42 protein-coding genes and 1 pseudogene (1 of these 43 only partly in view) are annotated in these 47,095 nt (G+C 63.0%); 18 read left to right on the top strand and 25 right to left on the bottom strand.

Annotated elements, in window-relative coordinates; all coding sequences use genetic code 11:
• Positions 1 to 65: 65 nt before the first annotated feature.
• The 7 genes from KJQ96_RS28975 to KJQ96_RS42155 all read right to left on the bottom strand — a co-directional run bounded on the left by KJQ96_RS28975 (position 66) and on the right by KJQ96_RS42155 (position 6,182).
• A complete protein-coding gene (locus KJQ96_RS28975) occupies positions 66 to 794 on the bottom strand; it encodes an ABC transporter ATP-binding protein (RefSeq protein ID WP_213289781.1) in 729 nt (242 codons plus the stop codon).
• A complete protein-coding gene (locus KJQ96_RS28970; RefSeq protein ID WP_213289780.1) occupies positions 787 to 1,554 on the bottom strand; it encodes an ABC transporter ATP-binding protein in 768 nt (255 codons plus the stop codon). The genes KJQ96_RS28975 and KJQ96_RS28970 overlap by 8 nt, the downstream gene beginning before the upstream one ends.
• Positions 1,547 to 2,494 carry a branched-chain amino acid ABC transporter permease gene (locus KJQ96_RS28965; protein WP_213289779.1) on the bottom strand — a complete coding sequence of 316 codons (948 nt, stop codon included), beginning with the start codon at positions 2,492 to 2,494 and terminating at the stop codon, positions 1,547 to 1,549. Before KJQ96_RS28965 ends, KJQ96_RS28970 begins: the two co-directional genes overlap by 8 nt.
• The gene (locus KJQ96_RS28960; protein ID WP_213289778.1) at positions 2,491 to 3,408 is read right to left on the bottom strand and encodes a branched-chain amino acid ABC transporter permease; all 918 of its coding nucleotides are present in this window, start codon (positions 3,406 to 3,408) and stop codon (positions 2,491 to 2,493) included. The genes KJQ96_RS28965 and KJQ96_RS28960 overlap by 4 nt, the downstream gene beginning before the upstream one ends.
• A gap of 239 nt (positions 3,409 to 3,647) precedes the next feature.
• A complete protein-coding gene (locus tag KJQ96_RS28955; RefSeq protein WP_213289777.1) occupies positions 3,648 to 4,823 on the bottom strand; it encodes an ABC transporter substrate-binding protein in 1,176 nt (391 codons plus the stop codon).
• A 330-nt stretch (positions 4,824 to 5,153) separates the two neighbouring features.
• Complete coding sequence (locus KJQ96_RS28950; protein ID WP_213289776.1) at positions 5,154 to 6,041, bottom strand: sigma-70 family RNA polymerase sigma factor; 888 nt, start codon at positions 6,039 to 6,041, stop codon at positions 5,154 to 5,156.
• On the bottom strand, positions 6,042 to 6,182 hold the full coding sequence (locus KJQ96_RS42155; protein ID WP_375293213.1) for a hypothetical protein: 141 nt from the start codon (positions 6,180 to 6,182) through the stop codon (positions 6,042 to 6,044).
• A 527-nt stretch (positions 6,183 to 6,709) separates the two neighbouring features.
• Here KJQ96_RS42155 and KJQ96_RS28940 point away from each other — a divergent pair.
• Both KJQ96_RS28940 and KJQ96_RS28935 read left to right on the top strand, forming a co-directional pair.
• On the top strand, positions 6,710 to 7,984 hold the full coding sequence (locus KJQ96_RS28940; RefSeq protein WP_213289775.1) for an NAD(P)/FAD-dependent oxidoreductase: 1,275 nt from the start codon (positions 6,710 to 6,712) through the stop codon (positions 7,982 to 7,984).
• A gap of 203 nt (positions 7,985 to 8,187) precedes the next feature.
• A pseudogene (locus tag KJQ96_RS28935) lies at positions 8,188 to 9,767 on the top strand (tannase/feruloyl esterase family alpha/beta hydrolase).
• A gap of 18 nt (positions 9,768 to 9,785) precedes the next feature.
• On the opposite strand, the gene KJQ96_RS28930 reads toward KJQ96_RS28935, so the two are convergent.
• From KJQ96_RS28930 to KJQ96_RS28910, 5 genes are all read right to left on the bottom strand, one after another.
• Positions 9,786 to 10,952 carry a cytochrome P450 gene (locus KJQ96_RS28930; protein ID WP_213289774.1) on the bottom strand — a complete coding sequence of 389 codons (1,167 nt, stop codon included), beginning with the start codon at positions 10,950 to 10,952 and terminating at the stop codon, positions 9,786 to 9,788.
• A 111-nt stretch (positions 10,953 to 11,063) separates the two neighbouring features.
• Positions 11,064 to 11,858 (bottom strand): LuxR C-terminal-related transcriptional regulator, encoded by a 795-nt coding sequence (locus tag KJQ96_RS28925; protein ID WP_213289773.1) that lies wholly within the window; start codon positions 11,856 to 11,858, stop codon positions 11,064 to 11,066.
• Between the two features lie 29 nt (positions 11,859 to 11,887).
• Positions 11,888 to 13,102 carry an ABC transporter substrate-binding protein gene (locus tag KJQ96_RS28920; protein ID WP_213289772.1) on the bottom strand — a complete coding sequence of 405 codons (1,215 nt, stop codon included), beginning with the start codon at positions 13,100 to 13,102 and terminating at the stop codon, positions 11,888 to 11,890.
• A 79-nt stretch (positions 13,103 to 13,181) separates the two neighbouring features.
• A complete protein-coding gene (locus KJQ96_RS28915; protein ID WP_213289771.1) occupies positions 13,182 to 13,505 on the bottom strand; it encodes a 2Fe-2S iron-sulfur cluster-binding protein in 324 nt (107 codons plus the stop codon).
• 10 nt (positions 13,506 to 13,515) lie between these two features.
• Positions 13,516 to 14,751, bottom strand: coding sequence for a cytochrome P450 (locus KJQ96_RS28910; protein ID WP_213289770.1), 1,236 nt, complete (start codon positions 14,749 to 14,751; stop codon positions 13,516 to 13,518).
• An 80-nt stretch (positions 14,752 to 14,831) separates the two neighbouring features.
• Between KJQ96_RS28910 and KJQ96_RS28905 the strand changes: the two genes are divergently transcribed.
• The gene (locus tag KJQ96_RS28905) at positions 14,832 to 15,362 is read left to right on the top strand and encodes a MarR family winged helix-turn-helix transcriptional regulator (RefSeq protein WP_213289769.1); all 531 of its coding nucleotides are present in this window, start codon (positions 14,832 to 14,834) and stop codon (positions 15,360 to 15,362) included.
• A gap of 240 nt (positions 15,363 to 15,602) precedes the next feature.
• Here the strand turns inward: KJQ96_RS28905 and KJQ96_RS28900 are convergent, their stop codons facing one another.
• A complete protein-coding gene (locus KJQ96_RS28900; RefSeq protein ID WP_213289768.1) occupies positions 15,603 to 16,826 on the bottom strand; it encodes an ABC transporter substrate-binding protein in 1,224 nt (407 codons plus the stop codon).
• Positions 16,827 to 16,938: 112 nt separating this feature from the next.
• Here KJQ96_RS28900 and KJQ96_RS28895 point away from each other — a divergent pair, with 112 nt between their 5' ends.
• Positions 16,939 to 17,454: a MarR family winged helix-turn-helix transcriptional regulator gene (locus tag KJQ96_RS28895; protein ID WP_213289767.1), complete on the top strand. Its 516-nt coding sequence runs from the start codon at positions 16,939 to 16,941 to the stop codon at positions 17,452 to 17,454.
• Positions 17,455 to 17,586: 132 nt separating this feature from the next.
• On the top strand, positions 17,587 to 18,045 hold the full coding sequence (locus tag KJQ96_RS28890; RefSeq protein ID WP_213289766.1) for a DUF4304 domain-containing protein: 459 nt from the start codon (positions 17,587 to 17,589) through the stop codon (positions 18,043 to 18,045).
• A 229-nt stretch (positions 18,046 to 18,274) separates the two neighbouring features.
• Here the strand turns inward: KJQ96_RS28890 and KJQ96_RS28885 are convergent, their stop codons facing one another.
• Entirely contained in the window at positions 18,275 to 20,137 is a 1,863-nt protein-coding gene (locus KJQ96_RS28885; RefSeq protein ID WP_213289765.1) for a feruloyl-CoA synthase, read from the bottom strand.
• 218 nt (positions 20,138 to 20,355) lie between these two features.
• Here KJQ96_RS28885 and KJQ96_RS28880 point away from each other — a divergent pair, with 218 nt between their 5' ends.
• Together KJQ96_RS28880 and atzF are read left to right on the top strand one after the other, a co-directional pair.
• Complete coding sequence (locus tag KJQ96_RS28880) at positions 20,356 to 20,784, top strand: MarR family winged helix-turn-helix transcriptional regulator (protein ID WP_249734644.1); 429 nt, start codon at positions 20,356 to 20,358, stop codon at positions 20,782 to 20,784.
• Positions 20,785 to 21,008: 224 nt separating this feature from the next.
• Positions 21,009 to 22,817 carry an allophanate hydrolase gene (gene atzF / locus KJQ96_RS28875; protein WP_213289763.1) on the top strand — a complete coding sequence of 603 codons (1,809 nt, stop codon included), beginning with the start codon at positions 21,009 to 21,011 and terminating at the stop codon, positions 22,815 to 22,817.
• 125 nt (positions 22,818 to 22,942) lie between these two features.
• On the opposite strand, the gene KJQ96_RS28870 is transcribed toward atzF, so the two are convergent.
• From KJQ96_RS28870 to ugpB, 10 genes are all read right to left on the bottom strand, one after another.
• A complete protein-coding gene (locus tag KJQ96_RS28870) occupies positions 22,943 to 23,647 on the bottom strand; it encodes a GntR family transcriptional regulator (RefSeq protein WP_213289762.1) in 705 nt (234 codons plus the stop codon).
• Entirely contained in the window at positions 23,644 to 24,072 is a 429-nt protein-coding gene (gene hpxZ / locus KJQ96_RS28865; RefSeq protein ID WP_213289761.1) for an oxalurate catabolism protein HpxZ, read from the bottom strand. The genes KJQ96_RS28870 and hpxZ overlap by 4 nt, the downstream gene beginning before the upstream one ends.
• The gene (locus tag KJQ96_RS28860; protein ID WP_213289760.1) at positions 24,072 to 25,472 is read right to left on the bottom strand and encodes an AtzE family amidohydrolase; all 1,401 of its coding nucleotides are present in this window, start codon (positions 25,470 to 25,472) and stop codon (positions 24,072 to 24,074) included. The genes hpxZ and KJQ96_RS28860 overlap by 1 nt, the downstream gene beginning before the upstream one ends.
• Before the next feature lie 7 nt (positions 25,473 to 25,479).
• Positions 25,480 to 25,665, bottom strand: coding sequence for a DUF4089 domain-containing protein (locus KJQ96_RS28855; RefSeq protein ID WP_213289759.1), 186 nt, complete (start codon positions 25,663 to 25,665; stop codon positions 25,480 to 25,482).
• Positions 25,666 to 25,764: 99 nt separating this feature from the next.
• Positions 25,765 to 27,603 carry an ABC transporter ATP-binding protein gene (locus tag KJQ96_RS28850; RefSeq protein WP_213289758.1) on the bottom strand — a complete coding sequence of 613 codons (1,839 nt, stop codon included), beginning with the start codon at positions 27,601 to 27,603 and terminating at the stop codon, positions 25,765 to 25,767.
• Between the two features lie 109 nt (positions 27,604 to 27,712).
• Complete coding sequence (locus KJQ96_RS28845) at positions 27,713 to 28,612, bottom strand: ABC transporter permease (RefSeq protein WP_213289757.1); 900 nt, start codon at positions 28,610 to 28,612, stop codon at positions 27,713 to 27,715.
• An 8-nt stretch (positions 28,613 to 28,620) separates the two neighbouring features.
• Entirely contained in the window at positions 28,621 to 29,634 is a 1,014-nt protein-coding gene (locus tag KJQ96_RS28840; RefSeq protein ID WP_213289756.1) for an ABC transporter permease, read from the bottom strand.
• Between the two features lie 128 nt (positions 29,635 to 29,762).
• A complete protein-coding gene (locus KJQ96_RS28835; RefSeq protein WP_213289755.1) occupies positions 29,763 to 31,385 on the bottom strand; it encodes an ABC transporter substrate-binding protein in 1,623 nt (540 codons plus the stop codon).
• 230 nt (positions 31,386 to 31,615) lie between these two features.
• The gene (locus tag KJQ96_RS28830) at positions 31,616 to 32,566 is read right to left on the bottom strand and encodes a phosphotransferase (protein WP_213289754.1); all 951 of its coding nucleotides are present in this window, start codon (positions 32,564 to 32,566) and stop codon (positions 31,616 to 31,618) included.
• A gap of 85 nt (positions 32,567 to 32,651) precedes the next feature.
• A complete protein-coding gene (gene ugpB, locus KJQ96_RS28825) occupies positions 32,652 to 33,962 on the bottom strand; it encodes a sn-glycerol-3-phosphate ABC transporter substrate-binding protein UgpB (protein WP_249734642.1) in 1,311 nt (436 codons plus the stop codon).
• A 638-nt stretch (positions 33,963 to 34,600) separates the two neighbouring features.
• Here ugpB and KJQ96_RS28820 point away from each other — a divergent pair.
• The 11 genes from KJQ96_RS28820 to KJQ96_RS28775 all read left to right on the top strand — a co-directional run bounded on the left by KJQ96_RS28820 (position 34,601) and on the right by KJQ96_RS28775 (position 46,136).
• Positions 34,601 to 36,607, top strand: a complete 2,007-nt coding sequence (locus KJQ96_RS28820) for a HAMP domain-containing sensor histidine kinase (protein ID WP_213289785.1) — start codon at positions 34,601 to 34,603, stop codon at positions 36,605 to 36,607.
• Positions 36,577 to 38,322, top strand: a complete 1,746-nt coding sequence (locus KJQ96_RS28815) for a DUF3369 domain-containing protein (protein WP_213289752.1) — start codon at positions 36,577 to 36,579, stop codon at positions 38,320 to 38,322. Before KJQ96_RS28820 ends, KJQ96_RS28815 begins: the two co-directional genes overlap by 31 nt.
• Entirely contained in the window at positions 38,319 to 39,056 is a 738-nt protein-coding gene (locus KJQ96_RS28810) for a response regulator (protein WP_213289751.1), read from the top strand. The genes KJQ96_RS28815 and KJQ96_RS28810 overlap by 4 nt, the downstream gene beginning before the upstream one ends.
• Before the next feature lie 368 nt (positions 39,057 to 39,424).
• Positions 39,425 to 40,036 (top strand): sigma-70 family RNA polymerase sigma factor, encoded by a 612-nt coding sequence (locus tag KJQ96_RS28805; RefSeq protein WP_028351895.1) that lies wholly within the window; start codon positions 39,425 to 39,427, stop codon positions 40,034 to 40,036.
• 171 nt (positions 40,037 to 40,207) lie between these two features.
• Positions 40,208 to 40,408, top strand: coding sequence for a hypothetical protein (locus KJQ96_RS28800; protein ID WP_213289750.1), 201 nt, complete (start codon positions 40,208 to 40,210; stop codon positions 40,406 to 40,408).
• A 213-nt stretch (positions 40,409 to 40,621) separates the two neighbouring features.
• Positions 40,622 to 41,602: a hypothetical protein gene (locus tag KJQ96_RS28795; RefSeq protein WP_213289749.1), complete on the top strand. Its 981-nt coding sequence runs from the start codon at positions 40,622 to 40,624 to the stop codon at positions 41,600 to 41,602.
• A 129-nt stretch (positions 41,603 to 41,731) separates the two neighbouring features.
• Positions 41,732 to 43,129 (top strand): cytochrome ubiquinol oxidase subunit I, encoded by a 1,398-nt coding sequence (locus tag KJQ96_RS28790; RefSeq protein WP_213289748.1) that lies wholly within the window; start codon positions 41,732 to 41,734, stop codon positions 43,127 to 43,129.
• A complete protein-coding gene (gene cydB / locus KJQ96_RS28785; protein ID WP_249734640.1) occupies positions 43,126 to 44,136 on the top strand; it encodes a cytochrome d ubiquinol oxidase subunit II in 1,011 nt (336 codons plus the stop codon). The genes KJQ96_RS28790 and cydB overlap by 4 nt, the downstream gene beginning before the upstream one ends.
• A gap of 29 nt (positions 44,137 to 44,165) precedes the next feature.
• Complete coding sequence (locus tag KJQ96_RS40500; protein WP_197427214.1) at positions 44,166 to 44,264, top strand: DUF2474 domain-containing protein; 99 nt, start codon at positions 44,166 to 44,168, stop codon at positions 44,262 to 44,264.
• Between the two features lie 176 nt (positions 44,265 to 44,440).
• Positions 44,441 to 45,040, top strand: coding sequence for a L,D-transpeptidase (locus KJQ96_RS28780; RefSeq protein WP_213289747.1), 600 nt, complete (start codon positions 44,441 to 44,443; stop codon positions 45,038 to 45,040).
• A gap of 55 nt (positions 45,041 to 45,095) precedes the next feature.
• A complete protein-coding gene (locus KJQ96_RS28775; RefSeq protein WP_213289746.1) occupies positions 45,096 to 46,136 on the top strand; it encodes an amino acid ABC transporter substrate-binding protein in 1,041 nt (346 codons plus the stop codon).
• Between the two features lie 186 nt (positions 46,137 to 46,322).
• Here the strand turns inward: KJQ96_RS28775 and KJQ96_RS28770 are convergent, their stop codons facing one another.
• Positions 46,323 to 47,095, bottom strand: the 3' portion of a protein-coding gene (locus tag KJQ96_RS28770; protein ID WP_213289745.1) for an acyl-CoA dehydrogenase family protein. The gene runs 367 nt beyond the window's last position; 773 of the gene's 1,140 nt are visible here — the last part of the coding sequence; its start codon lies off the right edge, out of view; it ends in the stop codon at positions 46,323 to 46,325.

Raw genomic sequence — 47,095 nt, 5'->3', positions numbered from 1 at the left:
TCGGATGGACCCTCAGAAATGTGTGCATGCCCTAGTGCGTTCGCAGGGACGACGGCAGAGCTAGCTCAAATCCCGAGATACCGGTGCTGCAGATCCGGCTCCGCAATCAACTGCTCTGATGTCCCCGTCCACACCGTTCGCCCGCGCTCGATGATGTAGTGGCGGTCGGCGATCTTGGAGAGGTTGGCGACGTTCTTGTCGATGACGAGCACGGATTGGCCGCGGTCCTTCAGCATCGACAGGCAGTTCCAGATTTCCTCGCGGATCAAAGGCGCGAGGCCTTCGGTGGCTTCGTCGAGGATCAGAAGCTTCGGGTTTGTCATCAGCGCGCGGCCGATCGCCAGCATCTGCTGCTCGCCGCCGGACAGCGTCACGCCCATGTTGCTGCTGCGCTCGGCGAGCTTCGGAAACAGCGCGTGGATCTTGTCGATGGTCCAGGGATCGGGATTGCCTGAGCGGTTGCCCGAGGCCGCCACCAGATTCTCGTAGACCGTCAGGTTCGGAAAGATCTGGCGGCCTTCCGGCACCAGGCCGATGCCGAGTTTTGCTATTCTGTAGGACGGCAGGCTGCGCACTTGCTCACCCGCGAAACGGATCGTGCCCGCGCGAGCCGGCGTCATGCCCATGATGGAGCGGATGGTCGTGGTCTTGCCCATGCCGTTGCGGCCCATCAGGGCGACCATCTCGCCCGACTTTACCTTCAGCGACAGGCCGAACAGCACCTGGCTGAGACCGTAGCAGGTCTCGATGCCTTCAACTTCGAGCAGGGTTTCGGCGGTTTTTGATTCAGCCATGGCTAGCCACCACATGCTGGTCGCCGAGATAGGCGCGCTTGACTTCCTCATTGTTGCGGATGGCGTCGGGATCACCCGAGGCGATCACGCGGCCATAGACCAGCACGGTGATGCGGTCGGCCAGCGCGAACACCGCTTCCATGTCGTGCTCGACCAGCACGATGGTGACTTCCTTCCGCAATTCCTTGAGCAGCGCCACCATGCGCGCGGATTCGGTGACGCCGAGGCCGGCCATCGGCTCGTCGAGCAGCAGCAATTGCGGCTTGGTGGCGAGCGCCACCGCCAGCTCGAGCTCGCGCTGTTCGCCGTGGCTCAATTCCGACACCAGCACGTCGGCGCGCCTGGCGAGCCCTACCCGCGCGAGCGCCGCCTGCGCCGCGTCGCGCAGATGCCTCTCCTTGCGCGCCGAGCCCCAGAAGCGGAACGAGTGGCCGTCATGCGCTTGCGCCGCCAGCGCGACATTGTCGGCTGCGGTAAAATCCGGCAGCAGGCAGGTGATCTGGAACGAGCGCGCAAGGCCAAGCCGGCTGCGCTGATAGGGCGGCAGCCGCGTGATCTCGCGGCCGGCGAAGTGAATTGTGCCGGAATTCGGCATCAACTGTCCGGTCAACTGGCTGATCAGCGTGGTCTTGCCGGCGCCATTGGGACCGATGATGGCATGCAGTTCGCCCGGCACGACATCGAGCGACAGATTGTCGGTGGCTTTGATGCCACCAAAACTTCGGACCAGGTTTTCCACACGGAGCAGAGGATCAGCCACGGCTCAACCTCCCGAGCAGGCCCATGATGCCGCCGCGCGCGAACAGCACGATCAGCAGCAATAGCGGGCCCATGATCAGCGCCCAGTATTCGGTGAATTGCGACAGGACTTCTTCCAGCAGGAGGAACACGATGGTGCCCAGAACGGGACCGAACAGCGAGCCCATGCCGCCGAAGACCACCATCACCATGAGTTCCCCGGAGCGGGTCCAGTACATTCCGGCCGGGCTGATGAAATCGGTGTTGTTGGCGAGCAGTGCGCCGGCGAGGCCGCAGATCGTGCCCGAGATGACGAAGCAGACGAGCCTGTAGCGGTTGGCGTGAAAGCCGATCGCCTGCATGCGTTGCTCGTTGGAACGGACGCCCTGCACCACCATGCCGAACCGGGAATTGACGATGCGCCAGATGAGATAGACGCCACCGAACAGGCAGGCCAGGCAAAGGTAGTAGAACTGCACGCGGTTCGACAGGTCGATCAGGCCACCGAAAGTGCTGCGCTTGTAGATGGTGAGGCCGTCGTCGCCGCCATAGCGAGAGAGACCCGACGCGATGTAATAGGCCATCTGCGCGAAGGCGAGCGTGATCATGATGAAATAGACGCCGCGGGTGCGCAGGCTGAGCGCACCGATCACGAGCGCATAAAGCGCCGACAGCGCCAGCGCGACCGGCCACTGGATGAAGCCGGAGCCGATGCCTTCATGGGCGAGGACGCCCACCGCATAGCCGCCGATGCCGAGATAGGCGGCGTGGCCGAAGCTCATCATGCCGCCATAGCCCATGATGAGATTGAGGCTGGCGGCCGCCAGCGCGAAAATGACGATGCGGGTGAACAGCGTCAGGATGAAGATGTTGCCAGTCAATGCCGAATAGGCCGGCAGCAAGGTGAGGCCAAGCGCGACGAGCGCCACGATGACGTTGCGGGCGTTGATGTAAGATTTCATCGCTTGGCAGCCGGAAACAGCCCCTCCGGCCGCACGACGAGGACGATGGCCATCAGGAGATAGATCAGCATCGACGACAATGCGGGTGCGGCGGTGGAAGCGGCGGCGGAACTCAGCACGGTGCGCAGGAGATCGGGCAGGAAGGCGCGGCCGAGCGTATCGATCATGCCGACGAAGATCGCGGCCATGAACGCGCCGCGGATCGAGCCGATGCCGCCGATCACGATGATGACGAAAGCAAGAATGAGGATGTTCTCGCCCATGCCGATCTGCACGGTCAGGATCGGCGCCTGCATCAGGCCGGCGAGGCCTGCGAGCGCCGCGCCAAGCCCGAACACCAGCGTGAACAACAGCTTGATGTTGATGCCGAGCGCGCCGATCATTTCACGGTTGGAGGCGCCGGCGCGGATCAACATGCCGATCCTGGTCCGCATCACCACGATATAAAGCAATGCAGCAACCGCCAGCGCGACCACGATGATCGACAGCCGGTAGGCCGGATAGAACACGCCGGGGACGATTTGCACCGGGACGGTCAGCCAGGCCGGCAGCGGCAGGGACAGGCCGGCGGGACCCCAGATCAGCCGCACCGCGTCGTTGAAGAACAAGATCAGCCCGAAGGTTGCCAGCACCTGATCGAGATGGTCGCGGCCGTAGAGGTGCCTCAGTGCGATGAATTCGAGCGCGATGCCCAGCAGCAGCGTAGCGCCGAGCGCCAGCAATATGCCGAGCACAAAACTATTCGTCCAGGCGACAAAGGTCGCCGCGAAATAGGCGCCCATCATGTAGAGCGAGCCGTGCGCCAGATTGACGAAGTCCATGATGCCGAACACCAGCGTCAAGCCGGCCGCCAGCAGGAACAGCAGCAGGCCGAACTGCAGGCCGTTCAGCGATTGTTCTACGAGGACGAGCATGAACCTTAAAACTCTGGGCCTCGAGCGTGATGACCCGTCATCCCGCTCTATCTTTATGATTTGAGCATGATCTTATCGGAAGACCGGTGCCCACTTTTCCGGATCATGCTCCAACAAAACAGCGGCAGCACATCTGCGCCGCCGCCATTTTTCTTGTTGGGCGGATGATCTGTCGTTAACCGCCCCCGGGTCAAGCCCGAGGGCACGCTCCGGCGATCATGCACCGGGCATGCCAACAATCACTTCTTCATCGGACACTTGTCGTGGAAGCGATCCTGGTCGTCCTTGACGATGGTCGCCACCGTCTTCAGCGAGAGCTGGCCGTCGGCGTCCTTGACCACGTCCTGCAGGTAGAAATTCTGGATCGGAATGTGGTTGTTGCCGTATTTGAACGGACCGCGCACGGACTTGAAGTTGGCCTTCTCCATCTCGGCCTTCATCTCGTCCTTCTTCGAGGTATCGCCCTTCACCGCGACCACCGCACTGTTGATCAGGTTCGCGGCGTCATAGGACTGCGCGCCGTAGAACGTCGGGCGCAGGCCGGTGTACTTTTTGCGGTAGTCCTCGACGAACTTCTTGTTCTCGGGGAACGGCAAATCGTTGACCCATTGCTGCGCGCCGGGCACGCCGATTGCATTCTCCTTCTGCAGCGGCAGCGACAATTCGTCGATCGTGAACGCAGTGTAGAGCGGGATCTGCCCCTTGAGGCCCGCCTGGGCGTATTGATTGAGGAACTGGACACCGGCTGCGCCCGGATAGAACACGAAGATCGACTCGGCCTTGGAGTTCTTGGCCTTGGTGAGCTCGGCGGAGAAGTCGAGTTGGCTCGGCCACACCGTATATTCCTCGCCGACGACCTGGCCCTTGAAGGTGCTTTTGACGCCGGCCAGCATGTCCTTGCCGGCGGCGTAGTTCGGGCCGATCAGGAATACTGACTTCACGCCCTTCTGGTTCATGTAAGTGCCGACCGCCTGCGGGGTCTGGTCGTTCTGCCACGAGGTCGAGAACACGTAAGGCGAGCAGAGTTCGCCGGCGAGCTGCGAGGGGCCGGCATTGGACGTGATCAGGAAGGTTTTGGAATCGACCGCGGTCTTCAGCGACGCCAGCAGCACGTTCGACCAGATGTAGCCGACAATGAAGTCGACCTTGTCGGACTGGATCAGCTTTTCGGTCTTCTGCTTGCCGACGTCGGGCTTCTGGCCGTCGTCCTCATAGAGCACCTCGACCGGCTTGCCGCCCATCTTGCGGCCGAGATGGTCGAGCGCCAGTTCGAAGGAATTGCGCATGTCGTTGCCGATCACAGCGGTCGGGCCGCTGAAGGTCGATACAAAGCCGATTTTGATGGTGTCGCCAGCGAGCGCGGGCTGCGCCAGCGCCAGAATTGTTGCGCCCGCCAGCCAGAATGCCTTTTTCATAATCACTCCCCTCCTGTTTATCACGCAAAACCCGGTCAACCGGGCGACCGGCAACGCTTCTCCGCGCGCCTCTTATCTGTGAGGTATTTTGTGCGCGAAATCGCCGGTCAGCGGCAAGCATGAACCCAAGGCTCCGGTTAGAACCTTCGGCGCATGCTTAAGCCACCTGCACCATAATTCGCGGACGGCGGGGATGGCAAGAAATATAATGCCGGTTGCCCCGGCAACAATTGTCGCGGGTCTGGGCGCCATGCAAGCCCGATGGGTCGACTGCTGCAGCCGGCCGGCGCGCCGTGACGAGCGTCATCGCGCACCTCCAGAGGCGCTCGTTCAGATCAGGTATTCAGCGCCATCGATGACGTAAGGCGCATGGCGGAAATCCCGGATGGTCGCGACCTTGCCGGCCGACCAGCCCAGCAGCACGAAATATTTCGGCTTGGCATGGCCTTCGTTGGGATCGAACACCAGGATCGCGGGACGCCCCTCCACCAGGCCCGGCACCAGTTGCCAGTCGCTGACCTTGTCGTAGTTGCCGAAATAGCGGGACACTTCGGCCTTGCCGCGCAAGTGAGTTCTGCTGACGAGATCGAGCCTGATATCGTCCGAGATCATGGCGCGGATGGCGTCGAAATCGCGCGCGTTGAAATGGGCGACATAGGCACCGAGCCGCTCGCGATCGGCGTCGGATAGTTTTTGTTGCGGCGCGTCGTCGGGCTCGTCGGCAATCTCACGCAACTGCGCGCGGCCGCGATGCAGCGCGGCCTTGGCGGCGGGCAGGCTGCAATCCATCACCTCGCAGATTTCCTTCAGCGAGCAGCCGAGCACGTCCATCAGGATCACGCTGGCACGCTGCGGCACCGGCAACCGCATGAAGGTGCGCAAGGAGGTCGCGGCGATCTGGCGACTCGCCACGGCATCGAGCTGGTCAACGATCATGTCCACCTCCGCTGGTCCCCGGAACGCTTCCTGGCGCTTGCGCCGGCGCAGGAAATCCAGCGCGGTGTTGTGCGCAATGCGGAACAGCCAACCTTCGGGATTGCCGAGCGTGCCGGCGGAGGCATGCGCCTCCACCGCCTTGATCATGGCATCCTGCAACACGTCTTCGCCGTCGATGACGGATCCCACCATGCGCGCGCAATAGCGATGCAGCCTTGGGCGCATCGCCACCAGCAGGCGCTCGATGTCGAACGCGGCGGACGTCTCGGGACCCACTGTCATTCAGACTCCGGCAAGCGCGTTCTCGGTCTCGCGCAACATGCGATAATTGCCGACGACGGTCACGCCTTTCGGCAGCGGCGGTTCGGCGCAACGCTCGCGAATGCCGTTCTGGAACGCCTGAAACGCCGCCAGTTTCGGCAAGGCGCTGGAGCCGTCATCGGCTGCGGTCTCGACGAAGTGGATGAACGTATCATCCTCCAGCCGCAGCGATAGCGAAAGCCCTCCGGCTGGGCCGCCTGCAATTCGGCAAACACCGCCGCCACCAATTCGGCGTTCCTGTCGCTCATTTCCGGCTTGGTTTTGTACCTGATCACGGTTCGTCTCATGGCTTTCTCCTCATTTTGCGGCCATCTCGACCCCAAGGACGTTTTGGGATTGGGCAAAGGATGCGGCCATGTGAGAATTATTCTTTGCACAAACCTCCCCGTCGTCCCCGCGAACGCGGGGACCCATAACCACCGGGCGTTGTTGTTACGCCGCGCCGTGGCTCCAGCTTTCTCAACAACATACTCCTGTGGATATGGGTCCCGGCTCGCGCTTCGCTTGGCCGGGACGATAGCGTGATACGCTTTCGCTATCGGCCGATTGACAAAGGCGTATTGGAGCGGAGCAGCAAATGGCTACATAATCCAAGGCGTTGAGACATCTGAAACCGGGGTCGCATTCCCATGACGACAGTGCCGAAAGAACCCCATCACGTCGTGATCGTCGGCGCCGGTTTCGGCGGTCTGGAGACCGCCTTTGGCCTCGCCGGGGCGCCGGTCCGGATCACGTTGATCGACCGCCGCAACCATCATCTGTTCCAGCCGCTGCTCTACCAGGTCGCGACCGCTTCGCTGGCGACGTCGGAGATTGCCTGGCCGATCCGCTATCTCTTGCGCGACCGCCCCGAAGTGACGACGCTGTTTGCTAACGTGAATGGCGTCGATGCCGAGGGAAAGCGCGTGCTGCTCGAGGACGGCGAAACGATTTCCTACGACACGCTGATCCTCGCCACCGGCGCCCGCCACGCCTATTTCGGCCACGATGAATGGGAGCCGTTCGCGCCGGGCCTGAAGACGCTGGAGGATGCCACGACATTGCGGCGGCGCATCCTCGTCGCCTTCGAGCGCGCCGAGCGCGAGAAGGATCCGGCGCGGCGCGCGGCGCTACTCACCTTCGTCATCATCGGCGCCGGCCCGACCGGCGTCGAAATGGCCGGAACAATCGCCGATCTCGCCAAGGACACGCTGCCGCCGGACTTTCGCAACATCGATACCCACAAGACCCGCGTTGTCCTGATCGAGGCCGGCCCGCGCGTGCTCGCGGGCTTTCCCGAAGACCTCTCTTCCTACGCGCGGCGCGCGCTGGAGGAACTCGGCGTCGAGGTGATGTTGGGGCAGCCCGTCACCGAATGTGCGATCGACGGTGTCGTCTATGGCGGCAACAAGCTGGAGGCCAGGACCATCGTCTGGGCGGCTGGCGTGCGCGCCTCGCGCGCGGCGGAGTGGATGAAGGCGCCCGCCGACCGCGCCTACCGCCTGAAGGTCGAGCCCGATCTGACCGTGCCCGGCCATCCCGATGTCTTTGCCATCGGCGATACCGTGACGATCGCGGGCCCCGACGGCAATCTCGTGCCCGGCATCGCGCCGGCGGCCAAGCAGCAGGGGCGCTATGTGGCGGCGTTGATCAAGGCGCGCCTCTCCGGCGGTACGCTGCCGCCGTTCCGCTACAAGCATGCCGGCAGTCTCGCGCAGATCGGCAAGAAGAAGGCCGTGATCGATTTCGGTCGCATCAAGCTGCGCGGCAATCTCGCCTGGTGGATCTGGGGAATCGCCCACATCTACTTCCTGATCGGTCTGCGCAACCGGCTCAGCGTCGCCTTGAGTTGGCTGTGGATTCACGCCCGCGACCAGCGCGCCGCGCGGCTGATTACGCAGGGCTCGAGCAAGGTCACGGGATAAAATCTTCTATCGCAGTCAGCCTGGCGCTGCGCCGCTTTTGGGTTGACGTCCGTGCCGCACCCGCCATTCTGGTATGACCGCGAGACAATACGCGGGATACAAGGCGGGAGAAGATGATGCAGATCAGTTTGCGCGCGTGCACTTGCCTGGCTTCGCTGATCGCGGCGACCTCCTTAAGCACCGTCGAGGCAATGGCAGCGAAAATGACCGGCGATCCGGCCGCGACCTGCAGCGATCTTATCCATCCGACCGACAATGTCGTCCGGATCGACTCCGCTTCCATGATTGCGCCGACGCCGCTCGCGGTCGCCGAAAGAGGACCGACTCCAGCGGCGCGGGTCGCGCCGGCCAACCCAGAATTCTGCAAGGTGCTCGGCCGGATCGCGCCCTCTGATCCGAATGCCCCCCGATCAAATTCCAGGTGAATCTCCCGGTCGAGTGGAATGGCCGCTCGCTGCAATATGGCGGCGGGGGTTTCAACGGCGTGCTGATCACCGGCCTTGCCCTGCCGCCGGCGCATCCCTTCGGCGCGCCATCGCCGCTGGCGCAGGGCTTCGTCACCTACGGCACGGATTCCGGCCACGAGACCAAGCCGGGCGAGCCGCCGCAGGTGTTTGCGCTCAACGACGAAGCGTTCGAGAATTTTGCGCATCGCTCCTACAAGCGCGTGCGCGACGCGGCCGTCGCGCTAATGGTGCGCGCCTACGGCAATCCGCCGAAGAAACTGTATTTCATGGGATCGTCCGAAGGCGGCCGCGAGGGGCTAACGATGGCGCAGCGGTATCCGGAGGATTTTGACGGCATTTTTGCGCGCGTGCCCGTCATCAACTGGGTCGGGCTGCAGCATGCCGGCACGCGGTCCGGTCTCGCCACAATGGGCGAAGGCTGGATCCGCCCTGCGCAGGTCGAGCTCGTGGCCAAGGCGGTATTGCAGACCTGCGACAAGGCCGACGGCGCCGAGGATTCGCTCGTGCTCGATCCGGTCGGCTGCAAGGCGAAATTCCAGCCGGAGTCGCTGCGCTGCGCGTCCGGCGAGAGCGGCGACCAATGCCTGACTGACGCCCAGATCACGGCGATCAAGACGCTGCACGCGACCTACAAATTTCCGTTCGCGCTGGAGAACGGCCTTGATGACTATCCGGGCTGGGGTGTGTCGGGCGAAAATACGCCGGCCTTCGGGCCGACCGGCGGCTGGATCTCGTGGTGGCTCGGCAAGGCGGCGCCGGCGCAGCCGCCCTCACCGGCCAACGGCATCGCCTGGATCTATGGTGCCGGCGGCATTCAATATGTCTTCGCGCGCAACCCGAAGCTCGACGTCACGACCTACAAGCCTGAGGACCACAAGGAGCGCGTGCTTTACGTGTCCAAGCTGATGGATTCGACCAATCCCGACCTCAGCCGCTTCAGCGCGCGCGGCGGCAAGCTCGTGATGCTCGAATATATGGCGGACTATGCCCAGAGCCCCTATGCGGGAATTCGTTACTTTGAAAACGTGCAGCGCACGCTCGGCAAGGAGAAAACGGCGGAATTCGCGCGTCTTTATACGGCGCCTGGCGTCGACCATGTCGGCTCGGGCGCGCCCGCCAACGTCGACATGCTGGCCGTTCTCGTCGACTGGGTCGAGAATGGCAAGGCGCCCGGCGACCTCGAAGTGATCGAGCAGAAGGTCGAAGCGCCGGCATTCGAAACGCTGCGTTCGCTGCCGCTGTGCCGGTGGCCGGCATGGCCGCATTACAAATCGGGACAGGTCAATCTCGCGGCGAGCTTTTACTGCGCGCCGTGACAGACACGCGCCAACTCCCTACCGCAGCGCCACCGGCAGGTTGAGCAGGCCACGAAACGCCCATCCGACGACCCGCACCGGCTCGCCCTCGACCAGATGCAGATCAGGAAATCGCTCGAAAATGCTCGGCAGCGCGACATCGGCCACCATCGCCCGCGACGCCCAGGCGCCGGCGCAAAAATGCGGTCCCGCGCCGAAGGCGATGCTCTTGCTGGCGTCGCGCCTGACGTCGAAGCATTCCGGGTTCTCAAAATGCTTCTCGTCGCGATTGGCCGACCCGAACATCAGGAACACGCGCTCGTCGGTTTCGAATTCCACATCGCGAATCCGCCATGGCCGGGCCACGCGGCGCGGCGACATGCCGATTGGCGAAATCCAGCGGGCATATTCCTCGAACGCCTGTAGCCAGGGAATTTCGCCGCCGCGCACGAGTTCAAGCTGATCGGGATGGGTGAGCAGCGCCCATGCCGTCCCCGCAATGGCATCGCGCGGCTCGTTCTGGCCGCCGCTGATCGCGAGCTTGATATTGGCGCGCACGCTATCCATAGGCATATCGGAGGCAAGCATCACGCCGAGCAGGCTAAGATCGGGGTTCCTGCGCAGCACCGGGACCATGTCGTCGATCGCGGCATCGATGCCGGCGGTCGCGGCATGACAGCGTGCCTCCACCGCAGGAGCGCCGGCATAGTTGGCGATGCCGTCGATCATCCCTTGCGACCATGCGTTCATGTCCTGGAAACGCATGTTGGTCAGCCCCGTGATCGACTTCAGGCACTCGGCCGAGAATGGCAGGGCGAAATCCCTCACGAAGTCGAGGGCGCCTTCCGGCTCGAGTGCGTCGATGATGCGGTCGGCATGCGCCTGAAACTGCGCAGTCCAGTGCGATTTGACGGTTTTGGGCGAGATCGCGGGAAAGATGGCCTTGCGCTCGACCATATGCGCATCGCCATCCTTGCGCATCATGTTGTGGCCCATCAGCTTGTTCATCAAGCCCTCGGGCTGGTGCGAGCTGAACACGTCGATCTGCTTTTCCGATACGAAAATGTCGTCGCGGCTGCAGAGCAGCGTGCTGCCGAGCTGCGGGACAAACGCGATCGGCGCCTCTCGCCGCAGCCTTGCGAGCGTTGGGTAGGGATCCTGCCAGAAAGCGGCAGGCTCGATATCGATGCGGGGCGCAGTGCTCACGATCGGCCTCCGGGTTCGGAAAGGTCGTATGCTAAGCCCTCAAAAGAAAGCCGTCTGTCCCAATGGATTGGGACAGCACAGGATCGGCGGCGAAAGAACCGCGGATTTACCTCAGTTCATGCTGCGCGCCGCAAGCAGGCGCAGCACGATCGCAAACAATTCGTTCTGTGAGCAGATACCTAGCTTCTCATAGGCGCGCTTGCGATAGGTCAGCGTCGAATGCGGGCTGATACCGAGGTCGGCGGAAATCGCCTCCGAGCTGAGGCCGGAAACGATGCGCAGGCATACCGCCCGCTCGCGGCCGGTGAGACGCGCGAACGGCGCGCCTGATGCAAACAGCGCTTCGAGTGTGCGATCCGGATCGTCCGGCGATACCAGCTCGTGCTGGAAATGACGCGCTACTGCGGCGCTGACGGCCGGTGCAACGGTTCGCAACCGCTCGACCTCGTCGCTGGCGAAACGGCCCTGCGACGTGGTTCGATAGAAGTTGACATAGAAGCAGGTCTGCCCGACCCAGACCGCAGCCGCCAGCTTGTCGACGATCCCGGAATCTTCAAAGAAGATCTTGCGGTACTTGTCTCCGTACATGCGTCGCGTAAAGGTCGGCAGCACGATTGGCCTGCCGATCGCCTGCTTCCGGAAGATTGCATCCCGGTTCGGATCGGCGAAGTGAAAATGATCCGAATAGGCGGCGCCGAGTTCGGCGCCGACCGGAATGTTGCCGATGTCGAGCAGACAGCGCGCAGAGCGTTCGCCGGCAAACGAAAACACCATGCAGTGACCCACGCCCGCAACCCGACGGAGCGTTGCGATCAGGGTTCGCGCAAACTCAGGCTGGCCGATCGCAAGCACGGCCGGCGTGATGTCGCTCGTTGCAGGACATGCAGAAGCTGCTTCCGCTTTCATGGTTTCCTCCTGCCAGAGGCTAATCGGCCTCACTTCACCAGCGAGCAGCCGCCTTCAGCAAGCGGGCGGAAGGCCTGGTCGGCCGGAATGGTTGATACCAGCTTATAGTAATCATAGGGGTATTTCGACTCTTCCGGCTTCTTGACCTCGAACAGGTACATCGGGTGGATGACGCGGCCGTCCTGGCGAATGGTGACGTCGCCGAACAATTTGTCTTTGCCCTTGAACTTCTTCATCTCAGGCACCGCATCCTTGGCGTGATCGCTGCCGGTCGCAGCCACTGCGTTGAGATAGGCGAGCGTGGAAGCATAGACGCCGGCCTGATTGCCGCTCGGCATCTTGCCGTTCACACCCGGCCGCGTTGCGAAGCGCTTTGCAAACGCGCGGGTGTTTTCATCCATGTCCCAATAAAACGCCTCGAACAGTTGCAGGCCCTGGCCTACCTTCAGCCCCATGCCGTGTACGTCGTTGATGAACAGCAGGAACGCCACCATCGTCTGTCCGCTTTGCTGAAGGCCGAACTCGGCCGCCTGCTTCACCGCATTGACGGTGTCGCCGCCGGCATTGGCGAGGCCGATGACCTTGGCCTTGGAATTCTGCGCCTGCAGCAGAAGCGATGCAAAGTCCGGCGTGTTGAGCGGATGCTTGGCCGAGCCCAGCACCTTGCCGCCGTGCTTTTCGATGTAGTTGGTGGCCTCGGCCTCGATGCCCTGGCCGAGCGCAAAATTCACCGTGATGAAGTACCATTCCTTGCCGCCGCGCGCCATCATCGCCGCCGCGGTGGAGTTGCCGGTCGCCCAGGCATCATTGACCCACTGGATCGTGTTCGGCGAGCAGGCCTTGCCGGTCAGGTCGGAGCTCGCCGTCGACGACGCAAGAAACGTCATGCGGCTATCACGCAGCAGCGAGTTGATGGTGAGCCCAACAGCCGAATTCGGTACGTCGACCACGGCATCGACGCCATCGACGTCGAGCCATTTACGCACGATCGCAGATCCCACGTCGGCCTTGTTCTGGTGATCGGCATAGACAATTTCGACCTTGATACCCTTGCCGCCGCCGTTGAAATCCTCCGCTGCCATGCGCGCGGCTTCTACCGACCCCATGCCGTTGGTGTCCTGGAAGATGCCTGAGATGTCGTTCAGCACGCCGATGCGCACGACATTGTCGGAAATTTCCGCGCGCGCCGCACCCGTCGCCACGCAAGACAAGGCAAGCGCGAGACCTAACCTTAAACCCCTCATCGTTCTCTCCCTTTCGAAATGTGATCTTGAGCGTTCCCGGACTTCGCCGGGTTTGATTTCAGTTCAGGTGATCAGGCCGTCACAATTGCCGGTCCGGCAGATTGAGAACCAAACCATCGAGATCGGCAGCCAACTTGATCTGGCAGGACAGGCGGCTGTTGGCCCGCCGTTCGGCGGCGGCGCCGTCCAGCAGCGCGTCCTCGTCGTCGCCCATCGCCGGCAGGCGGGCGAGCCAGCCCTCGTCGACATAGACGTGGCAGGTGGCGCACATCGCGTTGCCGCCGCATTCGGCCAGAATTCCACCGACATCGTGGCGCGTCGCCGCCTGCATTGCGCTTTCGCCATCGCTGGCATCGATGCGCTGCGCCCGGCCGTCAGGGTGAACAAACGTGATGCTCGGCATCGGCGGTCCGTCAGGCCGGAGAAATTGTGATCGGGAGACTTTCGAGGCCGCGCAGCGTGTTGTTGTAGCGGCGCTTCACCGGGCCTGATATCTCGATACTTGCAACCTTGCGCGCGATCGCCGCCAGCATCACCTCGCCTTCGAGGCGCGCGAGAAGCTGGCCGACGCACATATGGATGCCCGAACCGAACCCGACATGGCCGGAGGTACGGCGGGTGATGTCGTAGCGGTCAGGATTTTCCCAGCGCCGCGGATCGCGGTTGGCGGCGCCAAGGAACATCAGAACCTTTTCGCCTTCGCCGATGCGATGGCCGGCGAGTTCGACCTCCCGCGTCGTGGTGCGGAAAAAGGTCTGCACCGGGCTTTCGAAACGGATCGCTTCCTCGAATGCGTTGCGCGCCAGCGTCGGATCGCTGCGCAGCCGCGCAAGCTGATCGGGGAAGCGCGCCAGGCAGTACATCGCGGCGCCGATACCGTTGACGGTGGTGTCGAGGCCTGCCGAAAGCAGCGAGCGCACCAGCAGCGGCGCCTCTTCTGCCGTGATGTCGCCGGCGTCGGCGCGCGCATGGATGCAGGCGCCGAAGCCGCCGGGCGCAAGATTTTCGCGCTGGCACTGCGCGGCGACATAGGCCTGATGTGGCGCGGAGCGCTCGATCGCCTCCTGGCGTAACTGGTTCGGCGGCCCGAACGCGTTGAACACCAGGCTGGCATAGGGCAACAGATTCTCCCGCCCCTCCTGCTTCAGGCCCATCGCATCAGGAAATACCGAGAGCGGATAAGCCTCCGCGAGATCGGCAACCGCATCGAAACGTCCGCGCGCCAGCAATTCGTCGACCTTGGCCGCGGCCATCGCCGTGAAATGTTCGCGGACCTGCTTCATGGCGGTCGGTGACAGCACCTGGGCGAGGACCGCGCGTGTCCTGGTATGCGCCGGCGGATCCGCTTCAAGGATGATGCTTTGCGGTCGCCACGGCTTTTCCTTGGCAAAATCGCTCAAGCCGACGCCGCGGCTCGAACAGAAGGTCAGGGGATCGTTGAGGACGGCGTGCACTTCGGCATAGCGTGCGACGCCATAGACGCCCCACTTCTCGAGCCAGACCGCCGGCCCGGCCTCGCGGAGGACGTCGTGGATCCGGTGCGGATCCTCGAAAAACTCCGTCGAGAACGGGTCTACGTCCAGACGGGGCACGCCGGCCGGCGCACTCCGCTCCGGGGTTGCAGCATCTATCCGGGATGTCGCGCTCATGTCGGTCTCCTGCATAATCTTCTTGCAGAGCGGTGTGCGCTGTCTCTATGTCTGGAACGCTGGAGCAGCGTCGGAAAAGCATGAGCAGGAACAGACAGGCGCGCGCGCCCCGTGCGGGCGCGGCAGGCAGGAGCGGACGGGCCGAACAGGTGCTCGACCTCGATCGTTACGTTCCGGCCCTCATCACCTTCATCGCCAACAAGTTGTCGCGCAGCGCGACCGTGGTCTATCACAAGCGCTTCGGGGTTAACGTCACGGAATGGCGGATCCTGTCGCTGCTCGCGATCGAGCCGGAAATCTCGGCGGCGCGGATCTGCCACGTGATCGGCTTCGACAAGGGGCCGGTGAGCCGGACGCTGGCCGGCATGGAGGAACGCGGGCTGGTCAGCATCAGGGCCGACCGCGAGGACGGTCGCACTCATTCGATCTCGCTGACCCCGAAGGGCTATGCCACCCATGATCAGGTCATCGCGGTCGCGCTCGAACGCGAGCGCCGCTTGCTCTCCTGCCTGAGCAAGTCGGAGCGAGAGACCCTGATCGCACTGCTGCTGCGGGTGCACGGCAATCTCGACGCCGTGAAGGGCGCGGGCGAAGTCGATACGAAGAGCTGAGCGGCGCGTATTAGCCGCGCCGCGGCCACCACACTGCGCACGCGACATCGCATTGCGTCGTCGCGATCCGACACGCCCGAACATCCGTTTTCTCCCTGTGCGGCCCGGCACTCTCCGTGCTCTGCGATCGGCTGCGTATTGAAGACAGGCTCGCACAAATTAGTTGCCTTGGCAACATATATGACAACGCCCAAAATGATTTCGGCTGCGGCCGATTGCTGCCGGCCGCCGCCGGTCAGGTCATCTCTTGACCAGCGGGCAGTTGCCGTCGCTTTCGGGACGAAATGCCTGATCGCCCGGGATCGTAGCGACGACCTTCAACAGATCCCATTTCGACGTGGATTCGTCAGGCTTCTTCACCTCGAGCAGAAACAGCGGGTGAATCTTACGCCCGTCTGCGCGGATGGTTCCCTTGCCGAACAGCGGATCGTCGGTCGGCATCGCCTTCATCGCCGCGACAACAGCCTTGCCGTCGGCGGCGCCGCCGATCTTGTCGACGGCCTTCAGATAATGCAGCACCGAAGCATAGACGCCGGCTTGCATGTCGTTCGGATAATTCTTTTGCGGATGGCGTTCGACAAACCGTTTTGCAAAAGCGCGCGTGCCGTCGTTCAGGTCCCAGTAGAACGGATTCATGATCTGCGCGCCCTGGGCTGCCTTCAGGCCGAGCGCAGGAATTCCGTTCATGCCGAGGATCAGCCCGACCAACTTCTGCTTTTGCGTCAGCCCGAATTCCGCCGCCTGCTTGATCGAGGTGATGGTGTCGTCACCGGCATTCGCCACGCCGACGATGTCGGCACCCGAGGCCTGCGCCTGCAGCAAGAACGAAGCATAGTCTGCTGTGCCGAGAGGATGGCGCACGGCGCCGAGCACTTCGCCGCCGGAGGCTTTGACGCCTTCCATCGCCTGCTTCTCCAGGTCGTGGCCGAAGGCGTAATCAGCGGTCAGAAAGAACCATTTCTTGCCGCCTTGGGCTACCACGGCTTTGCCAAGGCCACGGCCGTAGGCATAGGTATCGTAGGTCCAGTGCACGGTGTTCGGCGTGCATTTCTCGCCGGTGAGAAGCGCTGTGCCGGCACCCGAGCCGATGAAGACCTTGTTCTTCTGCTCGCTCATATTGGCAACCGCGAGCGCAATCGCCGAGTTCGGCAGGTCGAAGATGGCGTCGATGCTTTCGGTATCGTACCAGCGCCGCGCGATGCCGACGCCGACGTCGGTCTTGTTCTGATGATCGGCGGTGATGACGTCGACCACCTTGCCGGCAGCCTTGCCGCCATAGTCCTCCACCGCCATTTGCGCTGATATGACCGAGCCGATGCCCTGGTAGGTCGAGAACACACCCGACTGGTCGTTGAGCACGCCGATCCGGACGCGGTCCTGGGCCTGGGCTTGGTCTTGGAGAGCGCCGGCGAATATTCCGCCGAGCGCGACCACGAGCATTCCTATGCGAAAAAGCTGTCGCATGCGTTCCCTCCTGCATGGAAAAGGCGGTCTTCGCGACCGCTTCGAAATTACTTATAACTTATAAGCATTTTGAGGATTGTCAATTCACGTGTTGCCGTGCGAGCTTTTGCCCATGGAAAGAATCGGAAAAATTTCGGCGCGCAACGGCAACGGAGCGGCCAGACCGGCCGAGCCGGACTCGGCGCGAAAACTCGATCTCACCGCGCTGCAGCAGACTCCGGGATTCATGATCCGGATCCTGCAGTTGGAGAACTTCGAGGCGTTCTATCCGTATTTCGAGTCCCTAAACCTTTCGCCGCTCGAATACGCCATCCTGGTTACGGTGCGGGACAACAAGACGGTGACGCAGAGCGAACTCGCCGCCGTGTTGAAGATGCAGCTCCCCAACCTCGTGAAAATCCTGTCACGCATGGAGGAAAGCGGCGTCTTGAAGCGGAAGCGATCCGCGCGGGACAAGCGCGCGGTCGAGCTCAGTCTCAGCGCGGCGGGCGAGAAGCGCGCTGACGAGGCCAGCCGGCTTGGCGAGAGCTTTAATGCGCAGACGCTTTCCGCGCTCAGCAAGAGCGAGCAGACGGCATTTCTCCAGATGCTGGTGCGGCTGGTCGAGGCGCACAAGCACGGATTTTGAGACGCGAGCGCGTGTTGCAACGCGCGAGCAATAGCCCGCAGCAAAACGACAGGTCGAGGGCTATGGAAAGAAGCTTGAGTCAATGACTGGCGAGACTTGGAATTCAGTTGTTGACGTCTATCGAGCTGGCAAATGATGACAGGTCAAGAGTTCAGGAAGGGCCTGTTCGGGGCTCTGCAGCAGCATGGTTTCGCCCGGAGTGGAAGTCTGATGCGGCTTTCGGGAGATGCGGCGATAACCCTCGTTGGAGTCCAGAAGGGCTTTGGCGAACAATGGTTCGTCAATGTGGGCTTCTGGCTGAAGCAACTCGGTCGAGATGAACCCGATCGGATAGAGCAGTCGCATATGTATTTTAGGCTTGAGAAGCTATTTCCGCAGCATAGGGAATTTATTCTAGAAGCAGGCGATCTGGCCGCTGAGGGGCAGCTAAGCGCACATCACAAATTTCTTAGGGTGTTTGTCGATGAAATCGCGGGCGGTCTAAAGCAGCTCGGGACAGCCGAGGGGCTCGTCGACGCATATCACGCGGGTAGATTAACTGCGGGCCTTGTGACGAAGGCAGCCAAGGAGTTGCTAGCGAGAACTACGTAATGCCCTGAATTATCGCCGATCCAGTGCCAGCCAGCGTCACAGTATCGGGCGCGGATCCGCGATAGTGTCATGAACTCTGGCCGCGCAGCTCATCCTTTGCCTACGATTCTACATCGGGATTGTTGAACCAGGAGGTAGTCGAGCCAAACACCTCGGCGCTTCGACTGCAAAGCGACTACGGGTATGACGCCTTTGGCAACAAGAGCGTGACCGTGAGCGGGATTGACAACTAGCCGGCGCAGCCGATCCATTCGGCCGAGGCGTCGTCATCCAGCGTTGCCACTGCGCTCGCGCGCCGCGTCAGCACCGCGCGCTGGTTGATATAGCCCTTGTCGGTGATCTCGCCGCCGTCGACGGACGCGGGTTCGGCCAGCAGCAGCGCGCGCGTTGCGTGACCGGACGAGTTGCCGCTTTGCGCTTTCAGCCTCGCGAGCCCTTGGGCAATCGCAGCACGAACCTTGTCGTGGCCGATTACATCTTTTACGTCGGCGCTGTCGGGCAAGCTGGCATGTGCACGGCAGGCCGCAATATTCGGAAATACCAGGAAGCGAACCTCGTCGCCGCCATGGCCGGTCACGACAATATCCTGCGCCAGCGGCGCCAGAGCAGCGATCCCTGCGACGCGCAAGGTGCCGACGCTGACCCAGGTGCCGGAATTGAGCTTGAAGTCCTCGGCGACGCGGCCGTCGAAGAACAGTCCGAGTTCGGGACGCGCCGGATCGGCAAAGGTCACGGCGTCGCCGATGAGATAAAAGCCCTCTTCGTCGAACGCCTGCGCGGTCAATTCCGGCGCCTTCCAGTAGCCGGGCGTGACATTCGGACCGCGTACCCGCACCTCCAGCTTGTCGCCTGATGGCACCAGCTTCAGTTCGGTGCCCGGGATCGGCACGCCGATATTGCCGGAACGTTTCGCTTGGAAATGGCAATCGGTGGCGAGCGGCGAGGTTTCGGTCGAGCCCCAGGCCGACACCATCGGCAGCGCACGGCCAACCGTCTTGATCGAGAGCTCTTCCAGCGCGTCCCAGAGATTCTGCGGCAATGCTGCGCCGGCGTAGAAGGCGAACTTCACCTCGCTGAAAAACTTCTTGCGCAGTTCGTCGTCGCCGCGCAGCACCGCGATCAGCATGTCAAAACCGCGCGGCACGTTGAAATAGACAGTCGGCATCACGCTGCGCAGATTGGCGAGCGAGGTCGCGAACAGCCCCGGTGCCGGCTTGCCGCCGTCGACATAGAGCGTGCCGCCGTTGCGCAGCACCAGATTGAAATTGTGGTTGGCACCGAAGGTGTGACTCCACGGCAGCCAGTCGAGGATCACGAGATCCTCGCCGATATCTTCGAGGAACGTCCAGGTCTGCGCCTTGGCCTGCTGGCTGGAGGTCAGCATACGCTGGGTATTGATCACGGCCTTCGGCGCGCCGGTCGAGCCCGAGGTGAACAGGAATTTTGCGATTGCGTCCGGCGTGACCGCGGCAAAGGCCTTTTCGACATCAGGCGTTTCCGGCGTTGCCGTGATGGCGCGGAAGGAGATCGCGTCGCCCGCGTCCGCACTGCCGCTGACGATGGTGGCCGAATGCAGCGGCTTGATCGCCGCCAGCGGCGCGGCAAACGGCTTTGTGCCGGAAACATAGATGGCGCCCGGTCCGAGCAGCGTGATCATGCTCTTGAGCTTGTCGAAATCCTTGGACATCAGCGAATAGGCCGGCGAGATCGCGGCCGATGGCACGCCGACATGCTGGGCGGCGAGCGCGAACAGCGCGTGCTCGACGCTGTTGTCGGACAGGATCACCAGCGGGCGCTCGGCGCTCAAGCCTTGCGCCAGAATCCAGGCGGCGGCCGAGCGCACCTGCTTCAACGCATCCTTGTAGGTGACGGTATTCCACGGCGTATCAACGCTGGCGCGATCGGCGAGAAAGATTCGGTCCGGCGCCTGCCGCGCCCAATGCTCCAGCCAGTCGCCGATGCAGCGCGCACTCGGCCGCAGGGGCGCGGTCGACCTCACCAAGATGCTGCCATCGCTCCGGCGATCGGCAACGATCGCGGGCGTCGCGAATAGATTTTGGGAATCGGCACCGCTGATGGCGGCGATGGTCATGGGCTTCCTCCTGCCGCCTCGAAAGGGCTGGCTTGATGCCAATGTTGAGCACAACAATTGTTGTCGTCAACAACAATCTTCCCCTCGGTCGCGGGAAGCGCTAGAAGGGAACGATGGCGAGGAACAGTCAGGCACCAAGAATTGCCAAATCACGCGCTGGTATTCGGCCGCTCCCCGGGCGCGCGCGAAGCGAAAGCGACAACGCGCACAGCGATCTGATGAACGGCGAAATCGGCCTCGACGCGCTGGCGGGCCACGCCGGCTATGCGGTGCGGCGCTTTCAGATCTGGGTTTTCCAGGATTTCATTCGTACGCTCGGCTCCGTCGATATCCGCCCCACGCAGTATTCCGTCATGACGGTGATCGGCGCTAACCCGGGGCTGAGCCAGATGGCTGTTGCAAAACGGCTCGGCATCGAGCGCGCCCGGCTGGTGCACCTCCTGGACAGTCTTGAGCAGCGCGAACTCGTTCGCCGCGTTAAATCCGCCAACGACCGCCGCTCCCACGCGCTACACCTGACCGCGCGCGGCCGGACAGCGCTGGCGCAGTTCAAGCGGCTTGCCGCCGAGCATGAGCGGCATGTGGCCGAGAAGATCGGTAAGGAGAACCGGGAGAAACTGCTGCAGATACTCTCGGACTTCACCTGATCGCGGCCGGGCGTCGCGCCTTGGGCTAGATCGCCTAAATTCTAGGCAGTCGCCGGTAACGACCGGCGCACATGGCATGCGCATTCGGTCCGTAAGCACATGAAATTACGGCTCTATATTTGAGCGCTGGCTCGACTCAGCGGTTGTACACAATGGCACATCGCTTGCTTCAGTCCGGGTAATCTTTAGTCCGGGTAACCTTTGCTCGCTGGAGTTTTGCCGCCATGGAGTCCGACGCGCCTGAAACCGTTGCCGCCATCGTCGCCGCGCACCGCGCCGGCACTATCACCCCGGCGCAAACCGTCGCCCGCAGCTATCAGCGCATCCGTGACCATAATGATCCCGCCGTGTTCATCAGCCTGCGCGACGAGAAGGATGCGGTGGCGGAGGCCGAAGCGCTGGCCTCGAAAGATGCGGCATTGCTTCCGCTGCTTGGCGTCCCGGTTGCAGCCAAGGACAATATCGATGCGCTGGGCTTAGCGACCACGGCCGCCTGCCCGGCCTTTTCCTATTCGCCCACGCAGGATTCCACGGCAGTCGCAAAACTGCGCGCGGCCGGTGCCATCATCATCGGCAAGACCAATCTCGACCAGTTCGCGACCGGCCTGGTCGGCGTCCGCTCGCCCTATGGCATTCCCGTCAATCCGATCCGCGCCGATCTCGTGCCGGGTGGGTCGAGTTCGGGCTCGGCAGTCGCGGTTTCCGCCGGCCTCGTGCCGCTGGCGCTCGGCACCGACACCGCAGGCAGCGGCCGCGTGCCGGCGATGCTCAACAACATCGTAGGACTGAAGCCGAGCCTCGGGCTGATCTCCAACGCCGGGCTGGTCCCGGCCTGCCGCACGCTGGACTGCATTTCTGTGTTCTCGCTCACCGTCGACGATGCGATGACCGCGCTGGCTGCGATGGCGGGCGCCGACAGTGCCGATCCGTTTTCGCGCGACCGGCCGCTAGGACCGATGTCGATATTTCCCGAAAAACTCCGGCTCGGGGTGCCGCGCAATGGCCAATTGATCTTCTTCGGCGACGCGGCTTGCGAGAAAGCCTATGACGAGGCGCTCAAGCACTGGACGGCGCTCGGCGCCACGCTGGTCGAATTCGACCTCGAACCGTTTTATGAAACCGCGCGGCTGCTCTACGAGGGGCCGTGGGTCGCCGAGCGATACCTTGTCATCCGCGACCTCCTCACATCCTCGCCGGATTCGATTCATCCGGTGACCCGCAAAATCACCGCCGCCGGCGCGCGGCTGACCGCCGCTGACACCTTTGCCTCACTCTATCGGCTGCAGGCGCTGCGGCGCACAGCCGAGCGGACCTTTACTCATTTCGACGCGATGGTGCTGCCGACGGCGCCGACTGCCTATTCGACCGCGCAGGTGCTGGCCGATCCGATCGAGCTCAACAGCCGGCTCGGCACCTACACCAATTTTGTGAATTTGCTCGATCTCTGCGGACTTGCGCTGCCGGCCGCGATGCGGCCCGACGGCATCCCGTTCGGCATCACGCTATTGGCGCCCTCGGGACGCGACCCACAGCTCGCCAGCATCGGCCGCGTGTTTCATGCCGACACCCAACTGAAAATGGGAGCCAAGGGGCTGATGCAGCCGCCGCTCGCTTCGTTGCCGGCAGCCGCGAGCGGCGATGAAATCACCCTCGCAGTGGTCGGCGCGCATCTCTCCGGCATGGCGCTCAATGGCGAGCTGCAGGCGTTCGGTGGACGCCTGATCGAGGCGGCCACGACCGCGCCGGACTACAAGCTCTACGCGCTCGACACCGTGCCGCCGAAACCCGGCATGCTGCGCGTGGAGCAAGGCGCAGGCAATTCGATCAAGCTCGAGCTTTGGGCGCTGTCGGCGACAGCATTCGGCAAATTCGTAGCCGCAATCCCGCCGCCGCTCGGGATCGGCACGATCCGGCTCGCCGACGGAAGGGGCGTAAAGGGATTTCTGGTCGAGCCTGCCGCGATCGACGGCGCGCGCGATATTTCATCCTATGGCGGCTGGCGCGCTTTCATGGCGGAGAAGACGGCTGTATAAGCCGTCATCTCGTAGGGTGGGCAAAGCGAAGCGTGCCCACCATCAAATGCAGCAGCGGAAAGATGGTGGGCACGGCGCTTGAGCGCCTTTGCCCACCCTACCGGTCTTGCGCAAGCGGCGAAGCCCTACACCGACACCGCGTAGATCTCGTACTCCCCGCGCACCAGTTCGATATGCGCGCGCATCGCGGCCGCAGCGCCCGCCTTGTCGCCGCGCATGATCGCGACCACGACGCGGTCGTGCTCGGCGTGCGATTTTGCCAGCCGCCCGAGATTGCGGAATTGGGCGCGGCGGAATGGCTGCACGCGCACCCTTGTGGCCAGCGTCATCTCGGCGATGTAGCTGTTCTGCGAACCGGCATAGATCGCGTTGTGAAAGCGCTCGTTGACCGCGTGAAAGCGTTCGGGATTGCCAGCATGGCTCAGCACCCGCAATTCTTCATGGATCGCCTCCAGCTTCTGACGGTCCCCCGGCGGCATCCGTTCGGCCGCAAGGCCTGCGCACAATGCTTCCAGCTCCGCCATCGCTTCGAACATTTCGGTCAGGCGGTCCAGCGAGGGCTGCGCCACCACCGCGCCGCGATGGGCCCGCGCCTCCACCAGGCCGCTCGCCACGAGCTGTCGCAACGCTTCGCGCACCGGCGTGCGCGACACGGCAAAGCGCCGGGCGATATCGGTCTCATCAAGCGCCGATCCAGGCGGCAGCACGCCGCGCACGATCTCATCGGCAAGCTGCAGCCGCAGTTCTTCCGCGCGCGTGACCTTGTCCCGCTGCGGCGAAGGGCGATCGACACGGCGAACCGTGGCTTCCGGCCGATCTTCCAGACTCATGCCTTTTGATCCGTTTGCTTGGAAGACTTTTGCTCAGAAGATTTGGGCTCGTCGATGATGCTGACATGGGCCGCTACGATCTTCCAACCTTGGGGAAACCGTATCCAGGTTTGCATCTGCCGCCCGACCTTTCCGGGTGCGCCGTCGCGATAGAACAGCGTGGAGGCAACGGCGGTATCGCGGCCATAGGTCGTGATCACCGTCTTGTCGGTTCGCCGCATCAGCCCGACCGGCGAGCGCGCGGCGCGGAACGCCATGATGGCGTCGTAGCCGTAGAGATTTTCGCCGATGCCATAGCGCAGCGTGCGGGGATCGTTGCGGAACAATTCGTCCAGCACCGCGACGTCGTTCGACACCAGTGCCTTTTCGTAGCGTGCAAACTGCGCGGTGACTTCGGCCACTACCTCGGGCAGATCGATCTCCATCACGATAATCCTCTCGGCGCAGGTGCCGCGGCGGCGCCCATCCGATCCAGTGCATGCGCAACCCGCAAGGCGATATCTTCCCGCCACGGCGCGGCGATGATCTGGACGCCGATCGGCATCGGCTCCAGCGGTACCGGCACCGCCACTACGGGCAGGCCGATGAACGAGATCGGCTGGGTGTGGATGCCGATATTGGCGCGCACCGGTAGTTCGACGCCGTCGAGCGTAAAGGTTACCTGGCCGAGCTTGGGCGCGATGCAGGGCGTCGCCGGTGCGATGATCACGTCCACCGATTGGAACAGCTCCAACACCCTTGCCCGAAACCAGCGGCGAAATTTCTGCGCGCGGTCGACCAGCGGCGCCGGGACCATCGCGCCCGCAATCAGGCGGTCGCGCACCGCGGGATCGAAATCGTTCGGACGCTGGCGCAGGCGATCGAGATGCAGTGACGCGCCCTCCGTCGTGGTGATGACGTAAGCCGCGGCGCGGGCGCGCGCGGCTTCGGGAATTTCGACCGTCTTGGTCGCGTTCAGCGCCTTGGCGATGCGCGCCACGGCCTCGACCGCTTCCGGAAAGACGTTCTTCTGAAAATACCCGCCGGCTACCGCGACCCGCAGGCCGTCGACGCCTTTCGCCAATAGCGGCGCAACCGGTTCGACCGGCCGTGTCGTGCAAGCGGCGTCGTCGGCGTCGGGGCCCTGCATGGCATCATAGGCCAGCGCGAGATCGCCGACATTACGCGCCAAGGGACCCAGATGATCGAGGCTTGCGACAAAGGGAAACGAGCGGGCGCGCGACAGCCGGCCATAGGTCGGCTTCAGGCCGAAGACGCCGCAGAACGACGACGGCACGCGGATCGATCCATTGGTGTCCGACCCCAACGCGATCGGAACGAGCGCACCGCCGACCGCACTGCCAGAGCCGCCCGACGAACCGCCCGTCATCCGCGTCGGATCGTGCGGATTGCAAGACGGGCCGTCATGCACATTCTCTCCGGTGAAGTCATAGGCGTATTCGCCCATGTTGAGCGCGCCGACCAGCACGGCGCCGGCCGCTTCCATGCGCTCGATCAGCGTGGCGTCGCGCGGTGACGGGGCGAGATCGCGGTTGATCTTCGATCCGGCGCGGGTGGCGAGACCCTTCACGTCGAACAGGTTCTTCACCGCGAAGGGAACGCCGGCGAGCGGACCGACCTTCTGACCGGCGGCGACGGCGGCACCGACCGCACGGGCTTTCGCGCGCGCGCGATCGGCGGTGATGTCGGTAAACGAGTTCAGCACGGAATCATATTTGGCGATTCGCGCCAGTGCGGCTTCGGTCGCGTCGATTGCGGACAGCTTGCCGCCTGCGACGGCCTGCGCGATTTGTTGGGCCGATAGCCCGTCACTGTTCACGGTCATGGCCTTATCACGCTGTGTAGACGCTGGCCGGCTCGGTCTCGTCCGGCAGCGGGAATTCGTCGACCAGCCGCGCCAGCCTCAGTGACACTTCGAGATTCGCCCGCACGGCGGGACGCCAGGCTTCTTCGACCGGCAGCGCCAGCGCCTTGGCGACGGCATCGATGTAATTGTCCAGGGGATTCTCAGTCGTCATGGCTCTCTCCCTCTTGGTCATCGCCCGGCTTGACCGGGCGATCCAGTACCCACCGGCATCGGTGAGTACTGGATGCCCGCCTTCGCGGGGCATGACAAACTAAACAGGCAACGGCGGATGCGGGATCGCCGTCAGCAATTCCTTGGTGTAGGCGTCCTGCGGATCGCCGAGCACGCGTTCGGATGGACCCTGCTCGACGATTCGCCCCGTCCGCATCACGATGACACGATCGCAAAGCAGACGCACCACATTCAGATCGTGCGACACGAACAAATAGCTCATGCCCATCGACGCTTTCAGATCCTGCAGCAGATTGAGCACGACGGCCTGCACGGAGACGTCGAGCGCCGCCGTCGGCTCGTCAAGGATCACGAGTTTCGGATGCAGCGCGATCGCGCGCGCGATGCCGACGCGGGCTTTTTGGCCGCCGGACAATTGATGCGGGAAACGATCGAGCAGATCTACGGGCAGGCCGACCAGACCGGCGAGCTTCTCGCAGCGGGCGCGCAGCGCGTTGCGCCCCCTGATGTCGCCGAGCTGCAGAAGCGGATCGGCAATGGCGTGTGCCGCCGTGAAGCGCGGGTTGAGGCTGTCGGTCGGATCCTGGAACACCATCTGGATGCTCTTGCGTAGCGGCAGCCGCGCAAAGGCCTGCGGCAGGATGGCGCCGATCTCCTCGCCATCGAAGACGATGCGGCCGGAGGTCTGGTCCAATAGCCGCATCACCATCATCGACGTCGTCGATTTGCCGCAGCCGGACTCGCCGACGAGGCCAACGCTCTCGCCGTGGCCGACGGTGAAGCTGATGCCATCAACGGCGCGGAAGACTTCCGCCTCCACCGGCGGCTTGCGGGAGAACAGTTTTGACAGCACCGCGCCTGCGCCCTGACGCGGATACTCTTTCACCAGCTTTTCGACGAGGAGGAGGGGTTTCTGCTCCCTCTCCCCGCCTGCGGGGTGAGGGGCTGTTTCAGCGAGCGCAGTCTGCGGAGAGTCCCCCTCACCCGCCGCGCTTCGCGCCATAGCCGAGGCTTCGCCTCGGCGTTCTTCAAGTACGGCCGCCGAAGGCAGCCTATGCTCTCCCCGCGTGCGGGGAGAGGCAGAGACCGCCGCCTCGTCTTCGGGAAGCAGATCCCGCAACGACACGCCGATCCGCGGAGTCGCGCGCATCAGCTTCTTGGTGTAGGCGTGCTCGGGCTTTGCAAAGATGTCCGCCGACTTCGCGGTCTCCACCACTCGGCCCTTCTCCATCACCACCACGCGGTCGCAGTAGGCGGCGGCGAGGCCTAGATCGTGCGTGATCAGGATCGTCGACATGTGCCGCCGCTTCGTCAGCTCGACGATCAGATCCATCACCGCCTTCTGCGTCGTGACGTCGAGTCCCGTCGTCGGTTCGTCCGCGATCAAAAGCTGCGGATTGCAGGCCAGTGCCAGCGCGATCACGACGCGCTGGCACATGCCGCCGGAAAGCTCGAACGGATAGGCATGATAGCGCTCGCGCGGGCGGGCAATCTTGACCTGCTCCAGCGCCTCGATCGCCTTCTCGCCGCGATCGCTGGCTGCGCTCTGCACATGCTGGCGCAGCACGTCCTCGATCTGGTCGCCGACTTTCCGGATCGGGTTCAGCGCCGCGCGCGGGTTCTGGAAAATCATCGAGATTTCGCGGCCGCGCAGATCGCGCATCTCGTTTTCGCTCGCGGCCTTGACGTCGATGCCGGAAAACATCACCGAGCCGTCGGCGATCCTGCCGGCGCGGTCGAGGATCCGCATCACGGCATAGGATGTCACCGACTTGCCGGAGCCGGATTCGCCGACGATGCCGAGCGTCTCGCCCTTGCCGACTGAGATGTTGACGTGCTGTACCGCCTTGACGATGCCGCGCCGGGTGGTGAATTCGACGGTGAGGTCGTGGACGTCGAGCAGAGGCTGGGCCGTCATGACGACCTCCGCAAAAATCTCGAAAACAACCCCATGCAAAGTAGAACGGTCAGCACCCCTGTCGCATCCCCCTTGCGCGGGCCGAGCCGAGCAGATCTTGAACCAGCCATCACGTCCTCCGCTGCGGATCGACGATGTCACGCAGGCCGTCGCCGAGCAAATTGAAGCAGAACACCGCGATCATCAGCGCCAGGCCCGGAAACAGCGCGATCCACCATTCGCCCGACACCATGAAGGTGGCGCCTTCCGCGACCATGATGCCCCATTCCGCCGTCGGCGGTCGCACGCCAAGGCCGATGAAGGAAAGTCCGGCGGCGTTGAGAATGGCGTAGCCCATTGTCAGCGACATCTGCACGATCATGATCGGCATGATGTTGGGCAGGATGTGCACCAGGAGAATCCGCATCTCGCCATTGCCTGACAGCCGTGCCGCCTGCACGAAGCCGGCGTTGCGGCGTACGTTGGCTTCGGCGCGGGCGACGCGGGCATAGAGCGGAAAGTTCACGATCGCGGTGGCGATAATGATGTTCTGCACGGTATTGCCGAGTGCCGCCACGATGCCCATTGCCAGCACGAACAGCGGAAACGCCATGATGGTGTCAGCAATGCGTCCGACGATGCGGTCGGTCCAGCCGCCGAAATAGCCGGCGGCGATGCCAGCCAGTCCGCCCATCAGGAACACCAGCGCCACCGAGGCGACTGCAATGAAGGTATCGAGCCTTGTGGCGACGATGACGCGGCTGAAGATATCGCGGCCCAATTGGTCAGTGCCGAACCAGTGCGCCGCCGACGGCGGTTTCAGCGCCGCGGCGGTATCGCTGGCGAGCGGATCGTAGGGAACGATGTAGGGGCCGAAGATCGCGGCAAACAGGATGATGACGAGCAAGCCGAAAGCAAAGGCGGTGACACGGTTCTCGCCGAGCACGTAGCTGATATGCTCGAACATCGCTGCCAAACCCGAGGTGCGGGCGGGAGCAGCAGGTTCAGCGGCAGGCGCAACGCTACTCATGTCCAACCTCACCCCTCAAGCCGCACGCGTGGATCGATCACGCCGTAGAGAATGTCGATGACCAGATTGAGCAGCACGTACATGACCGCCATGGTCAGCACGAAACCCTGCACCGGCGCGAAGTCCGACGAGATCAGCGCTTCCACCGCGTAGGAGCCGATGCCGGGCCAGGCGAACACCTTCTCGACCAGCACGTTGGCCCCGAGCAGAAACGAGAACACCATGCTGAGCGTGGTGATGACGGGCAGCATCGCGTTGCGGAACGCGTAGGTGACGATCACGGTCGACGGAGAAAGCCCGCTGGCGCGCGCGGTGCGGACGAAGTCGGAGGCCAGCACCGCCAGCATCGAGGCTCGCGTCATGCGCGCAATCGGCGCCAGCGAGAAGATCGCCAGCGTTGCCGCCGGCAGGATGAGCTGGCTCAGCGCCGAGCGAAACGTCTCGAACTCGCGCGCGATCAGGGCGTCGATGAGATAGAGACCGGTCACGGTCGGCGGCGCGCTGTAGAACACGTCGAGCCGGCCGAGCGGCGCCGGCGACCAGCCGAGCCTGAAATAGAACACGTAGACCAGCACGAGGCCAGTAAAGAACACCGGCAGCGATACGCCGGCTGTCGTGGTGACGCGGCACAGGTGATCGATCCACGAGCCCGGGCGGGTCGCGGCGAGAACGCCGAGCGGGATCGCGATTGTGATCGAGACGATGAGGCCGAGCAGCGTCAGTTCGGCGGACGCCGGCAGGCGGTTGCGGATTTCGGTGGCGACCGGCTGGCCTGTCGTCAGCGAGTTGCCGAAATCGCCATGCGCGAGATCGTTGGTGTAGCGGAAGAACTGCTCGATCAACGGCTTGTCGAAGCCGAGTTTTTTGCGGATCTGCTCGATCGCTTCTTTGCTCGCCGCGGGCCCGGCGAAATAGGCGGCGGGGTCTCCCGGCAGCGCGCGCGTCAGCAGGAACGTGACGATCACGACCCCGATGAGCGAAGGAATCGCAAACATCAGCCGCTTGCCGATCATGGTCAGCATGATCGGCTCCCGGCGATGGAAGAAGGCGCTGCCACACGCACTGCTCGGAGTGAGAGACCGGTGCGTCCCTCACTGGATGGAGAGACAGTGGAGCAAGCCAGTGTTTCACTCGCACGCAGCATGACAATTCACGCCTTCACCAGCGCGCGGTAATCCAGCCTCCGGTGGAACCAGTATTGATAGCCGGATACGTTCTTCTGCATCGCGACGTTGACGTAGGGCTGATACAGCGGAATGCGCGGGATGTCCTTGAAGGCGAGGTCGACGAAGCCTTTGACGTCGGCATCGTACTTTGCGGCGTTGCCGATTGCCGCGGCGTCGACGGCGCCGTGGATGAATTCGTCCATCGCCTTCGACTGGTAGCTCATGGTGTTGAAGATCGAATTCTTGCCGTCGTAGCACCAGATGAAGAAATATTCGGGATAGTCGAGCCAGCCGGAGAACACGTTGGTGTAGAGCGGCAGCACCTTCTTGTTCAGTTCGGTGCGCCAGTTGGCGCCGGGGATCTTGTTGATCGTGGTCTTGATGCCGATTTGCGCCAGGCTCTCCTGCACCAGAATGCAGAGCGGCTCGTTGACGCCGGCGAAGCCTAAGTCGAACGACAGCGTGGTCTCAAAACCGTTGGGGTGGCCGGCTTCCGCCAGCAATGCCTTGGCTTTTGCGATATCGGTGACGTATTTGGTCGGCTGCGGCCAGGCCACCTCAGTCGCCTTGTCGGCTGCGGCGCCGAACATCGGCTTGGCCAGGCCGAACAGCACCGCATCCATGATCTTCTGATAGGGAATCGCGCAGGCGACGGCCTCGCGGACCTTGACGTTGTCGAACGGCGCGATCTTGACGTTCATGCCGATATACTGGACGCCGTTGGAATACGGCACCGATACGATATTGAGCTTGCCGCTGTCCTTCAGCTCGACGAAATCCTTGTTCGGCAGATCGTAGGAGATGTCGGCATCGCCGCGCTCCAGCAATGCGCGGCGGTTGCCGGCCTGCGGCACCATGCGCCAGATCACGCGCTTGACCTTCGGCAGGGGACCGCCGGCCCACGCGTCGTTGCGCTCCATGATGACTTCGGTGCCGGCCGTCCACTTCACCACCTTGTAGGCGCCGGAGCCCGCGGTCTGCTGCTTGGTGTATTCGAGACCCCATGGATCCTTCTCGGTGGCGCTCTTCTTCACCAGTTCGGAATTGACGATGCAGGGCACGATGACCGCGAGATCGGGGATGGTGAGGCGGTCCTTCTTGGCGAAATCGATCCGCACCGTGCTGTCGTCGACGACGACGAACTGCTCGGTCTTGGTCAGCGAGCCCGCGCCCATCTGGAACGTCGGAAAGCCGCCGACGCTGACAGCGCGATCCAGCGACCATTTGACGTCCTTCGCCGTGACCGGCGCGCCGTCATGGAATTTCGCGTTCTTCTTCAATTTGAAGGTCACCGACATGTCGCCGACATTCATGTCTTCGGCGAGCTCGGGCTTGAACTTGTCGCGGTCGTAATACGGCACGCCGCCCGGACCGCTCTTCATCTCGTGGCTGATCAGGCGGTCGTAGCAATTCCACGACACCTCATAGCCGGGCACGTTGGTGCCGACGCCGTGAATGTCGAGATTGTTGGGGCCGCTTTCGGAGACGATGAGCAGCGTTTCCGACCGCGCTTGCGCCTTGGCGGAGGACCAGACCGCCGGGGCCGGCGTGAGCGCGCCGGCAGCCGCAAGCCCCGACACGGATTTGAGGAAATCGCGACGCTTCATGGGTGATGCTCCAACGCCCGAGGGGAAAACGGCTTTGGAGCTGGAATCGCAAGGTTCGTGCCAATGCCTAAGGAAAGCTTACTTTCACACCAAACTTATTGATATTGCTGGTGAATGCATCCGAAGCGAATCGGCGTCCGGGATACGGCACAGCGATGGATTGCATACAAAGATACATACTTGCTCATAAAATGAGCAGAAATCCTGTGCGCCGCGTTGCTGGGCGACGCTCAGATTGGCCAGAGCAGATCCTGCAATTCGCAGAGGTTAGTGGCCCTCTCCTGCCACCCCTCGATGCAGATCTTCCTGAGGTCGCTGGCCCGGTGCAGCAGCATCAGCACCATCAGCCGCCGCTTCAGGTCACGATTGATATCCGCGGCTGAATATCCAAAACCCTCGAACAGGCTTCGCACCCGCCGCGGCATGCCTGCGGTCATGAAGGCGCTGGGGCCAAGCAGGTCATACTCGCGCCTGCCCGTCATCACGTCGCCGAAATCGATCAGCCCCGCGAGATGCCAACCCGGACCGCTGCGGCTCAGCAGGAAGTTCTCCGGAATGTATTCGCCGGTCAGGATCACCGCTGGCCCCTCCAGCGCGACGAGCGAGCTCGCATCGCGCAGCAAATCGTCCAAGCCGTCGAGAAATTTCTGCGGCAATCCGAGACGCGCGTGCCGGGCGCGGCATCCCTCGATCTGTCCACGCATGAAGATGTCCCAGCCCGGCTCGACCGAGGCGAGCGGTCCAACGGCGACGCGCTGCACCTCGGCGATGGTCTCGCCAACTTCGGCAAGCACGCGCTCCTTGTCCGCTTCCGGCAGCGATGGCCAGGCATCCGCGCCCAACACGCCTGACAGCCGCGTGATGACGAGATATGGCCAGCCATCGCGCTCGCCTTCGACGACGATTTCGGGAATCGCGACACGAAGCCGTCCGCGAAGCTGCGCGAGCGCGCCACGTTCCGAAACGAATTGGGCGCGAAGAAATGGCGGGAAGATTTTGAGGATGAGCTTTTCGTCGAGGGCAATGACGAGATTGGTGCCGGTGGAGAAGACGTGCGGCGCTGCGCACGCCAGGCCATGGCCGCGGGCGATATCGCGCGCGATCGGCAGCCATTGCGCCGGATCGGCGCGAAAGGCACGGAAGGGCTCGTAGTCTGTGAATGTCGGTAGTGATGCGGTCATGCGGGCACTGAACCTTGTTTGTCGTCATTGCGGGCCAACGGGGCGCATTCACGCGACCCGTTGGCCCGCGATGACGGCGATGAGATTACCGATCCGGATTGGCCCGCTCGAACTGGCGCAGCAGGCGGTTGCCGCGCTCGACGGCTGCGTCGAGTGCTGCTTGCGCAGTGCGCTTGCCGCCGAAGACGTGCTCCAGCTCGTCCTCGATGGCGTCGCGGATCAGCACAAAGGAGCCGAGCCGGATTCCCTTCGAATGCTCGGTCGGCGGCTTTAGGGTCATCTGCTCGATTCCGATCGCAGTGCCCGGATTGCGATCGTAGAATCCCTGCGTGCGGGTGAGATCGAAAGCGGCGCGGGTGATCGGCAGATAACCAGTGTTCTGGTGCCAGGCGGCCTGAACCTCGGGCTTGGAGAGATAGGCGAAGAACCGCGCCACCCCGGAATATTCGGCGCGCGGCCGGTCGCGCAGCACCCATAGCGTGGCGCCACCGAGGATCGAGTTTTGCGGGGCGCCGGCGATATCGGGCCGGTATGGGATCATGCCGTAGCCGATCTCGAATTTGGAATTGGCCTTGATGTCGGCGCGTGTCCCGGAAGAGCCGATGAAGATGGCGCATTCGCCCTTTTGAAAGCGCGGCTCGGCCAATTCCCCGCGGCCGCCATAGTCGAAAACTTTCGTCGCCTGCCACTCCGCGAGTTGCGCGATGTGCCGAACCACGTCCGGATTGTTGAAGGTCAGCTCGGCATCGAGACCGCCAAAGCCGTTGCCCCGGGTCGCCAGCGGCAGACTGTGGAAGGCGGAAAAATTCTCGACATGGACCCAAGACGGCCAGGATGTGGTGAGCCCGCAGGGCGAGCCGGCCGCACGCAGGCGCTTCGCCGCGGCGCCGACCTCGACCCAGGTCTTCGGCGCCACCTCAGGGTCGAGGCCCGCGGCGCGGAACAGATCCTTGTTGTAGTAGAGGATCGGGGTCGAGACATTGAACGGGAACGAGAGCATGTTGCCGGCGACGTCGGAATAATAGCCGGTTATGGCCGGCAGATAGGCCTCCGGCGAGAACGGCTCTGACTGGTCGCGCATCAATTCGAACACCGGATAGATCGCGCCTTTTGCCGCCATCATGGTTGCGGTGGCGATCTCGTTGACCTGCACGATGGCCGGCTGGCTTCGCGATCGGAATGCGAAGATCGCCGCCGTCACCGTCGCGGTGTAGTTGCCCTTGTAGGTCGGCACGATCCGGTAGTCGGACTGCGATGCATTGAAATCGGCCGCCAGCTTCTCGAGCTGCTTGCCGAGTTCCCCCGACATCGCGTGCCACCACATGATCTCGGTGGCGGCGTGGGCGGGGGACGCAAGCGCCGTGGCGGCGAGCGCTGCGAGTTGCAAGAACCTCAAGGCCGATTTCACCGGTGATCACCCTGCTCTGCCGCGCGAGCGATGTACCCGTTCGCCGCGCCCTCATAAATCCGTGCGACCGCGGTTTCAATCCGCCGGCATCACTGCAATGCACAATTAAAGATTGCAGCCGGCGCATCAGGATAACCCCAGGATAGGCCCCGCACCGCCATGCTACCAATAGCCAAGCATCGGCAAATTCTGCTAAAATTGCGTTGAACCTTTTCTCCCCGCTGCAGACTCCATCTCTAAGGGGATTTGTCGCCTGTGTATCGCCGCGCCAACTTTTCGCGGACCTTGGTGCTTGTTGTCGCGCTGTTGCTTACGGCGGTTTCAACGGGCATTTTTGCGCGCGGATTCCCTGCCGCCGATCCCCGAAACGACAGGCATCGGGTCGAAATGTTCCATTCCCGCCCGTTCGGCGCGGAACAGGACCGTCCCGGACAGACCTGGACCGGAGCGATGGATCTCCACCGTACCAACGTTGCATTGATCGGGACGGTGGCGCCGTTATTGGTCGGGCGCCTTCGCAGAGTGGAGTGGATTTGACCGGCGCGCCGCAACAGCAGCGACCAGCGCAACGGCCGGCGAGCCTCGCCGCGCGCGGGCGCTTTCGCGTCGTCCAATGGCTCCGCGCGGTGCCGATCCGATGGCGGATTCTGTCGATCGCGGGATTGAACTCCGCCGTCGTCATGGTGCTCGCCGTCTTGATCTGGAACGGCGCCAACGTGCTGGGCTCTGCGTGGGACGACGTCCGGCAGGTGCGGGAGTCAGACAAGATCCTGGCGCACCTCGAAAGCGAAACCAGCCGGCTGCAGAACCTGATCCACCGCTACATCAACCAGCCGAGCCCTGAGCTGTTCGCCGAGATCCTGCTGCTGCGCGAGGCCGTGCTGGGCACGCTCACAACGCGCGCCTCGAACGACCCGATGCTATCGGGATCAGTCGAGCGGCTCGAACAGGTCACCGACCGTTTCCTCAACGGCTTCGGCGAATTGCGCGCGGTGCAGGCCACCATCACCAAGACCTATGAGCAGCAGGTGCTGGGACCGGCCCGGGAAATGGCCGGGCTGTATTCGATCATCGAAGGCGCCACCGGACATCGCGACGCGCAGATCTGGCCCGCGCTCGGCAGATCGCGCGAGGCGTTTACGGCCATGCTGGTTGCCGCCAACGCATATTACCTGTCGCCCGCTTCAGGCTCCGCCGAGGACGCCCGCAGGAATACCGAGACGATCGAGAAGACCATCCCGGTGATGACCGATCTGGCAGATAATGATTTGCAGCGCATGGCGCTCACGAGGTTGCAGGCCCGGACCGTGGCGCTGCGCGAGGGCATGGCCAAACTGACCGAACAACTCGCGGTCCGGACCGAACTGTTGCGCAATACCATCGATGCCAGCCAGGCCGAGGCTATTGCTGTTATCGACGAGCTATCGGACAAGATGCGCCAGCGCGAGCAAAAGGCGCAGGAGACGTTTGACAAGACGCTGTCAGGCATCTCGCGCCGGGTGCTGTCGATCGCCGTGATGTTCCTCGGCATCATCCTTTCCGCCGGCGTCTTGATCGCGCTCTCGATCCGTCTGCCGCTGCAGCAGATCCTGGCGGCGATGCATGCAATCACGTCGGGAAATTACGATCGCCGCGTGCAGGGCACCACGGCCAGGGACGAAGTCGGCGCCATGGCGCGTGCGGTGGACGTCTTCCGCGAAAACGCCATCGCCAAGCGCAAGACCGAGGACGAACTGCGCGCCTCGAAGGAAAGAGCCGAGAGCGCGCTGCTCGAGCTCAACACCGCGCAGCAGAACCTGATTGACGCCGAGCGGCTGGCGGCGCTCGGCGGGCTAGTCGCCGGCGTCGCCCATGAGGTGAACAACCCGATCGGCATCAGCCTTACGGTGGCGTCGAGCTTTGCGCGCCGGGCTGAAACCTTCGAGTCAGAGTTGCGGACCGAGCCGCTCCGTCGCTCCAAGCTCGACGAGTTCGTCAAGAGCTCGCGCGACGCAGCAGGGCAACTGGTGGCGAACCTGCACCGCGCCGGCGAGCTGATCCAGTCGTTCAAGCAGGTGGCGGTCGACCGCTCGCACGCCGAGCGCCGGCAATTCAACCTGAGCGAGGCCACCGACCAGATCGTCGCGAGCTTAAGGCCGGTGTTGAAGAAGGCGGCGATCACGCTGTCGGTCGAGGTGCCGGAAGGGCTCGTCATCGATGGCTACCCCGGCTCCTACGGCCAGATATTAACCAATCTTTTCCTCAATGCCGCCAATCATGCCTTTGCCGACGGCCGCTCCGGCGCGATCGCGATCTCGGCCCGGGCGCGCGGCAGCGACGATGTCGAGATTATTTTTGCCGATAACGGGGCCGGAATGACGCCGGACGTGCAACGGCAGGCATTCGACCCGTTCTTTACGACGCGCCGCAACGAAGGCGGCACCGGACTGGGCTTGCATATCGTCTATAATCTTGTCACTCAACAGCTCGGCGGCCGGATGATGCTGGAGTCAAGGCTGGGACAAGGCACCACCTTCCGCATTATCATGCCGAAAGTCGCCAAAGGCGTATCCACTGGCGGATCCACGAGTACAGACCAGACAGCAGCCGACGGAACCTCGCAATGGCCGAACAGGACGATGTCCTCCACCTGATCGACGATACCGGAATGGCTCCGGAGGACTCGTCCGCGCGCAAGTGGAAGATCGCCGTCATCGACGACGATGCCGCCGTGCACGAGGGTACGCGCTTTGCGCTCAGCGACTACAGTCTCAACGGCGCGACCCTGGAGATCCTGTCGGCCTATTCCGCGGCCGAAGGCCGCATCTTGATGCGCGACAATCCGGACGTCGCGGCCGTGCTGCTCGACGTCATCATGGAGACCGACGTCGCGGGCCTGGAGCTGGTCGAATACATCCGCAACGAGATCAAGAACGAAACCGTCCGCATCATCCTGCGCACCGGCCAGCCCGGGCAGGCGCCCGAGCGCCGCGTCATCGTCCAGTACGACATCAACGACTACAAGGCCAAGACCGAGCTGACAGCCGACAAGCTGTTCACCTCGCTGACCGCGGCGCTGCGCAGCTACCAGCAGCTCGAGCGCATGGTGCAGACAAGGCGCGGGCTTGAAATCATTATCGACGCCGCCTCGACCCTCTACGACTTCAAATCGATGCAGCGGCTGGCGGAAGGCGTGCTGACGCAGCTCGCCTCGCTGCTCAATGTCGACTGCGCCGGCATTCTGGTGCTGCGCGACGACGGCGCCCCGGGGAGCGAATTCTCGGTGCTGGCGGGCTCGGGCTGTTACAGCCGGTTCATCGGCACGACCAGCTCCAAGGCGCTGGATCCGGATTTGCGGCAAATGGTGGAGGCCGCCTTCCAGCGCCGCAAGAACGAATTCGCCGATCACCGCAGCGTGCTGTATTTGCGCACCGGCAGCGGCCGCGAAGTGGTGGTGCTGTTGCAGGCCGAGCGCCAGCTTTCCGACACCGACCGCGCGCTGGTCGAGATTTTCTCCAGCCGGCTGTCGATCGCGTTCGACAACGTCATCCTCTACCGCCAACTGCATGAGGCCAACACCCAGCTCGAAGACCGCGTCGCCCAGCGCACCCGCGCGCTGATGCAGGCCAACCGCCGCCTTTCGGCGCAGTGGCTGCGGCTGCAGCGCGCCAACGGCTTCAAGAACGAAATTCTCGGCACCGTGGCGCACGATTTGAAGAACCCGCTCGGCGTGATCCTCGGCCGCACCGAGATGTTGACCGAATTGATCGGCGCGGGCTCGCCGAAGGAGAACGTCACCGCGCAGGTCGAGCATATCAGGGATGCCACCAAACGCCTGACCTCGATGGTCGATCACCTGATTTCGGATGCGATGGCGGATGCCTTCGACATCACCATCCGCCGCGAGCCGGTCGATGTCGCCGCGCTCGTCACCGAGGTCGCCGATTCCAACCTGCCCTCGGCCGTGAACAAGCAGCAGGCCGTCACGGTATCAGCCCCGCCGAACATCGTTACCATGTGCGACGCCGACCGGATCCGCGAGGCGATCGACAACCTCGTCAGCAACGCCATCAAATATTCGCCGATCGGCGGCAAGATCACGGTCACTGTGAGCCATGAAGGCAGCGACACGGTGATTCGCATCGCCGACCAGGGCGCCGGCCTTTCGCCGGAGGATCTCGGCCGGCTGTTCGGCCGCTTCCAGCGGCTCTCGGCCAAGCCGACCGCCGGCGAAAGCTCGACCGGCCTCGGCCTGTCGATCGTCAAACGTATTATCGACATGCATGGCGGCCATGTGACTGCGGAAAGTGCCGGACCCGGGCAGGGATCGACATTTACGGTTACACTGCCTGCGACAGTGACGACATGACCCAGAGCCCGCATATCTTCATCGTCGACGACGAGGCGCCGGCCCGCGAGATGGTCGGCGATTACCTCAAGATGCACGGCTTCGGCGTCACCTTGTGCGACGGCGGAAAGAGCCTGCGCAAGGAGATCGAGAACGCCGTGCCCGACCTCGTCGTGCTCGACCTCAACATGCCCGAGGAAGACGGGCTTTCGATCATTCGCGACCTCAAGAGCCGCATCAACGTCCCCGTCATCATGCTGACGGCGACCGCGAGCCCGATCGACCGTGTCGTCGGCCTCGAACTCGGCGCCGACGACTACATCGCAAAGCCCTGCGAGCTGCGCGAACTGATGGCGCGCATCCGCTCGGTGCTTCGCCGCAGCACGCCGCCCAAGGCGGCGACGCCCGAGCCCGCGACGGCCAAGGCGGAGAAGGAACAACTGGTGCGGTTCGGCACCAAATGGCTCGACCTCGAAGCCCAGGCGCTCCGCGACGACGAAGGCAACGAGCATCCGCTGACGGCTTCCGAATTCGGCCTCTTGAAAGTGTTCGCGGCGAATCCGAAGCGGGTGTTGTCGCGCGAGCGGCTGTTGGAGTTGGCAAATGCGCGCGACGCCGAAGCCTTCGACCGCGCCGTCGATCTGCGCATCATGCGTATCCGCCGCAAGATCGAAATCGATCCCACCAAGCCCGCCGTGATCCGCACCATCCGCGGTGGTGGCTACCTGTTCTCGCCGACGGGTGAGAAGAGCTGAGCGCTCTAGGTCGTCCCTGCGAACGCAGGGACCCATAACCACAGGCGTCCGCAATTCGCCTGGCTGGGGCTCCAGCGTATTTCGACAATCAACTTCGGTGGTGATGGGTCCCGGATCGCGCCCGCTACGCTCGCTTGTCCGGGACGACGGGATTTGTTCCGGGGACCCAAATCTCATCTCTTCCAATTTTCCGCATATTGAAATTACTGGCCTTTTATCCCCGAATGTTTCGTCACGGGCCCTGCGACGAAACATTTCTCTCCCGCACGAAACCATTTTCCCCTTTTCGAGCAGACATCCCGAAACGGAGGCTCATTAACAATTCTCCCAACGGAACGCCGCACCTCGTGGCGCAATGGGAGCCTGTCATGTCGAACGTCATCGCCATCAACGCCGCAGCCAAGAAGTCGATTGCCGCCGCCCGCGCGACATCGGACGAAATGCTGCTGCAGAGTATTGCCAAGGGCGACCGCACGGCGATGCATGTGCTTTACTCCCGCCATAACGTCCGGGTTTACCGCTTCGTGCTGCGCATGGTGCGCGACACCACGATGGCCGAAGACCTCGTCAGCCAGGTGTTCCTCGACGTGTGGCGGACCGCCACCCAGTTCGAGGGCCGCTCGCAGGTTTCGACCTGGCTGCTGTCGATCGCCCGCTTCAAGGCGCTGACCGCGCTGCGCCAGCGCAAGCATGAGGACATCGAGCAGGACGACGTGCTGGAGATCGCCGATGAGGCCGACACGCCGGAAGCCTCGCTTGACCGCAACAACACCAGCGCCATCCTGCGCGCCTGCGTCGCCAAGCTGTCGCCGGCGCATCGCGAGATCATCAACCTGGTCTACTACCACGAGAAGTCCGTGGAAGAGGCCGGCGCGATCATCGGTATCCCCCAGAGCACGGTGAAGACCCGCATGTTCTATGCCCGCAAACAATTGGCCGAGTTGCTTAAGGGCGCCGGCGTGGACAGCATCGCCGCCTAAAGATAAGCGATTTCAGATAGTTAGATTGGAGTTAGGGACACAAAAACGGGCGGTTTCGACGGACAAAGATTACTTCCGACGAAACAAATGAAACATTTCACAACATCACCCGGAAAAACTCACCCCCTATACCGATCATCACCGACGCCAACGCCGAACAGGAGAGCGAACTTGCTGAAGCCGTCCTTCCGCTTTTTCATCGTCCCGCTCGGCGCCGTCGCTACGCTAGCCACCCTGTCGGCCCAGAACCTCCAGCCTCGCGCTCAGCGCGACACCGGTTCGACGTTCGTGCGCGAACAGGTGGTCGATTGCGGCACCAAAAGTCCCAAGGAGGTCTGTGTGATCTCCTACGACAGCGAGACCCCCCGCTGAATTCTTACCACCTCCCAAGCTACAGACTCCCAAGCGACCTCCAACGACCCGGCCGGGATGCCCCCCAGCCGGGTCGCTCTGCTTTGGAGGATCGCTGAACGCAATTTTGCGGCGAGTAGCTCCTCGCGAATAATCTGCCGCGATGGGCTACTCTCGCCTGCCGTATTTCAGCCGTACACTTAGCCGCTTACGTGACCACGTCGGTCATGATGCTTGCCGCCGTCGATGGTTGCTGCGACTAACGAGAATGAAGTCAGGCTACGCAAGGGCACGTCGCTTAACGAGCGGCTCGCTCTCGCAGGCGCTGCCGTAATCCTGTGTTTGGTTGCCTTGCCTGGCCTTGGCCACCTGCCGAACGAACATTGGCTTGGCATCGCCGCCCTTTTTGCACTGCTGTTCGGATGCCTCCTGCTCGGCGCAGCTCTACTTGATCGCAATGTCGTCTGGATCATTACAGCAGGCGAAATCCTGATCGGCGAACAGCGTCCATTCGGGAAGTTGCACAAAAAACTGATCAGGTACGATGAAATTTCGGGGATGCACCTTCGAAAGAACAGCGGAAGATCAATCGAGTTCAGCCTCGTATTTGAGACCGAATCGGGAGATTTGCTTACCTCGCCTCCCCTGCCTGATATCACCCAGGTGCACCAGACCACCGTCCACATTGCCCGGCTGCTTCGGCTTCCTGATCCCGAACCGGCCGAGAACCCGCTCGACGCCGTCAATGCCGGGATACGACTAGGCAAGCCGGTCAATCCCAAAAGGGTACGAGGACTCAAGGTTCTCTCCGTGCTGCTCGCCGGCACACTGAGCCTTCCACCCATCTATGCACTGTGGAGCGGCAAATTGTCCGCCCTCGGGATCGCCGTCTGGTCGCTCGGCGCGATCGTGACCTTCATGCTGCTCAGATATCTGCATCGAATAAGTGCATGCTGGATCGCCCACGATGGCGCGATCAGGATCGAACGGCTTTCATGGAAAGGCACAACGGAGGTGGAGACGATCGGCGGTGACGATGTCGAGGCCATCGACGTGGAGAGCGGCGGTCGCAAGGATAGCCTCTACGTAATCACAATTCGACTTCGCACGGGAAAGAAAATCCGCAGCCCACCGCTGGCCGGCAAGGATCAGACGCACGCCGTACAGGCCGAGATCATTCGGCGGCTGAGACTAAACTCATCGGGTGATGCCTAGGCTTGCACGCCTGTTCCGCGCGGCATGCAGGTACAATCGTCGCATCGGGCGTGGTAAGGGTACACGTCTGGTCCGGAGGCAATTTTCGAAAAAGATTGCGGCCGGCGAAACTAGCGACGGGTGGTGTCGATGTTCGAAGGCTGGGATGCGGTCGTATTGGCCCGGGCGCAGTTTGCTTTCACGATGTCGTTCCACATCATATTTCCCGCCTTCTCGATCGGGCTCGCCAGCTATCTCGCCGTGCTCGAAGCGCTGTGGCTCGCGACCGGGCGCGAGGTCTACATCAACCTGTTCAATTATTGGCTGAAGATTTTCGCCGTCGCCTTCGCGATGGGCGTGGTGTCGGGCATCGTGATGTCCTACCAGTTCGGCACCAACTGGTCGGCCTTTTCCGACAAGACCGGCCCGGTGATCGGACCGTTGATGGCCTATGAGGTGCTCACCGCATTCTTCCTCGAAGCAGGTTTCCTCGGTGTGATGCTGTTCGGCCTGAACCGCGTCGGTCCAAAACTGCATTTTCTGGCGACACTGATGGTCGCGGTCGGCACGCTGATTTCGGCGTTCTGGATTCTGTCGGCCAATTCCTGGATGCAGACGCCGGCCGGCCACACCGTCAATGAGGCCGGTCAGTTCATCGCCGCCGACTGGCTGAAAGTGATCTTCAATCCGTCGTTCCCATACCGCCTCGTGCACATGGTGCTGGCGGCGTATCTGACCACGGCGCTGGTGGTCGGCGCGGTCGGTGCCTGGCACCTGTTGCGCGATCGGCACCTCGCCGGCCCGCGCGTGATGTTTTCGATGGCGATGTGGATGGCGACGCTGGTGGCGCCGATTCAGATCATCGCCGGGGATCAGCACGGACTCAACACGCTGGAGCACCAGCCGGTGAAGATCATGGCGATGGAGGGCCACTTCGAGAGCCATAAGCACGGCGCGCCCCTGATCCTGTTCGGCCTGCCCAATCAGAGCGCCGGAAGGGTCGACTATGCGGTCGAAGTGCCGAAATTGGGTTCGCTGATTCTAAAACACTCGACGGAAGCGCCGATGGCCGGCCTCGACACGGTCCCGCGCGAAAACTGGCCGCCGGTCGTGATCACGTTCTGGTCGTTCCGGATCATGGTGGGCATGGGATTGCTCATGCTGGCGCTTGGCATGTTCAGCCTGTTGATGCGTATTCAGGGCAAGCTCTACGATTCCCGGCTGTTGCATAGGTTCGCGGTCGCAATGGCCCCCGCGGGCTTCATCGCCGTGCTCGCGGGCTGGATCACCACCGAAGTCGGCCGCCAGCCGTTCACGGTCTATGGATTGCTGCGCACGGTTGAATCCGCCTCGCCGCTGGCAGCACCGGCCGTCGCCTCCTCGCTGATCGCCTTCATCATCGTCTATTTCGCGGTGTTCGCCGCCGGCGTGATCTACCTGCTGCGCCTGATGGCGGCGCCGCCGCATCCGGGCGAGGAGGGACCATCGCACGAGGCGCCGATCCGCACCGCCGGCATCACGCCGGCGGCCCAGGGGGTCAGCTCATGAACATCGCGGTCGACCTCGCTACCGTCTGGGCATTCATCATCGCCTTTGCCGTATTCGTTTATGTCGTGATGGACGGCTTCGATCTCGGGCTCGGCATTCTGTTTCCGCTGTTTCCGGAGAAGCGCGACCGCGACGTCATCATGAACAGCGTCGCCCCGGTGTGGGACGGCAACGAAACCTGGCTGGTGCTCGGCGGCGGCGGGCTGATGGCGGCGTTTCCGCTGGCCTATGCGGTGCTGATGCCGGCGCTGTACACGCCGATGATCGTGATGCTGCTCGGCCTGGTGTTCCGCGGCGTCGCCTTCGAATTTCGCTGGCGGACGACAGCCGCACGCAACCGCTGGGACATCGCCTTTTTCGGCGGGTCGTTGCTGGCGACGCTGGCGCAGGGCATCGCGCTCGGCGCCATCCTGCAGGGCGTGCATGTCGAGGGGCGGCACTATGCCGGCGGCTGGTGGGACTGGCTGACGCCGTTCAGCATTCTGACCGGCGTGTCGCTGGTGATCGGCTATGCGCTGTTAGGGGCGACATGGCTGGTCATGAAGACGGAAGGCGAGCTGCGCGACCGCGCCTATCACCTGAGCTGGGTCCTGTTGCTCGCGATGCTCGGGGCCATCGCCGCGGTCAGCATCGCGACGCCGTTCCTCCATATACAGTACACCGAGCGCTGGTTCGCCTGGCCGAACGTCCTCATGACGGCACAGGTACCGATTTCGGTTGCTGTAGTGACCGCCCTGTTGCTGCGCAGTCTCGCCAACAAATACGACTACCAGCCGTTCTTCCTGACGCTGGCGTTGTTCGCGCTGTCCTATGCCGGCCTCGGCATCAGCATGTATCCTTACATCGTGCCGCAGAGCATCACGATCTGGCAGGCGGCGGCGCCGGAAAACAGCCAGCTCTTCATGCTGGTCGGCGTCGCCGGGCTGATCCCGCTGATCCTCGGCTATACCGCCTGGGCCTATTGGGTGTTCCGCGGCAAGGTCAAACCCGAGAGTGGATACCATTGAAGCCCAACGAGCCGGCCCCTCGCCCTCTCATGCAGCGCCTGCTGTGGTTTGCCGCGCTCTGGCTCGGCGGCGTCGGCACCGTCGCGCTGATTTCGTTTTGCCTTCGGCTCTGGATCGCGCCGAAATAAGGCAGGCGGGATATCCCATGAATTTGGTGGACGACGAAAATGGACGACATTTCAGTCATGTATCCGCCGCATTCGCCCTAAACTTGCCATCAAGCCGGCCCTGAGATTTGATGGTTCCGCTGATTTGCCAAAGCGCCAACCATTAGGCCGCCGCGCCAACAAGGAGAATTTCTGCGATGAAAAAATTTCGGCACCTGATCTGGATGGCGATCGCCGCCGGCGGTCTGATCCTTTCGGCCTCTCAGAGCCAGGCGCAGATGCGGCAGCCCGATGTCGGCGACCAGCCCGGTCTGCTGCCCGACGAAGCCGTCGAGCTGGATCCGCAGTTCAGGAAGACCGCGGTGCTCTATCGCACCAACGAACCGCCGGGCACCATCATCATCTCGACGCAGGATCGCCACCTCTATCTGGTGCAGGGCAATGGCCGCGCGTTGCGTTACGGCATCGGCGTCGGCCGCGAGGGATTCCAGTGGCAGGGGCTGCTCAACATCACCCGCAAGGCGGAATGGCCGGACTGGACGCCGCCGCCGGAGATGATCGCGCGCCAGCCCTATCTGCCGCGCTTCATGGCCGGCGGACCCGGCAATCCACTCGGCGCGCGCGCGATGTATCTCGGCACTACGGTCTACCGCATCCACGGCACCAACCGGCCCGACACCATTGGCACCGCTGTCTCCTCCGGCTGCTTCCGGCTGGTCAATGCCGACGTCGCCGATCTCTATGAGCGCGTGCCCGTGGGCACCAAGGTGATCGTGCGGCAGAAGCCGGAGCTTTAATTGCGACGCTGCTTCTCCCGCCGATCCATTCCCTCCACTTAGTGAGTTCAAAAAAATGCTACGGACATTTCGAGGCGGCCTCCTCATTGGGCTGGCGGTCGCAATCGCGATTGCGGCTGGCGCGATCACCTATGAGCGTTACGACACCAAGACCCTGAAGCGGACGATCCGCCGCGGCGAAGTGCTGTGCGGCGTCAACAAGGGCCTACCCGGATTCTCGATCCCCGACGACAAGGGCGATTGGACCGGCTTCGACGTCGATTTCTGCCGCGCGGTCGCCGCCGCGATCTTCGACGATCCCAAGAAGACGAAGTTCGTAGCCCTCGATGCCAACGAGCGCTTCAAGGAGCTGCAGAGCCGTAAGGTCGACATCCTCTCCCGCAACACGACCTGGAGCATGTCGCGCGAGAGCAACTACGCCCTCTATTTCCCGGCGGTCGCCTATTATGATGGCCAGGGCTTCATGCTGCCGCGCTCGCGCAACATCGATTCCGCGCTGGATCTCAACAACAGCAAGGTTTGCGTGCAGGAGGGGACGACGACATTGCTCAACGCCGCCGACTATTTCCGCGCCAACAACATGAAATACACCGAGGTGAAGTTTCCCAGGCTGGAAGATGTGCTCAAAGCGTATGAGTCCGGCAAGTGCGACACCTTCACCGCCGACGTTTCCCAGCTCTACGCACTCCGCTTGAACCTGATCCAGCCGAGCGATCATGTCATCCTGCCCGACGTCATCTCCAAGGAGCCGCTCGCGCCCGTGGTGCGCCAGCGCGACGACGACTGGATGATGCTAGTGAAGTGGACGCTGTATGCGATGATCAACGCCGAGGAACTCGGCATCACCTCGAAGAACATCGACGAGGCGCTCAAGTCGAAGAAGCCCGACGTGATGCGGCTGGTCGGCACCGAAGGCGCCTATGGCGAAGACCTCGGCCTACCCAAGGACTGGGCCGCCCGCATCATCCGCCATGTCGGCAATTACGGCGAGGTCTACGAGCGCAATGTCGGCGAAGGATCGAAGCTGAAGATCCCGCGCGGCCTGAATTCGCTGTGGAGCAACGGCGGAATTCAGTACGCCCCGCCGATACGGTGAGTTCCTTCGCTGACCACGCCCACCGCTGTCGTGGCCCGGCCTTGTGCGCAATTGCGCACTGGGACCGGGCGATCCAGTATTCCAGAGGCACCGGTAACTATACGAGAGGCCGCGGCGTACTGGATCACCCGCTTTCGCGGGTGATGACAGCCGTGTGCGGGGCAGCCGCCCGCCCCGAAATGACGATCAATACCCCTTCATCCGCGCCAACTGATCGGCGTGGTAGTTGCTGTCGCCGAACAATTCCTGGCAGACGCGGGCGCGCTTCATGAAGAAACCGATGTCGAACTGGTCGGTCATGCCCATGCCGCCGTGCATCTGCACGCCCTCCTGCACCGCCAGCGTCGCCGTGGTGCCGGCGCGGGCCTTGGCGACCGCGACCGCGGCGCCAGCGTGCTCGAAATCGCCGTCGAGGGTCTGCAGCGCCTTCAGAACGGCCGCGCGGGTGATCTCGATGTCGATATAGAGCTGGGAGGCGCGGTGCTGCAGCGCCTGGAATTCGCCGATCAATTTGCCGAACTGCTTGCGCTCCTTCAGATACGTGACGGTGCGGTCGAACACCTCTTCGCTCAGGCCGACCATTTCGGAAGCTACCGCGCCACGGCCGATATTGAGCACGCCCTCCAATAACGCGCCGCCCTGGTCGATCTCGCCGAGCACCTGATCGGCATTGACCTCGACATTGCTGAATTCGGTCCGCGCCGCATTATGTGCGTCGACCATCACGGTGCGTTCGATCGCAATTCCCTTTGCTTTGGGATCGACCAGGAACAGCGTCAGCCCATCGCGTTCGCCGGCCGCGCCGCCGGTGCGTGCCGCGACGATCAGGAGATCGGCGGTGTGACCGTCGACCACCAGCGCCTTGGCGCCGTTCAGCTTGAAGCCGTTGCCGGAGCGCACCGCCTGCAAATTGATCTGCAGTGGGCGATGTTTTGCGCCTTCGTCGATCGCGAGCGCCG

Origin of the sequence: Bradyrhizobium sp. sGM-13, from assembly GCF_018398875.1 — a bacterium.
Lineage (GTDB): Bacteria > Pseudomonadota > Alphaproteobacteria > Rhizobiales > Xanthobacteraceae > Bradyrhizobium.
The sequence above is the reverse complement of the archived record's forward strand: the minus strand, read 5'-3'. Positions and strand labels throughout refer to the sequence as shown.

Coding starts and splice junctions, on each gene's coding strand:
- KJQ96_RS28965 (WP_213289779.1), bottom strand. CDS start 2,494: ATGAAATCTTACATCAACGCCCGCAACGTCATCGTGGCGCTCGTCGCG.
- KJQ96_RS28850 (WP_213289758.1), bottom strand. CDS start 27,603: ATGACGGCCCAGCCTCTGCTCGACGTCCACGACCTCACCGTCGAATTC.
- cydB (WP_249734640.1), top strand. CDS start 43,126: ATGAACATCGCGGTCGACCTCGCTACCGTCTGGGCATTCATCATCGCC.
- KJQ96_RS28885 (WP_213289765.1), bottom strand. CDS start 20,137: ATGACCATCGCCGCCATCAGCGGTGCCGATTCCCAAAATCTATTCGCG.
- KJQ96_RS28925 (WP_213289773.1), bottom strand. CDS start 11,858: ATGAAAGCGGAAGCAGCTTCTGCATGTCCTGCAACGAGCGACATCACG.
- KJQ96_RS28830 (WP_213289754.1), bottom strand. CDS start 32,566: ATGACCGCATCACTACCGACATTCACAGACTACGAGCCCTTCCGTGCC.
- KJQ96_RS28950 (WP_213289776.1), bottom strand. CDS start 6,041: ATGACAGTGGGTCCCGAGACGTCCGCCGCGTTCGACATCGAGCGCCTG.
- KJQ96_RS28940 (WP_213289775.1), top strand. CDS start 6,710: ATGACGACAGTGCCGAAAGAACCCCATCACGTCGTGATCGTCGGCGCC.
- KJQ96_RS28780 (WP_213289747.1), top strand. CDS start 44,441: ATGAAAAAATTTCGGCACCTGATCTGGATGGCGATCGCCGCCGGCGGT.
- KJQ96_RS28890 (WP_213289766.1), top strand. CDS start 17,587: ATGATGACAGGTCAAGAGTTCAGGAAGGGCCTGTTCGGGGCTCTGCAG.
- KJQ96_RS40500 (WP_197427214.1), top strand. CDS start 44,166: ATGCAGCGCCTGCTGTGGTTTGCCGCGCTCTGGCTCGGCGGCGTCGGC.
- KJQ96_RS28810 (WP_213289751.1), top strand. CDS start 38,319: ATGACCCAGAGCCCGCATATCTTCATCGTCGACGACGAGGCGCCGGCC.
- KJQ96_RS28900 (WP_213289768.1), bottom strand. CDS start 16,826: ATGCGACAGCTTTTTCGCATAGGAATGCTCGTGGTCGCGCTCGGCGGA.
- KJQ96_RS28915 (WP_213289771.1), bottom strand. CDS start 13,505: ATGCCGAGCATCACGTTTGTTCACCCTGACGGCCGGGCGCAGCGCATC.
- KJQ96_RS28975 (WP_213289781.1), bottom strand. CDS start 794: ATGGCTGAATCAAAAACCGCCGAAACCCTGCTCGAAGTTGAAGGCATC.
- KJQ96_RS28960 (WP_213289778.1), bottom strand. CDS start 3,408: ATGCTCGTCCTCGTAGAACAATCGCTGAACGGCCTGCAGTTCGGCCTG.
- KJQ96_RS28815 (WP_213289752.1), top strand. CDS start 36,577: ATGGCCGAACAGGACGATGTCCTCCACCTGATCGACGATACCGGAATG.
- KJQ96_RS28880 (WP_249734644.1), top strand. CDS start 20,356: ATGAACGGCGAAATCGGCCTCGACGCGCTGGCGGGCCACGCCGGCTAT.
- KJQ96_RS28845 (WP_213289757.1), bottom strand. CDS start 28,612: ATGAGTAGCGTTGCGCCTGCCGCTGAACCTGCTGCTCCCGCCCGCACC.
- KJQ96_RS28840 (WP_213289756.1), bottom strand. CDS start 29,634: ATGCTGACCATGATCGGCAAGCGGCTGATGTTTGCGATTCCTTCGCTC.
- hpxZ (WP_213289761.1), bottom strand. CDS start 24,072: ATGGAGATCGATCTGCCCGAGGTAGTGGCCGAAGTCACCGCGCAGTTT.
- KJQ96_RS28870 (WP_213289762.1), bottom strand. CDS start 23,647: ATGAGTCTGGAAGATCGGCCGGAAGCCACGGTTCGCCGTGTCGATCGC.
- KJQ96_RS28920 (WP_213289772.1), bottom strand. CDS start 13,102: ATGAGGGGTTTAAGGTTAGGTCTCGCGCTTGCCTTGTCTTGCGTGGCG.
- KJQ96_RS28835 (WP_213289755.1), bottom strand. CDS start 31,385: ATGAAGCGTCGCGATTTCCTCAAATCCGTGTCGGGGCTTGCGGCTGCC.
- KJQ96_RS28805 (WP_028351895.1), top strand. CDS start 39,425: ATGTCGAACGTCATCGCCATCAACGCCGCAGCCAAGAAGTCGATTGCC.
- KJQ96_RS28790 (WP_213289748.1), top strand. CDS start 41,732: ATGTTCGAAGGCTGGGATGCGGTCGTATTGGCCCGGGCGCAGTTTGCT.
- KJQ96_RS28855 (WP_213289759.1), bottom strand. CDS start 25,665: ATGACGACTGAGAATCCCCTGGACAATTACATCGATGCCGTCGCCAAG.
- KJQ96_RS28910 (WP_213289770.1), bottom strand. CDS start 14,751: ATGAGCGCGACATCCCGGATAGATGCTGCAACCCCGGAGCGGAGTGCG.
- KJQ96_RS28775 (WP_213289746.1), top strand. CDS start 45,096: ATGCTACGGACATTTCGAGGCGGCCTCCTCATTGGGCTGGCGGTCGCA.
- KJQ96_RS28895 (WP_213289767.1), top strand. CDS start 16,939: ATGGAAAGAATCGGAAAAATTTCGGCGCGCAACGGCAACGGAGCGGCC.
- atzF (WP_213289763.1), top strand. CDS start 21,009: ATGGAGTCCGACGCGCCTGAAACCGTTGCCGCCATCGTCGCCGCGCAC.
- KJQ96_RS28860 (WP_213289760.1), bottom strand. CDS start 25,472: ATGACCGTGAACAGTGACGGGCTATCGGCCCAACAAATCGCGCAGGCC.
- KJQ96_RS28905 (WP_213289769.1), top strand. CDS start 14,832: ATGAGCAGGAACAGACAGGCGCGCGCGCCCCGTGCGGGCGCGGCAGGC.
- KJQ96_RS28955 (WP_213289777.1), bottom strand. CDS start 4,823: ATGAAAAAGGCATTCTGGCTGGCGGGCGCAACAATTCTGGCGCTGGCG.